Here is a 47556-nt window from a genome sequence, read left to right as displayed (position 1 = left end):
TAAGTCGATACTAATTACGCTACATTTCATGTTGGTCACTCCATATTTAGATTGATTTGCTGAATACTTATCTATCTTGGCACATTGCGATGCCGTTTTGGAGTGACCATCTCAGCATCCACTCGTTGAATTAAAAATATCAATAAATTAAGAAGAAAGTATGCTCAATGTGGCTACGTCCCACCTCCCGTTGAGTTTTTCTGTCTGAATAGCTGCCTTTAGCAAGTAGAGGCATGGATGTCGAGTATGAACGGTGCGTTTAGAAGGCAGTTATTCATACAGATTAAAAAACGATTCGGGAACAGTCTTTTTGCCTGTTGTGGGTAAAAAGTTTCTGCTGTTCAGAAAAAGTAGGGTCGCCGACAGGACGAAAACACTGCTAAGAAGAATCAAAAATATTCGACGAGCGTAGACGAGTTACTTAAAAGCTATAAATTAAATCTAGATATCCATTCATTGAAAAAAACAAAAAAGTATTTTTTTAATGTTTAAACATTAAATATCATTTAGCTCTAATTTCATCTGGTCTTTTAACGCGATGTGAATATTTTGAATAACTTGCCCATGTGAGAACAAGTTTTTTTGATGAGGTCTAATGATAGACTGATCATTTAAAAACTCAGCCGTTCTGATTACTGTTAACATTTTTGTTGATGCTTCAACTGCACTATCTACTGCTGCATTTAATTCATCAAGTAAGCTATCTACTTCTGTAGAGGCTATAAGGCGAATATTATTTTGCTCGGCTTTAACTCTATTATGCTCTTCTTTTAAATCGGCAACTAATACTTGTGTATCGTGATTGTATTTTTGAATCGCTTTATGTTTTGTTCTTTCATCATCAGAAACAAGTTCGTTTAATAGTGACTGAATTTTATCAGCACATAATGCATTGGCTTTCTCGTGAAATATGCTTAATAAAGCAAAAATATTTGAAAATACTATTCTTTTATCTTCATATTGGAATTTCTTTTTTTCAAGAGCGCTTGCATGCTCCTGCTTAGTTTTTTCTATTTCGTCAACGAATCTTGTCAATACTTGTTTCTTATCGCTTTCAAGCTTTTTAATATTTTGAACTAACTCATTATTTCTTTCTTTGACTCTTAGATAAGCGGCGACATAGATTATTGCAGCACCAGCAAGAAAGAAAAAAATATTAAAAAGTATACCCATCTTGAATCAAACTCCATTATCGTTAGCATTCATCAAACGACAAAAAATAGTATGAAAAATTAATCCAATTATTTTTTTACAGATTTGATTGAAAATTTAGGTTACCTAGAATTTCTTTTTTGATCAATTAAATAAATTAAAAAGGATCTTTAAAGCGCTCTTAAATCGAATCATGCGATTAAAAATGATTGTAATCGCATAACTCCTCTAGTATGAACTAAAGAACACTCATCGATTTAAACCACAATAATTCAAAGTCGATTTATACGCCAAATTAAATCGGTTTTTCTTGAGTAGAAGATAAATGGGATAAGTCTTGTTTTTACTTTACTGAAATTAAAGCATTACATTTATTCTGCATTTTTCAGATGTAAAAAATCAAGAAATAATTATCAACATTCATTATATTCAATTTTTTAAAAATTAATAAATATAAACAGCACCAGCACTTTCAGCAAAACCTTCGTCTCCAGTAATTTCACTTCCATCTGTAATAATACCAGTCGCGCTATTACTTTCATCAGCAGCTCCTACCGCTAATGTAGTGCCGTCACTGCTTATTGCAACACTAATACCGAATTTATCATCAGTACCGGCATTAGAAGCTTTTATGTAAGCAGTTTGAGCCCAAGAACTACCATCATTAGTAAATAGATACACTGCACCAGAATCAAGACTTGAGTTATTGTCTGTAGTTACATCTCCACCAGTAATAATTCCAGTAACATCGTTATCTTCTAAGTAAGATCCAACAATCAAACTATTGCCATCACCACTTAATGCAATGTGATAACCAAACCCATCAGAATCATCTGCATTGGATGCTTTAAAATAAGTCGTTTGATTCCAATCGGAGCCATCGTAACTATATAAATAGACAGCACCAGAATCAGTAGCGACACCACTATTTGTAATTGCGGTACTTCCATCAATTATTCCAGTAAAACTATTATCTTCTAAGTAGGCGCCAACAGCTAATAATGTCCCATCATCATTAAGAGAAAGACTGCGACCAAATTGAGCACCGGCTTCAGCGTTCGATGCTTTTATATAATTTGTTTGTGTCCAAGAGCTTTCGTCGTCAGTAAACATATACACGGCACCAGAATTACTTGCAAGATCATCTTCAAACCAAGCACCAACAGCTAATACTTTTCCATCATAGTTTAATGAAAGACTACGACCGAAATGATCTCCGCTACCTGTATTTGATGCTTTTACATAAGCATCTTGCGTCCAAGCACTGCCATCGTTACTAAATAAATACACGGCTCCTGATGCATTAGCGCCACCTATATCCGATCCAGCAGTCGTAGTAACTCCTGTTGCATTACTATCTTCTTGATAAGCTCCTACAGCTAAGACTGTAGCATCACCACTTAACGCTACACTAAAACCAAACTCATCGCTAGCTCCGACAATAGCAGGTTTGATATAAGCAGATTGAGTCCAAGTATCATTAACGTTAGTAAATAAATAAACTGCACCAGAATTATGAGCAACACCATCCTCAACATCTTGTACTCCATTTATTACACCAGGATGCGCATTATCTTCTATATAAGCACCAACTGCCAATACCGTTCCATCGTAGTTTAAAGCTACACTGATACCAAAATTATCTTCAAAGCCAGTATTAGAGGCTTTTATATAAGCTGTTTTTATCCACTTACCGCTAGTGTTGTTACTGTTAATATTATTACTATATAAATACACGGCTCCAGAATCAATTACAGTACTGCTTTCAGAACTCTCTTCGTCATTAGTTTTAATACCAGTATCATCATTATCTTCCTTAGGAGCCCCTACTGCTAAAGTATGCCCATCTCCACTTAACGCAATGCTATTATTAAGTAAATCATCACTTCCACTAAAAGAATCAAACGCTTCAGTATTTGACGCTTTAACATAACCAATCATTTTGCGTATTTCATCTGTACCGATATTTAATTCAGAGGAAGCTACGAATTCATCACCAGAGGATGCCAAAATAAAATAGTCTGTTGAAAACGCACTCACTAAACTACCTACAGTGGTAGTTGTTGTTAATTGATTCGTTACAGATGTTAACTCATTACAATTATTACCTTGAGAAGTGTCTTTTTCACAAAGAGTATAAGTAATACCGCTGCTATCATCAGCATGCTCAGCGGCCAACCCCCATATTAATGTCATCTCTTTAATATCTGTAGATGATGCCGTAATACTACTTAAATTAAAGGGTGCCAAAGCAATGTTATTGATAGCAAGTGTGATCGTATTAGATGAACTATTACCTACTGTATCTGTGGCAGTAACGATAAAGCTATAACTACTTTGGTCTTCAAAATCAGGATTGTCAGTCAAAGTAACAATACCTGTAGATGTATTAATTGTAAATTTGCTACTATCAACACCAGATAAGCTGTATGTTGCTGTATTATCATTCGATGTAACCGTAAAGAAAGCTTGCCCAGCCCCACTATTTTCATCTATATCTACAGTCGTAGCAGATGTAATAATTGGCGCAGTTTTATCATTTACAGTAAGTGTGATTGTTATAGAAGCGCTATTATTTGATAGATCGGTAGCGGTAACAGCAAAATTATAAGCGCTCTTAGTTTCAAAACTTGGATTAGCAGTTAGCGTTATTTCACCCGTTGAAGAATTAATCGAGAGTAAACCACTGTCAATTCCTGATAAAGCATAGTTTGCAGCACTATCATTAGATGTTGCTGTATATATAATTTGACCTGCCCCTATATTTTCATCTATGTTTACTGTCGTAGTAGAAGTAATCGTTGGTGCCGTTTTATCATTTATTTCTAGAGTAACAATGATGGACGCATTGTTACCTGAATTATTTGTTGCAAGTACTTCAAAGCTATAATTGCTTTGACTATTATAAATAGGATTAGAGAGTAGAGTAACCTCTCCCGTATTCTCATCAATCGTAAACGATCCAGTATCATCATCTAATAAACTATATATTACCGCACTTTCATTCGAAGTTACCGTATAAACAATTTGTCCTGCGCCACTGTTTTCATCTATCGGAGTGGCAATAGTGTTTGATGTAATAGTAAAAACCACGACATTGTTAGATGAAGTCCCATTATTTGATCTTGATGAACTGTTTCCGTCATCAGAATTAATTAATACAGCAACAACAGCGACAGTAGCAACAGTAACTGGACCACAAGCACTTAAAGTAAAAGCTAATAAAACCACAAAAAATACACGTCTGCTTTTGTGATAACCTTTAGATAAGCTTAGAAAACCAAAGTTACAAACCTTGGATAACAGTAAATACATGTAAGTATTCCTTAAACAAATCAAGGGCAAAGAAGTCTAGGCGCCCAAATAACTCTCAATAATTGAATAATATATTAGCAAATCAAACTTATCAATGTAGCAAGAGAGCCTAAGCTATTGAAAAAAAACAGAAAGAGCACCCACAAAGAGGTATTAATGGAAAAGCTAATCTTTAATGTGTTGATATTAAAAAAGAAATTTATCAAATAAGCAGCACATATATAATATGATTTATAAATCAAAAATTAGATTGATTTAATTTACACAAGCATCGACATGATACAAAACGCTTTTCTTGGCGTTTAAAAGAATACATTCTATTGTCGATAATAAAAGTAAAAGCATTTATCAGCACCTCGATATCTTCACCCTTTTGTAGTATTTATTAGCAAACAATTTACTGACTGATGAAGCTTAGAAGTTAAAGTGATAGAATCCTCGAAATAACAGTCATTTAACTATATTTGAAAGTAAAGATCAGGATAAAAATGAACGACTCTTTAAGTAATTCTATAAATCATGGATTAACCAATAGCCAAGATCATCGACGCTTTATTTATATTGGTAGCTTAATTGGTAGTTTATTTTTAATGCTATTTACATTAATTGACACCTTAGTTTTCGAGTTATATATAAATAGCATTGCAGAAGGAGTCGCTTCAATAATATTACTTACGATACACAGTATAGAAGCTAAAAAGCCAATTCAACCTTGGTTAGCCTTTGTTGGTGTATCCACCGTGGTAATAGTTTTTATGATTGGCATCTTTACAAATAACGCTGAAGATGGCATTAGCATTTGGCTAGCGATCATGCCCTTTATTTGTTTTATGTTTCTCGGTGAAAAGCTGGGACTCATAACATCTATAATGTTTAATGCTCTTTTTATAGCAGCCTTAGTTTACTTTTGTACTATGCACCCTCACAAAGGGTTTAATTTTCTTGGTGTTATTACCTCAGCAGGTGCTTTAGGTTGCAGTACCGTTCTAGCTTGGGTTTATGCAGACAATCGAACAAAGCTAATCGCATTATTATCTAAACAAGCAAGAACAGATACATTAACGTCATTACTTAATCGCCGTGGACTGATGTCATACTTTGATCTTTTTATTCATTTGTACAAAAAAAACGGGCAAGACCTTTCCGTGCTCATTATAGATTTAGATAACTTTAAACGTATCAATGATAACTTTGGCCATGATATTGGCGATGAGTTTATTATATCTTGTGCAAATTTGATTAAAGCTGAGCTAGGTGAAACTGATATTGCAGCTCGCTTAGGTGGTGAGGAATATATTGTTTTAATGCCGGATACCGATTTAAAAAAAGCAGAAAATTATGCTAAAAAAGTTAAAAATGCAATTGAAAACTTAACTGTGAATTCAGCTGATAACTCACAGGTCAAAGTGACAGCAAGTATTGGTATCACTTGTGCAACAAAAGAGTGTTCATCATTTCAAGTTTTATATAAAGCCGCCGATGAAGCACTTTATCAAGCAAAACACAATGGACGTAATTGTATTATTGTAAATGCATAACCGACCATTCCAATGGATTCTAACATGCCTAAGTAAATAATTTAATTAAGTTCTATAAAGTACTTTAATCACATGCCAGCCAAATTTTGTTTTGACTAGATGCGGAGTGATCAACTCTCCATTAAAACAAACTTTATCAAAGGCCGGTACCATTTGCCCTTTTTTGAACTCACCTAAATCCCCTCCCTTTTTACCCGATGTGCAAGTTGAATATTTTTTTGCTAAGGTTTGGAATTTGGCCCCTTTTTTTAACTGCTGAATAATATCTTCAGCTTTCTCTTGGTGCTTTACTAAAATATGTAATGCAGCTGCAGTTTTTGCCATTATGACTCTCGTTCCTAATTGAATTTGACGATATTGTAGCGAGATTTTAAAAGATGTACATCTAAGTTGGGTTGTTAAATAGTTAGGTAATAAAAAAGAGAGACCGCTAAAAAATAAAGGTAATGCTAATTACCTTTACTGTTTTTATTTTTTGAATGATGTTTATTGCGGTGGCTTTGCGTTAATAATATTTTTAATAAAATAATAAGCTAAATAACTCAAAATACCACATGTAACGGCAATCACAGCAATAGATGCAGCAACAACAGGGTCACTCAATAACATAGAAAAAAAGTCCATTTCCACCTCCAACCAGTGTTAATAAATTAATATTTATTAACACTAATTAAAGATCTGTAGGATTCCTTTGATACATATCAAGCTGAAGCTTTATAGCAATGCAATGGCAACATTATCTTTTTAAATTGTTATCTCTACATATGTAAATAACGTTTTATTTTTTTAGTTGGTGTTTTAATGAAAGGTTCTGTTTGTTCAATGACTGCATGTAATTTAACAAAAGAAGATAACTGTGCATTAGATTCAGTTTTAATACTCTCCAACATAGCTAGAATATCTTTGTGCAATTCAAAATCTGTACTTGTATTTAAATTGTGGCGTTCATCAAACAGCGCATAATCGATATGGATTTTAGCCACCACTTTTTTCTCTAATTCATACACCATAGAGTCTAAAACTAACTCATGTTGATTAATGATAGCTTCAATTGCTTCTGGATAAATATTTTCTCCACTTGGCCCAATAATAACGTTTTTACTTCTGCCTGTAATGGTTAACACTTCCATCTCGTCAACATGTCCGAGATCTCCGGTATTTAACCAACCATCGGCATCTAATACTTCTTGAGTACGCTGAGGCTCTTTATAATAACCCGCCATCACATTAGGGCCGCGTACATGCAACTCCCCTTCTAAATCGCTTTCATTCTTTTTAATAAAACGATATTCGAGATCTGGAACAAAAATCCCCGTAGTACCGACTTTTGTACGTCCAGGAACAGCACCTGCAATCACTGGAGCAGTTTCTGTTAATCCATAGCCGATTGCATAAGGAAAGTTAGCTTCCATTAAAAATTGTTCAACAAAAGGTGATAATTTAGCCCCGCCAATACCGAAGAATTTGATTTCTCCACCAAAGCTTTCCATTAGTTTTTTGCCTGCAATTTTATGCAATTTTCTACGCACAAAACTAACATTTTCATAAAGGTATTTTACCGCTGAGTTTTTATGGAATTGAGCAAGAACTTTGCTCTTGTAAATTTTTTCTATCACTAAAGGTACGCTTAACATACAAGTAGGTTTCACTTTTTGCATTGCCGCTAAGATGATTTTTGGCGACGGAACTTTATCGATATAATGAATAGAAGCTCCATTCGCAAAGGGTACTAAGAACCCGACAGAGCATTCAAAAGTATGAGCCAATGGCAATATTGATAAAAATCGGTCGGTTTCGACTATATTATTCGCTAACGTATTCGCTTGGAAAAGCTGGGCATTTAAATTGTAATGACTCAGCATAACGCCTTTAGATTGACCTGTGGTTCCAGAAGTATAAATAATAACGGCGATATCATGAGGATTAATAGTTAAACCTGTATCAACATCACTTATTTCTAATAGCTTTTTTTCTTTGATAAACTGTAATGCTTTCGTTTTCATTTGCGCAATCGTATGTGCGCCTTTAATGAAAAATTCAGAATGAGGAGGTGTTTTATCTTCAATTAAATCAAATGTTTCAAGTGAAAATACATAAGAAAGACTTGAGCTAAAATCATCTTCATTTAATTTTGAAGATAACTTTTCAGAGACAAAAACTGCTTTTGCTTCAGAATGTTTGATGATGTGGTGAATTTCATTACTATGGAAGTCAGGCAAAATAGGCACAGCAATCGCGCCCATTGCTGTAATGGCAATATAAACTATGCCCCAATGTGGCATATTTTGACTACAAATTGCTATTTTATCTCCCTGCTTTAAACCTAATTCTTTAAACATGCTTTGCAGTTGAATAACTTTCTCTTGGGCTTGCTGATAAGTAATACCAGTTTCACCAACATTGGTTACTAAAATATTTGAAGAGAATTTTTTAAATGAATAATCCGCTAATGACATGAGATTATTATGAGGAAGATTGAGAGACATAAAAGACCTTTAATTATGAGTACTTAACTCTTTCTCAAAGTGGTAAATAAAGGTGCCACTTTGGATATTTAATAATAATGCAGTTATTGATGCTGATTGGGCATTTGTTTGCTGTTAATTTGATTATTGTAACATTAGCGCTATTGAAAACTAATTTAAAATCATAAAAACAACGAATAAGCGCTTTAAATAATGATTGAACGTTTAAAAAAGATACGCAGTTCAACTTTTATATTTATAATCCGAACACAATAAACAAAAAGGAGCTTATAGCAACAACATAAGCTGTGTTAACATCCCTTTTTTATTTAACGAGACAAGATTATGGCGCGCCAAGTTACCTACTTTTATAAAGGCACACAAAAAACAATTCCATTTTCATATAGACAACACTTCGATATTTACGAAGCTGTGGCAGAAGCAGAAGGCGTGGATTTAACTTCCTTTTGGGCAATGGAAAAACAGCTTGAAATGGCTTCTCGTGGACAAGGTATTATGAAAAATTACCGCGGAAATGAATTTGAGCGCATGGGGTTTTCACAAATAAAATTTGTCCGAGATGAATCTAAAGAGCCTAAAGAAAGCTAGGACGTTTCAGTGAAGCATATAAATCCAGATGAAAGTTTAACAAACATTCGTTCCCGTAATGCAACTAAAGCTGAACGAATTGCTTTAGAAGAAGCATTAACAAGATTACCTATTCCTAGAAAACGTTATCTTAAAGCCGCTTTAAACACAGCTGTATTTTGGGTCTTTTTGCTCGCTGCCTTGTGTATCCTATGGTTTATTAGCAGTATTATTGTTTCCGGATTGACCGGGCTGGATATTGGATTAAGCAGCGAACATGCAAACTATCTATTTCCTTTAATGATTGTCATTGCCGCTATTTTTGCTATTAACTCAACCAAGCAGTGGTTAAACGCAACCACGGATGAATATTCGTTAATAAAAATGGATTTAACTGCTCAAAAAACTAATATCGCAACATATCAAATCGTCGCAGCGACTTGTTTTAAAGAGCCCGAATTAGGCGGATTATTGTATTTTTTACTACTACAAAAAGTTGGCGATAAAGCCTCAAGCGAGCCAGATATTAAAGCTATTTATGATTATGAAAGTCAAAATGAGCACATTGATCCAACTAAGTTACTTACCATCAAAAAACAAATGACAATTTCCATTGCCCCTTTTTCCGATTATCTTTTTGAACATAGATTTGAAGGCGAATTAGTTAAAGATGTGCCTCAATATGATTTGACCTTGTCACCAGATCAATGGCCAGAGCCAAATACGTGGGTTAATGTGGATTGGAAGGAATTAAAAGCTATTTATAACGTATAATAAGATTTAATCACTCAAACTAGGCTGCTAAACAATAATTCATTCGGTTGATGTTGAATAATACTTTTAACACATGCGCACGTGGTATTTTTTTCAAACAATCAGGATCTGACTTTTTAATATGTAACGTTTTCATCGCTTTAGCTAAAGCATGAAAAACCTCAACCTCTTGATCATTTTGAGCTTGTTCCAGGCGACCTTGATAATGATAAAACGCACTTACAACCAGAGCTTCCAAAGTAATTTCAAAATCACTTGCTGTGATCTTTTTTAAACGAGCATGGGACATTGGGACACAATTACCATTAATATTACGGCACAATTTGATTAACGCTTCGGTCAGCTGTTCGTATGATAAATTTTGTTCATTTTTATCTGAGAGTAGAGAATTGATGATCATTGGTAGTAAATTGTAGATATTTTTTAAGCTGTCCATCTTGTTTTTCCATTTTTAACCCTTTGAATGCACTGATTGAATAGTAACCAGTTTAGGGTATTTATCTGATGATTTATTGCTTAGCCAATATGACATGTTATTGCCTCCTATAACATGCTTTGGTTAACAAACTATGACATTCGCATTTGAATTTTATAATTTATTGCTTAAATCATCAGATATTGGACATTAACTAATTAATTAGTGTTAACAATGCGTTTTTCTAATACTTTTAATAACACACCATAAGCAGGTAAAAATAACAGTAAACTCACTAATAATTTAAACCCATAATCAACCATTGCTATTTCAGGCCAATTTGCAGACATAAATTCATCCGATGAGGCGTAAAATGCTACCCCAAAGAAAATAAAAGTATCTAACAAATTACCTAGTAATGTAGAAGCTGTAGGAGCGACCCACCACTGCTTATTAGAGCGTAACTTATCAAACACTTTAATATCTAAAAGTTGACCAAATAGGTAAGCTGCAAAACTTGCAAAAGCGATACGGAAAACAAAACTATTGTATTCAACAAGTGCATCAAAACCTTGGAATAGACCTTGCTGAAATATAACGCCAACAACATATGAAACCAGTAAGGCGGGTAACATTGCTTTAAAAATAATACGGCGAGCATCTTTCTGGCCAAAAATTCTAACAGTTAAATCCGTTGCCAAATAAACAAAAGGGAAACTAAACGCGCCCCAAGTAGTATGCCAACCAAAAAGTGTAAAGGGTAATTGTACTAAGTAATTACTAGCACAAATAATAATGATGTGAAATCCAACCAATAGTGTAAGAGCACGGCGAATTTGCGTGTTTGAAAGTGATAACATATTGTACCTTTTTAAATTGATAACGGGGTGAGGGAACCCGCTTATTATTAATCCCAAATTGGGGTCGGCCATTATAGGGATTTGTGTATACAATACAATCAAAATTTACCGCTAAAAAAGCTGAGATTAATTAAAAGGTAAAATTGATTGAAAGTTAAAATGAATTGAGAAGTGATGCGATAATAAAAAATAAAGCCGCATTACTGCTAAAGTATGCGGCTTTAAATTTAGTCATATAACCTGCGTGATTAAAGTTTAAATACATCCACCGATTTATCTAAACTCAATGCTAAGTTAGTTAAATTTTTCGACATATCTTTATTGTTGTTAGAGCTTTCAAAAGTTACTTTTGCAAGATCATTAATTTCAACAATACTGGTATTAATTTCAGAAGATACGTGAGTTTGTTCTTCAGAAGATGTTGCAATTTGTGCATTCATTTCTTCAATTATTTCAACGGCATCTCGAATTGATTGTAAGGCATTATTTGCATTTTCAGACTTATTAGCGGTTTCTTGTGCATCACGCATATTATTATCCATCAACTCAACTGAACGCTGTGCTTCATTTTGTAGATTTTTAATAACATCTTGAATTTCATTGGTGCTTTCTTTGGTTCGGTTCGCTAAATTACGAACTTCATCTGCAACCACAGCAAAACCGCGCCCATGTTCACCAGCACGCGCGGCTTCGATTGCTGCATTTAATGCCAATAGATTAGTTTGTTCGGAAACTCCATTGATAACCTCCAAAATACTGCCAATACCCTGCGTCGCTTCTTCTAGTTTATTGGTTACTTCCATTACTTTTTCAATCCCATTCACCAGTGTTTTAATGTTGTTATTCATCTCTTTAACAACATCAATACCTTGGTCAGAGAATTCGTTTGCTTCCTTCGCGGCGGCAGACGCTTGTTGGGCATTGCGAGCCACTTCCTCCACTGTCATTGCCATTTCATTCATTGCCGTTGAGGTTTGTTCTAACTTAAACATCTGCTGTTCTGAACTACCATTTGTTTTTGATGCCGCAACAGCAACGTTATCGGATGATGATTTAAGCTGACTTGTTGCATCATTGATATTAGCAATAATAGACTTTAGGTTGTTGATCATCATAATTGTTGCACCGTAGACGCCCGTTTCATTACCAGTCACTGGTACTTGTAATCTAAGATCGCCATTAGCAACACGTTTAACTAACCTTTCTATTTCTTTAGGCTCTCCACCAATTGGGTTATACATTAATCTAACGACAAACAGATAAATAATAACCAAGGAAACGATAATTAAAAGAACAGAAAGGATTGCACCTTCTTGTAAATTTTCATTAGACGCTGCATTTACATGGCTTGTTTTATCCCATGCCCAAACCGTCCAGCCTAATGAATCAATTTTAGTGCTATTAACCACATACTCTTCTCCTGCATTCTCATAGGTATGCTGGCTACTTTCTTCATTAGCGAATGCTTCATAAGTAGGTTGTAGTTCAAATAAGTTTTGCCCTATTTCATCAGCATTAGGAGAGGCAAGAATAAAACCATCTGAACGGCTAACAACCAATTGATTATTTTCAGAAAGACTATTTACAAACTGCGTGATCCCAAGTACTTTCATATTGACTAATAAAGTTGCTGCAATTTTTTTATCACGTATCACAGGTACGGCTAATGCCATTACAAAATCACCAGTGTTAGTTGTATAAGGTTTGGTGATGATCTTTTTTTCACCCGCAAATATTCTTGTATACCATTCTCGGTCAAACGCTCTTTTATTTTCTTTGATCACTTGGCCAGTAGAAATAAAGCTGTCACCATTCTTAAGTACGACGACTGCTGCAATAACGTCAAAGTATTCCTTTGCATTTTTGACTTTATTAACAAGGTCATCAGCATTCAGATTATCGCCAATTTCTAAGTCATGCCCTAAGAGAGTTAAACCATCAAAGTAACGTTCAACGTGTTGATCTAATGCATTGGATATTAAAAAAGATTCTTTCTGTAGACTTTTTGTAGAATTAGCAATAGAAGCGGATTTGAAATTGAAATAACCTCTAGTAGACACGATCAATATAGCAAGCACAAACAGTGCTCCAATATAACTTAACAGCTTCTTTTTAGCGCTCATAGCACGTCCTTTACTCTAAGTGGTTTTGTATCGGTGAAGTAAGGTTAAAATATAGTTCACTGTAAACTGCAAATAAAGGAAAAAGTAAAATCTATGTTAAATTTATGTAAAAACATGATCTTGTTCATCTTTTATAAGAGCGTTCACCTTTTTTTGTAGTTTTGAATGCAATAAATAAAAGTTGATAGAAGTAGTTTTTAACAACCTTAGTTTTCACATTATTAATAACTCTACTTTACATACCTTTACACGCACCTATAATACACTGTATATAAACACACCTAGAGAGCCCTATGTTTGCGAATAAACCAATTAAAATAGCAAAAGATATTGAGGGCGTTCGTCGCAGTGCGTTATGGCATTTATCCCGCCGAGATCATAGTGAAGCCGAATTATTAACCAAACTTCAACGCAAAACTGACAATCAAGAATGGATCAATACAATTATTAATGAATGTTTAGATTTCAATTATTTGAATGATGAACGTTTTTGCGAGTCTTTCATTCGTAGTGCACAAAATAAAGGACATGGAAGAACGCGTATTCAACAAGATTTGAAGCTTAAAGGTATCAGTGAATCATTAATTAAAAACACTTTTGAGAATAATGAATTTGATTATGTTGAATCAGCTCAGAGGTTGCTAAATAACAAATATTCTGAAGCTATCGCTACTCAACATTTGAAACAAAAAGCGATGGGATTTTTACAAGCAAAAGGTCATGGCTTTGATACTATAGCGATAGCAATCGAAGCGCATAACGAACATTATCCAACGCCAAGTTTTAATGATTTAGAAGAAGCTTGTTTGTTGCTTGGTAAAAAGTTTAGAGTTCGTATTGAGGACCAAAAACAAAAAAATAAAGCAATACGACATTTAATTTCGCATGGCTATGATTACTCAAAATCAAACCAAGCAATAAAATTATTTAATGAAAAATTAAATTAAAAAATCTATAAAAACGGAATAAATAATGGCAAAAGCAAAAACAAAAATTTCCTATGTTTGTAGTGATTGCGGCGCAGATTACACAAAATGGCAAGGTCAATGTGGTGAATGTAAGGCATGGAATACAATCACAGAATTCCGTGAAGCTTCGAGTACAAGTAAATCAGTGAATGCAGCCATTAACCGAAACAATAATGGTGCAGGTGGTTATGCAGGTATTACCTCTAATGGTGTCCAACGTATCTCAACCGTACAAGTTGAAAATGCACAACGCGTTTCTACAGGGTTGAGCGAATTAGATCGTGTTTTAGGCGATGGAATAACATTGGGTTCAGTGGTGTTGATAAGTGGCGATCCAGGTTCAGGTAAAACCACCCTACTTACTAAAGTTGCTTCAGTGATGTCACAAACAATGTCTACACTTTATGTCACAGCAGAAGAAAGTTTAAGCCAATGGGCGAAACGCGGAATTGAAAGATTGAACTTAAACTTTAATGAAACAAACTTTCTACTTTCCGATACCGATAGCATTGAAGATATTGTTAATCAATGTATTGAAAATAAAGTTAAGTTTTTAATTGCAGACTCAATACAGGCCTTTGAATCGAACTCTGTTGATGGTTCAGCGGGAGGTGTGACACAAGTAAAAACCTGTGCCAAAATTTTAAACCGATTATGTAAACAACACGGCATTACCTTAATCTTAGTTGGACAAGTTAATAAAAACTCGCAAATGGCAGGCCCTCAAACACTTAAACATATTATCGACACCGCAATTCATATTGAAGTCAATGATGCATCAGTACGTATTTTAAGAGCAGATAAAAACCGTTTTGGTGATACAGAACAGGTCGGTATTTTTCAAATGACCGAGAAAGGCATGCGTTCAGTTGATAATCCTAGTCGTTTATTTTTATCGGGTAGTGATGAGCATTTTGAAGGCTCTGCGATTTCAGTTATTAAAGATGGCGCACGCAACTTGTTAATTGAAATACAAGCACTAGCAACGGAAGTAGAGGGTGAAAAATCAATCCGTAACTGTATTGGTGTTTCTTACAGTCGCTTATCTTTAATTACTGCGGTATTAAAAAAGCACGGTGGTATTCCCACCTATTACGATATTAATATCAGTTTAGTCGGTGGTTTAAAAATGGCTGATTCTGAAACCTCTACCGATATGGCAGTAACCGCTGCCCTACTGAGCTCAATTAATTCGAAACCGTTACCTGTTGATGCTGTTTTTATTGGTGAATTAGCATTAACCGGTGAATTACGACAGATCCCACAAATCGTTCCACGAGTACGAGAAGCATTAAGTCATGGTAAAAAACTAATTTTCATTCCAGCAGTCGCTTATCATGCTTCTATGCAGCAATTTGTAAAAGGCGATCAAAAAATTATTCCGCTGAAAAACGTAAAAGAATTAATTGAAGCATTACAATAATGTCAGTTGCTCAATTATTACAAGAACACTGTCACTTTTTGCAAAAAGATAAAGGGCCAGTTTTAGATTTAGCCTGTGGTAAAGGCCAAAATGGTTTGTATCTAATTGAGCAAAACATTGAAACCATTTTTGCAGATATTAACCCTAACCATTTAGATACTTTAATAGCAGAACATAATATCGACAAGATTCATTGCTGGCTTGCTGATTTTGAATCAACTTCATCAATTGATGCATTAAAATTAGCAACCATGCAATTACAAGCTGCGATTGTTTTTAGATACTTACATCGACCACTATTTGATATGATCAAAAAAGCAGTTAAACCTGGCGGTTATGTGATTTATGAAACTTTTACTGAAGCTAACAGAGAGTTTGGACGCCCTCACCGAGACCAATTTTTATTAAAAGAAAATGAGTTAAAAAGCGTATTTAAAGATTGGAATTGTATCTTTTATTTTGAAGGCATTAAGCAGAACCCGAAACGAGCAATTGCTCAAATTGTATGTCAAAAGCCTTTTACTTAGGCGGTTTAAATTCAATTTAGAAGAGAATATTCAAACACAGAAACCAATAACAATTGAACTCACTAATCGTTATTGGTTTTTTTAATGCTTTTATAAATATTTATTTTCTTTTAAATAGTCAATAACTTGCTGAGCACAAGCTTCAATAGATTGGTTATCTGTTTTTACGTGAATTTCAGGATTCACTGGTAATTCATAGGCACTATCAATACCTGTAAAGTTTTTAATTTCACCTGCACGTGCTTTTTTATATAAACCTTTTGGATCGCGTGATTCACAAACGTCAAGAGGCGTATCAATAAACACTTCAATAAACTGGCCTTCAGGCAATTGTGAACGCACCATTTCACGATCAGCAATAAAAGGTGAGATAAACGCCGTTGAAACTAACAAACCCGCATCAGCGAATAATTTAGCGACTTCGCCAACACGTCGAATATTTTCAATACGATCATTATCTGAAAAGCCTAAGTCACCATTTAAACCATGACGTACGTTATCGCCATCTAACACATAGGTTTTAGCTTGGTGCTGAAACAACATAAGATCAACAGCATTGGCAACAGTAGATTTACCTGAGCCACTTAAACCAGTAAACCATAAAACAGCTGCTTTATGTCCATTAAGCTGACAATGATCTTGATGTGAAACACTGGCTTGATGCCAAACTACATCAGACGACTTTTCACCATCGACTTCTTTTTCAATATAAGGGTTATTCATCATCACTCTCTTTAATTCATTCATTAATCGTTTTTTAGTACATTAATTGTTTTTAGTCTTTTTTTAACAGTAAGTTTTTAATACCAGGTTTTTATAGCCCAAAAACGGCAACAATAGCGGTAATACAAGTCACACTATAAACAACACTCACAGGTACACCAATTTTAATAAAATCGTTTAATTTATATTGCCCTGCATTAAACACCATTAAGTTGGTTTGATAACCATAAGGGCTAATAAAGCTTGCACTTGCGCCAAAGGCAACCGCCATAATAAAGGCAATTGGATTAGCGTCTACACTTAATGCAAGCCCATAAGCAATAGGAAAAACTAACGCAGCCGCTGCATTATTAGTGACTAATTCAGTCAAGAATAAGGTCACTATATAGACAGCAATTAACGCCATCAATGGGCTTAACCCTAACGCACTATGACTCATTAATTCACTGAAGCTTGTTATGATGCCACTGTTTTGTAATGCATAGGATAAAACAATAGCCGAAGAAATAATAACCCAAATCTCAGTTGGAAAACGCCTTAAAATTTCACTACTCGTTAAACATCCGCTTAATAGCAATACGCCTAATAACAAAACAACCGCTTTAAACAAAGACACAACGCCAAATGCAGCTAGAGCAATAGCAGCAACAAAACCTACAATGGCCAATAATTCTTTTTTACCAGACAAACGAGAGTCAAGCTCAATATCTGATAATAATATAAAGTTTTTACGGATATTTCTGCGTGATTTAAAATCTTCACCGACCGCTAACACTAAAAAATCACCGGGCCTAATTTTAACTTCACCAATTTTCCCTGATACCTTTTCACCATCGCGTTTAATGGCAACAACCGCAGCATCAAATAAAGAACGAAAACCAATAGATTTTAAGGTTTTGCCTGTTAATACACTTTCAGGACGAACCACCACTTCACGTAAGTTATCTAAAGGTAAACCTCTTTTTTCTGCAAAAATAGACAATCCATCAAACAAGTGTAATTGGCTTACTTTGGAAACATCTCCACTGAAAATAAGTTTATCATTTGCTTGAATCACTTGATTAGGTGCAATCGCAGTAAAGACACAATTGCCGCGTATAATTTCAACAAGGAATAAAGACTGTAAATGACGTAAGCCATTTTGCTCTACGCTTTTACCTATTAATGTTGATTCTGGATTAACTTTCGCCTCAATAAAATATGACTGGGCTTCACCCTCTTTCATATTTCTATCGGGTAATAAGGAACGACAACAATATAAAGTGATCCCACAGGTTACAACGAGACATAAACCCACTAAGGTAAAATCGAAAAAACCTAGCGAAGGCAGATTAGCATCTAGCACTAAACTGTTAACAATTAGATTCGTTGAGGTTCCTACAAGCGTTAATGTACCGCCCAAGATAGCTGCATAAGATAAAGGGATCAGAAGCTTACTTGCCGAGTGATTAGGATTGTTACGAATTGGCGCAAGCATAGTAGAAACGACTGCAGTGTTATTTAAGAAAGCAGATGAAATCACTGTAAAACTAAACAGTCTTGCCCAAGTTGCGCTGTAACAAGGTTTAATAACCTTCATCGCGACCAAACGCAATAGGCGTGTTTTTTCCAATGCGATGGAACAAAGCATGAGTAGAATCAAAGTTAATAAACCCTGATTGGAAGCACTTTTGATCACTTGATCCGTCGAGACCATTTGCGTTGAGAATAATATTAATAACGCGACTCCAAACACTAAACTTGGACGCTGCTGAAATTTAATTAAACCGAAAATAGTACCAATGAAAACAGCCAGTACAAAGTAGGATTGAAGTGTCATAGATGCTCAAATTAGTGTTAATCAAAAAGTAATTAATAAGCCTTTGTACTAATGAGAATGAACACTCGCCAGTAACAAAGGCTTCATAATAAAGTCACCAATGATTAATGGTTGAACTTTATCCTTTTAGGATATTTTTTGCTTCCCAGTGTGGGAAATGCTTACGAACTAAAGCGTTAAATTCAATTTCAAAATCGCTGTAAGCAGGTTTATTTGAAGCATCAGCTTCAACCGCACGTTTAATCATGCCCGCACCAACGGTTGCGTTAGTTAAACGGTCAATAATGATAAAGGCACCTGTTGCTCTATTTTCTGCATAAGCATCAAATTGAACTTCTTTGGCTACTTCAAAATTACAGCTACCAATTTCATTTAGCGCTAATTGTGTTGCTGGTTTTTGTTCGATGGTATTCACATCAGTTTGATAGTTAATGGCATTAACAGAGCCAACCGTTGAGTTACTGCCTACTTTGATGATGTATTCACGATCAACATTTAATGGTGTTTCATCCATCCAAACTACATCAGCTTCAAAATTCTTAGTTGATTGCGGTTTTTCATGAGGACGAACAATCATATCGCCACGACTAATATCGATTTCATCTTCTAGTGTTAAGGTGATCGCCATACCTTGATAAGCAATGTCGATATTGCCGTCAAAAGTAACGATTTCTTTTACTTTACTTTGCTTACCAGATGGTAATGCTTCAATGGTATCGCCAACGCGAATTTCACCTGATGCAATAGTACCTGCGAAACCACGGAAATCTAGGTTAGGTCGATTGACATATTGTACGCCTAAACGGAATTGGTCAATGGCATTGCTACTAATTTCAACTGTATTTAATAAACGCAAAAGTGGAGAGCCTGGGTACCAAGGCATATTTTCACTTTGGTTAACTACGTTATCGCCTTTTAAGGCAGAAATTGGCACAAAACGAACGTCAGCGATGTTTAACTGTTTAGCAAACTCACGGTAATCCGCTTTAATTTTACGGTACACTTCTTGGTCGTAACCGACGGCATCCATTTTATTAATAGCAATCACAACGTGCTTGATACCTAATAAAGAACAAATGTAAGAGTGACGACGTGTTTGTACTTGTACACCATGACGAGCATCAATCAAGATAATCGCTAAATCACAGGTTGAAGCGCCTGTTGCCATGTTACGAGTGTATTGTTCATGTCCCGGTGTATCTGCAATAATGAATTTACGTTGTTCTGTTGCAAAGTAACGGTAAGCCACATCAATAGTGATACCTTGTTCACGCTCAGATTGTAAACCATCAACTAATAACGCAAGGTCAAAAGATTCGTCTGTTGTATTGAATTTTTTAGAGTCTTTTTCAATGGCAGCCATATGATCTTCAAAGATCATTTTACTATCAAATAATAGACGGCCAATTAATGTCGATTTACCATCATCTACGCTACCACAGGTGATAAAACGCATCATGTCTTTGTTCTCATGAACACGTAAATATTCTTCGATATCCGATGCGATTAGATTTGTATCGTTAGTCATTCTTTTTTCCTTAATACTTTATGGGAGAGAGTTACTTTAAACAGTCGTTTAGAAGTAGCCTTCCATCTTTTTCTTTTCCATCGAACCAGCAGAATCATTATCGATCACACGACCTTGACGCTCTGATGTTGTTGTTAACAACATTTCTTGAATAATTTCTGGTAATGTTTTTGCTTCAGATTCAATTGCACCTGTTAGTGGGTAACAACCTAATGTACGGAAGCGAACATTTTTAAGTTGTGGCACCTCACCTTCTTCAAGTGGCATGCGGTCATCATCAACCATGATTAATGAACCATCACGCTCTACAACAGGACGTGGAGCAGAGAAATATAATGGCACCATTTCAATATCTTCTTGATAGATGTACTGCCAAATATCAAGCTCAGTCCAGTTAGATAATGGGAATACACGAATACTTTCACCACGATCTACTTTAGAGTTGTAGATGTTCCATAATTCAGGACGTTGATTTTTAGGATCCCAGCGATGTTTTTTATCACGGAATGAATAAACACGTTCTTTTGCTCGAGATTTTTCTTCATCACGACGTGCGCCACCAAAAGCGGCATCAAATCCATAATGATCTAGCGCTTGTTTTAAACCTTGTGTTTTCATTACATCAGTGTGCTTTGCTGAACCGTGTGTAAACGGCCCCATGCCCATTGCAATCCCTTCTGGATTTTTATGCACTAATAAATCAAAGTCATATTTTTTAGAAAGATTGTCACGGAATTCAATCATTTCTTTAAATTTCCAATCTGTATCAACATGCAACAATGGGAAAGGAATTTTACCTGGGTAAAATGCTTTACGTGCAAGGTGTAATAACACAGATGAATCTTTACCAATTGAGTACAACATTACTGGATTATCAAATTCAGCCGCTACTTCGCGCATGATTTGAATTGATTCAGCCTCAAGTGCCTTAAGGTGAGTTAGTCTTTTATTGTTCATGTGTTTCCTTACAAAGTCACAGGATGTATATAATTGGAAAGTATTATGCAGTGTTATTAAATAAATAGGCAGTAACGAATTCAAATAGAATATAGAAAATAGTTATAAGGCCTATAAAAAACACAAAACACTGATAATTAAAGAGATAAAAAATAACAAAACAATTTGGATAATATAAAAACGCAAAGTTAGTGTTTTATTTTTTCTTCAAAAAAAAATTTTTATTATAACAAATTTAATTTATTCTGTTCTTGCTTATTAAAATATTGCTATAAACTGATCCAATATTAGCTTATTAACATTTAATTACCCAATATTTGCAGCGGTAATGATAATAAATGGTCACCAGAGCTTGCAAAATAAAAGATAACACCAACTAATCCGGACACAGTTAATAAATACCATACTGTTGAAAATAGTTGCCCATAACCATCCAGTGGTAATAAGTGACTGTTAAAACGAGTTCTCCATTCAAAAATTATTTCAAGGCTGCCAACGATGAGTAAGAAGCCTAACAATGCAAGTCCAAGAGAATAGCTAACCACGACACCAAAAAGAGCCCCTAAAATACAAGCGATTAAGCCCGCTTTACTATTCATTGAAAAACTAATACTTTTTAATATATGTCCACCATCTAAAGGCAAAATAGGTAACATATTAAATAAATTTAATAAGGCATTAAAAGCGGCTAGTCCAGCAAAAAACTCACTATCCGTAGCCCAATAAATTAGCATGCAAAGTAATGATAAGATCAGGCCAAATGTAGGCCCCATGATAGAAATAACCACATCTTGCCAACGTGTGTTAATTTTTTCATCGGTAACAGCTAACCCGCCGACAAAAGGAATTAAATAGATCCCTTTTGTTTTCATTCCAAAATATTTCATTGCACGGATATGACCATATTCATGAAATACCAAGCAAGCAATTAAGGAAGCTGCAAATTGAAAAGAGAAAAACCAACTGTAAGCAGCAACACTTGCTCCCGCTAAAACGACTTTAATTAATTTTACACTCTTAAATAGTTTAAGCGCTAATAACCCTAATCCCATTACATTTAATTTTTTAGGTTCAGTGACTACTTTAACGGGGGTTTGTTGCTCAATATCTTTGGCATCTCGGGATGCTTCTTTTACAAGTTTTTCATCCACATGAAATGAATAATTGAGTTTAAATGGTTGCCAAATTACATCTACTTCAAGTTTACATTGGATCTTTGTTTGCACTGGTTCATCCATTGATACTTCGGACTCAATGTTTCCGATACTAGAATCAATTTGTTTTAAAAATTCAAAATGATGAATTCGTTTGCCTTGTGCGGCTTCACTTGCCGTAATTTGGGAGACAATTTGCTCTCCCCAATATAATTGCTGCCAGCCAGCCATCGATCCTTCAAGTCGTAATATTTTACCAAAATGCTCTAATTGTAATAATTCCATCGGGTTTCCTTTTAAGTCGCCGTGATTATGCCAGAGATAACACAAAAATAAATAATAGCCTTTCAGTCATTTGTTAAATGCACACGAGTTCTCTCTATCAATTATCTGCTTAATCCGTATACTTAGCGTTTTAATTTATACAACTTCACCATAAGAGAGATCAGCATGACTCAAAACACTGCAGCATTAGACAAATTCGAAGATGACGTAAAAGAAAGTCAACTTTTATGGGCACTGCAAGATAAAGCAAGCGGTGATTGGGTTGTAATGGACTCAATGAGTTACGAAGAAACTGAAGTGATGCCTTTGTGGTCAACGGAAGCGCTAGCAAAAACACATTGTGTTGAAGAATGGGAAGATTATGTGCCAGCTTCTATTTCATTAGCGGATTGGTTTGAGTTTTGGCTTGAAGATTTAGTAGAAGATGATGTTATTGTTGGTATCAACTGGGTAGGAGATGAAGATGATCTTGAACTTGGTTTATCAGAATTTACTGAAGCAATGGGTCAAATAGAAGCCCTATAGAACGCCATTAATAAAAATAATGTGCGCATGCTTAGCTATAAATTTATAACTAGATACGCACATTGGTTTCATTTACTCACCTATTCCTATTTTATTTACCGTGCTTACTTATTATGTCAACAAACACCACTACATCTCCTAAACGTACTATTATCGCGTTAACTAATCCTAAAAGTTCATCAAACGTCGGTGGCACAATGCGCGCTGCTGGTTGCTACGATGCACAAAAAGTTGTTTACTCTGGCGATCGTTTTAATCGCGCGGTTCGTTTAGCTGCAGATACGCAAAAGGTACATGAAATTGTACCATTAGAGCATTATGAAGATTTATTGACAGCTTTAGAGCCTGGCATGAAACTGGTTTGCATTGATTTAATTGAAGGTGCGATCCCGCTACCTAATTTTGAACATCCGGATAATGCGATGTACTTATTTGGCCCAGAAGACGGCACCATTAAGCAACAAGTCATTAATAAAGCCGATGCAGTTGTTTATGTACCTACCATAGGTTGTATGAATCTAGCAGCCTCCGTTAATGTTGTACTTTATGACAAATTGGCTAAATCACAAGTACATGAATTAAATAATGAATTAATTAAACAGAGCAGAGATAAAAACAACAAAATTAAAGTGAAAGCGCTTAAATACAAAAAAAACATGATCAAAGAAGCGAAGAAACGTGAACAATCAGAAAATAAGATAGAGAAATAAAAACGACCGACTTTGTATCAATAAACTAAAAGTCGGCCGTTTAAATAAAAGCTAATCATAACAATTAGCCTATAAATGTTCCTCTGCAAATTCAGCTAAACGACTTCTCATCACTCCATTTAGATAAACATTAGCACTGCCTTCAAAATGTTTAAATTTCTCAACAATGTAAGTTAAACCAGAAGTGACCGGTGTTAAATAATTACTATCTATTTGCGCAAGATTCCCAGAACAAACTATTTTGGTCCCCTCTCCACAACGGGTGATAATCGTTTTTAATTGTGAAGCCGTTAAGTTTTGGCATTCATCTAACAATACAAAGCTATTCTGAATGCTCCTTCCTCGCATAAAGTTAACTGATTTAAATTGAATATTCGCTTTATCCATTATGTAATTAACAGAGCTCGCACTACAATTATCATTCTTATGTAACACTTCTAATGTGTCTGTTACCGAAGCTAACCAAGGCATCATTTTTTCTTCTTCGGTACCAGGTAAAAAGCCAATATTCTCAGCAACATCCGGTGTATTACGAGTCACAATAATTTTGTCGTATTGTTTTTGTTCTATCACTAACTCTAGTGCTGCGGCTATCGCTAAGAGCGTTTTACCACAACCTGCAGGTCCAGTTAAAATGACCATATCAACCAAAGGATCTAATAAAGCATTGATCGCCATTCCTTGATAAATATTTTTAGGAGTCACCCCCCAAGCTTGCTGCCCCATCAGCCTATCGTAACCAATATCTAATAACTCAACGCCCCCTTTAAAATGGTCTGTCACTTTGCCTACAAATTCATGCTTTTCATCGACAATATATTGATTAGGAAAGGGATCTGTAATTTTATCTGAAGCTAATTGATGAAAAGTATCTTCACCTCGATTAAACGTTTCACACTCTTTAATATTATCCCAAAATAAGCCTTCAACCTCTTGATAACCTTTGCTTAATAAATGTACATCGTCTATTAATTGATCGGTTCTATAATCCTCTACATATTTTAATCCCGCACCTTTGGCCTTAAGGCGCATATTAATGTCTTTAGTGACTAAAACAACTTTGGCAGGCGCTTTACTTTGTTGTAAATAGAGTGCTGCATTAATGATTCGATTATCAGGTTCATCCTCACTAAACGCTTCTTTAATAAAGGAAGCATGATGATCTGCAAAAATTGAAATGACTCCTCCGAGCTTGATTCCTTTATGTTCAATTTTGACACCTTGGGTGATTTGTTCTGATGTGGCATCTTGGAAGAGTGTTTCTAAGCTACGAATGGCAACGCGAGCATCGCGACTAACGTCTTTTTGTCTATCTTTAATATTGTCTAACTCTTCTAACACTGTCATTGGAATGACGACGTTGTGCTCTTGGAAGGAATAAAGTGCTAAAGGTTCATGTAATAATACGTTGGTGTCGAGTAAATAATATTTACGGTCGGCTTCTGTCATAGGCTATTCCTTAGTTATTTGGGTAAAATAAAAGGTAAGTGGCATTTTTATATAAACAACAAGCTATTACATATATATGACAAAAATACTTTAAATGCAAAAAACAAACTTATATTTATCTAAATTCAAAGTAATAACAAAAATCAGTTTGGTAAAAAAATAAGCGGCGTATAATCAATTTATTAATATAAATCGGTCTTTTTTTGACTTAGTTTAAATAACCATTCTATTTAATATTACTTAGCTTAATATTTAAGTTATGATTTACGTTATTAAGCATATTAATTAAAAGGTGTGATAAATGAATACTGTTCTAGAATTAGTGAAAACCACTCGTCGTAAAAACAAATTAAAACGTGAAATATTTGATAATGACAAAAAAGTTCGTGATAACCGTAAACGCGTTGATTTATTAACAAATTTAAAAGAATACATTACGCCAGATATGAAGCATGAAGATATTGTTAACATTATTCAAAACATGCTATCTGACTATGAAGATCGTGTTGATGATTACATTATTAAAGGTGCTGAATTGTCTAAAGAACGCCGAGAATTAAATAAAAAAATTAACTCATTTAAATTACCAGATAGCGTTAAATAATAGTTAAATCCTTTCATCTTGTATTTAAATAACAGTATTTACTTCTAATTTAAAAGATAGCTTTGTGCTATCTTTTTTGTTTTGTATAGCAAGGTCGGTCTTTCAGTGCAGCTTATTACTTCTTCTCTACAGCAACTCAGTCAAGATCATATTGATTTATGGACGATTGATCCGACTCAATTGTCAGAAGCGTCAATTCAGCATTTACAAGCCATATTAAGCACTAATGAATTAAATAAACTAAGCCAATTTAAAAATAAAAGAGCACAACATACTGCTTTTGTTGCACGCGCTTTATGCCGCTTAGTTTTAGCCCACTATACTCAATTAGCCGCCTCTGAATTAATCTTTGTACGTAACCAACATGGCAAGCCAGAATTAGCAAATAACCAGCATAAAGTTCGTTTCAATTTAAGTCACAACAATGACTTAATAATCCTATCTGTATGTGTAAAAGATGATATTGGATGTGATATTGAAAACCCATCACGTAAGGTGAATGTCGAACCTTTAACTCGACGTTATTTCTCACAACAAGAGCATACAGAGCTTTGCGGATTAACAAACGAGATACAAACCTCACGTTTTTTTGAAATGTGGACATTAAAAGAAGCATTTGTAAAAGCAACAGGTGTGGGAATTAGTTTAGGTTTGGATAGTTTTTATTTTAATAAGGTATCTGCTGAAAACGCTATAAAAATCATATTTAATAACAATTACACTTTAGATAAAAATCACTCGTGGCAGTTTCACCAACAACAATTGGCGAATCAATTACTGGCAATCTGCCGTTCAAGTGAATTAAAACAAAAGATTAATTTCTTAAAGGCAGAACAATTAATTAACAGCTAAACCGAAACTAAATGGTTAGCTAACCATAAATGGCTTTATTTTAATGCTATAAACTCAACAGCAGCGGAATATGAACCATCTTCACGCTCTTCTACACGAAGCAATTTTGCTTCAGCATCTAGTGGAGGAAAACGTTCATCGTTAGTATCTAGCTGGATATCCACTTTATCTTCAGAATGTAATTCACTAGTTGTAAATGAAATCCCCATGCCAGTACTACTTAGATCAAGGCAAGTTCCATTATAGATCTGTCCATTCTTTGAAATGACAATAGGTAAATTTAACTCCATTCTATGGAATGAACGTTTATCATTTTGTGAAAAATACATAGTAATTCCTTTTAAAAAAGACGTTGTTATAAAAAGTGGTTTATACAATTATCGAAATAAATGCCGGATAAGCACAAACTTTAGTCACAAATAACGGTTATGTAAATTTTATGGCATAAAATAAAAATAACATACTTAAAGCATAACGAATATTGTATTAAAAACGAACAATTAAGACAGGCTAATTATCACAAAGTTTCATTTTTATTCTTTCACAAATTTAAATAAAAGTACTATTCACCTCTAACAAAGAAAGCTTGTTTTTTAAACCAAGCTTGAATATCACTAATATATTCTTCAAATTGTACGTTTTCTGCTGAAAGCCGAGAGAGTTTGTTAGTGATTTCAGTTATTCCATAATGACTATTAGTTAATAAATTCTGTAAGGCATCGATAAAATCAACGTCTAATGCATCAGAATAAATGATACATTCATTAATCACACCTTTCTGGACAGTTAAATTAATATCTACAATACCCCATGTGAAACGCGTTTCTATTTTATGATCAAATTCAGGCGTTTTACCAAATCGCCAATCACTATCGCTCATTTTTTGATAATAAGTATCTAACGCCTCAATCTCTTTCAATGATTCAATATCTAACTGCTCAGGCTCAACGGTTGTTTGATAGTGTTCGAAGAAAGCATCGGTGATTGCTTCACATATAGTCTGGTGGTTAATTTTAGGATTGAACTCAGATAAGTTAGCGACACGAGAACGAACAGATTTAATGCCTTTTGCTTCAAGCTTTAATGGATGTGGATTCAAGTAATTCGCTAATTGTGTTAAATCGGCATTCACTAACAAAGTACCATGATGAAAACTAAGCGTAGAAGTATGCTTAAAAGCAGAGCCAGATATTTTTTTATCGCCTACCGTCAAGTCATTACGACCAGATAAATCGGCATCAATGCCTAACGTTTTTAAAGCTTTGATAATAATGTCAAAATTTGTTGTTTGCTTATAATTATCTTTACTACTTAAAAAAGTAAAGTTGGTATTACCAAGATCATGAAAAACAGCACCGCCACCACTTTGTCGGCGAGCTAAATAAACATTATCTTCTTTCATTTTATCTAAACGACACTCAGCCCAAGGATTTTGATGTTGACCAATCACGACTGTTGGATCATTTTGCCATAAATAAAGCACGTGTGTAGAAGGATCTAATTGACGGAAAATCCAGTCTTCAATCGCTAAATTAAACCAAGGATTATTAGTAGAGGAGTGTAATACTCTTATTTTAGTCATAAAATACCTATCAAGTTAAGCTTGTAATGCCTTTAAAATCACTTCTGGTAATGGCTGTAATTGTTTGTTTTTATCTAAACACACCATTTCTATTTCGCCAATAACAGCAGCACGTGTTGCATTCGGTCGCCAAACTTCTTGTCGCCACAAGGTTTTGTATTTTCCATCGATGACAAAACTAGTGCGAATATCACAAACTTCTGCAAACTCCACACCTTCTTGAAAGGTCATATTCGCTTTATAAACAGCAAAACCAATTCCTTGTTCATTCCATAAAGTATTAAGTCTTTGGCTATCAATAACATGCTCACGAGCTCGCTCAAAGTATTTTAAAAAATTAGGGTGGTACACAACACCAGAGTGGTCAGTATCTTCATAATAAATTTGTACAGCATGATGATAAACTTTATTACTCATATTCATTAATGCCCTATTTTATCTAATAATTGTTCACTTGCTGTTTCTAATAAATCTAATACCAATTCAAACCCATTCGGCCCACCGTAATAAGGATCTGGAATTTCAGTTTCATGAACATCTGAAAAACTAAGAAACAATTGAATTTTATGCTGAAATTGCGAAGGACATTGTGCCAATAGATCGCGTTTATTTTGTTGATCTGCCGCCAAGATATAATCAAAATAAGCAAAATCCTCTTGCTTAACTGGTCGAGAAATTATCCCTTCAAAACTATAACCACGACGCTTCCCTGCAGCTTGAGAGCGTTTATCTGGCGCTTTCCCTTGATGGTGATTGATTGTCCCTGCTGAATCGACTTCTACTTCAATACTGAGTTGCTTTGCTTTTGCTTTTAATACCGCCTCTGCGGTTGGTGAACGACAAATATTACCTAAACAAACGATAAGTATTTTTTTCATAATAAACCTTCATTTTTAATCATCAAACTAGCTGATACATGCCTTTATATTCAAAATCTTCGGCTCTCATTGCTTTTGTTTGATACGTATTTTGACATGCGTTTAATAACTTTACTGTGCGTTCAGAAAAACCTGTATTCAGTAAAGCTAAAACCTGCTGGTAGACTTTTTGTTTGAAAGCGAGACGATTAATGGCAATACCACTTAAATTATCACTACTCACATCAAAGTCAAAACCACAACTAATAGATAAAGCCCATTCAATAGCTTGAGGTAGAATTTCAACTTTTTCGAATTCAGCTTGTTTAGCGGCATCTCGTCCATCGGATTCATACCAATAACCGTAATCAACTTTTAACCGTCTTGTTTCACCTGCGACTAACCAATGTGCTATTTCATGTAACGCACTTGCAAAATAGCCATGAGCAAAAATTATTTGATGAAAATCGCAATCCTCTGAAGCAGGAAGATATAAAGGCTCATCACTACCAGATACCAACTTTGTATTATGTGTTCGATAAAATGTCTGGTTAAAAATATCAATAATATCTTCACTGGAAAATGTATTGATAGCTTGTTTATCCATGCAGTAAAAATCTCATTAAAAATGGTTGTAATATGTTAAAACAATAAGTTCGACAAGGTTTGATACAAATTATACACTGCACACTCTGTTCAATCTAACTAATAAAGATATGTCATGTCATTACTCAGTAAAATACGATGCGCCTTTACATTAGGCCAAGGATTATTAATTGAAAATAAAGCATTGGTAACCACCGATGATCCTATTTCCTTTTTTAAAAACTGGTTAAAAGAAGCAGAAAATTCAGGGATTATTTTGCCTGAATCCATGTCTGTTTCTACTTCAACGAAAGAAGGCCGCCCTTCTTCTCGCATGGTTTTATTAAAAGAAGTCGATCAGGAAGGATTTGTCTTCTTTACAAACTATGGCAGTAGAAAAGCCGATGAACTTGAAGCTAACCCTTTCGCAGCCTTATTATTTCATTGGAATATGTTACAGCGACAAGTGCGTATTGAAGGAAGAATAGAAAGAATAAGCCACGAAGAATCAGAAGCTTATTTTCATTCAAGAGGACGTGGTAGCCAAATTGGCGCATGGGCTTCAAAGCAAAGTGAACTATTGGATGAACGCCAAACATTAGTTGATAGTGTTAAGTTCTACGAAAAGAAATTTGCAGGAAAAGAAGTTCCATTGCCTGAATTTTGGGGTGGTTATCGCGTGATCCCTGAAAGTATTGAATTTTGGCAAGGAAAAGCCGATCGCTTACATGATCGCTTTGTTTATACACAACAAGATTCAACTTGGTCTATTACGCGTTTAAATCCATAATTTATTTAATTATTATTGATTAACAAGCGTTGCTGTCTTGTAATTAGAATTTATTTAGATAGGCTGCAACATCTTCATTTTATTCATTAAAATAAAGTATTAGCGATCCCCCACTAACTGAGCTGCCATAATTAATCGCAAGCCCAAAGCCAATATTATCTAATAATGAAATCGCGTTATTAGTGTCGATAACCCAGCCAAAACTAGTTTCATAATAATAACTTTTTTCTGCCATCACATCTAAATCTCCAATGACCTCAACGCGTTTAAAATCAATTGAGAAAAAATCATCAATCCCCCACACATTAGGCGCTTTAATATTAAATTCGATGCCATTAGTAATATGCCAAGCTTCAGGATTGATACTATCTCTACGTTTAACTGAACCACCTATACCATGCCCATAAACATAATTAATATTATGATGTGCTCTCCAAGTTCCCCATTGCTGCTGTTTTTTGTAACCGATACCTACTTGGGGTTCAATCATTGCAACTAAGGCAGTGGTATTAAAAAGCTGACCATCGTAATCACTTTTTATTGAATTAGAAACACCATCCCCATAATCATAATTATTTTTATAGAAAGTTAAATGAGTACCAAATGCAGACTCCACATACCATTTATCGGTAATGTGAAAATATTGAGAATAGTTTCCGTAAAGACCAAAGGTGTGATTATGTAATTGGTCGCTAGTACCTGCAACAATTTCATTATTGCGTTTACTTGAAATGTAATAAGCCCTAACGGTAATAGCATGATCCCAAGCATCGCTTTTAGGCTCTAATTCCCAAGTATAAGGAATGGTGATTGCATCCAATCCATTTTTATAAAGTTGAGTTTCTTCTGTGCCAAAACCTGGATCGTTTATCTGTAAATCATAGTTAGCAAAACCAAACTTTAATGAATTGGTATTCGACATCAATGTCGCTATTGAAAGGTTTTCTTCAATGGAGTTAAGATCTAAATGCTCTTTTGCTTTAGCAGTATAAATTACAAAAAAATTGATCAATATAACAATGCTAAATAGATGAGGCTTAATTTTAAACAAGTTTATAACCAACCATGTTGCTCAAACATATCGGCCAATTTATCCAATTCTTGGTCAACATGCTCTTTCCAATTAATACCATTTTCAGCGCCTCCAAGTTGTTTCATAAACCAATTATAAAAAACGGCGTTATCAAATAAACCATGAAAATACGAAGTATAAACATTGCCTTGCTGCCAACCAATATCCTTGCAAATAAAACTATCAACAGAATCACTTAGCACATGACTTTCACCGTGATGTATTTCATAAGCTTCTAGTTGCGATCCTTGCCACTGTAATTTTTTTTGCAATGTTGCTTTGTTATGAGCAAGGGTTGTAGTTAGATCGATTAAGTTTAAACCTTTCTTATCACCATCCTCTAACAATAATGGATCTTTAATGTTATTTCCAAGTATTTGTAGCCCTCCACAAATACCTAAGACTAATTTATTGCTTTGACTAAATTTAACCAGTTCTTTATCTAACCCCGTTGTTTCTAGGAAATGTAAACTTTTTCCACTATTTTTACTACCGGGTAATATCACAGCATCAAACACAGAGAGATCTTGATTATTTTGTATTGGCACTAAGTTAATATCACCTTGATAAGTTAATGCATCAAATTCATCTAGGTTAGAGGCATAAGGATAATAAATAAGTGCAACATTAATAGCGCCTCGTTGCCATGTTGATCCTAAGCGAAAGCTATCTTCTTCGGGAAGTTGGTGTCTGTGATAAGGTAAGTTAGCGACCGTTGGAATACCTGTTTTTTCTTCTAACCATTCCATCGCATTACCTAATAACTTAGGATCACCTCTAAATTTATTAAGTACAAAGCCTTTTATTAACTTCTGCTCTTCTTTTGCTAAACAAGCCCATGTACCTAATAAATGCGCAAAAGAGCCGCCTCGATCAATATCCGAAACAAGGTAAACATCAGCTTGGCAAGCTAATGCAACACTCATATTTACAATATCGCCGTCACGTAAATTTATTTCAGCAGGACTGCCCGCTCCTTCGATAATGATTTGGTCGTATTGTGTTTGTAGTGTTTCTAGTGCAGTCACTACATTAGGCCAAATCAATTTCTTTCTTTCTCTCCAAGGCATGTTAGAAAGATAACTATCTACTTTGCCATTAATAATAACCTGGCTAAATGTTTCTGCACTGGGTTTTAAGAGAACAGGATTCATTAAAGCAGATGGTTTTATTTTAGCTGCTAGCGCTTGTAAATATTGAGCGCGTCCCATTTCTAAACCATCTTCGGTGATCGCGGCATTATTACTCATATTTTGTGCTTTAAATGGGGCGACATTAACGCCTCGATTAGCAAGTAAACGACACATGGCAGTGACAATCAGAGATTTACCTGCATCACTAGTACAACCTAATACCATGATTGGTTTTTTTTTAATGGTTAGAGTATTCACTTAAAAATGTTACCTTGCCGTTATATTTAAAAAATACTTAAAGACAAAAAAAAGCACCGTCAATAAACAGTGCTTAAGTTTTAGCTAATAAATGCGCTGAGAGTTAACTCCTCAGGGAAGACGAAATTAACCACGTCTAGTTGAAACAGCATTTGATAATTCAGCTAATAGCGCTTCAGTCGCATCCCAACCGATACATGCGTCAGTAATACTTTGACCATAAGTTTTCGCAACACCATCACATAAATCTTGACGGCCTTCAACAAGATGACTTTCAACCATAACACCTGAAATTGCTTTATCACCAGACGCAATTTGCGTTGCAACATCAGTACAAACTTTCATTTGATTCTCAAATTTCTTTTCTGAGTTTGCATGGCTAAAGTCAATCATTAACGTTTCAGCTAACCCTGATTTTTTCAAATCAGCTTTGATTGCAGCAACATGTTCAGCACTGTAATTTGGCGCTTTACCACCGCGTAAAATAATATGGCAATCAGGGTTTCCGGCAGTTTCAACAATAGCACTATGCCCAAATTTGTTTACAGATAGAAAATGATGCGAAGCATTGGCTGCTCCAATTGCATCAACAGCAACTTTAATCGTACCGTCAGTACCATTTTTGAAACCAACTGGGCAAGATAAACCAGAAGCTAATTCACGGTGAACTTGTGATTCAGTCGTACGTGCACCAATTGCTCCCCACGACATCAGATCAGCAACGTATTGTGGTGTGATCATATCTAAGAATTCAGTCGCAGCAGGTAATCCCATTGCATTGATATCTAATAATAATTTACGAGCTGTACGTAAACCTTTATTGATATTAAATGTACCATTTAATTCAGGATCGTTAATAAGACCTTTCCAACCTACTGTTGTACGTGGTTTTTCAAAATAAACACGCATAACAACTTCTAGTGTATCTTTATATTTTTCACGTAGCGGTGCTAATTTTGCAGCATAGTCTAATGCAGCTTCGGTATCGTGAATTGAACAAGGACCGATAATCACTAATACGCGGTCATCTTTGTCACTTAATATTTTGCTGATTGCATTACGAGAACCGGCAACAGTTTGACTGATTTCAGAAGTTGCAGGAAACTTTTCTAAAAGCGCGATTGGGGGTAGTAATTCTTTAATTGCTTTAATATTGACGTCGTCAGTTTTAATCATAATATTTTCCAGAGCACATTCTTGTGCTTATAAATTGTTATTTAATATTGGTTTATCTTACATATTCATTGTTTATCGTACATTTCATAGAAACCAAAGGTCCTAGCAGCTTTTAAGTCACAAAAACTAAAGCATCAGTCCATTAAAGGACTATAGGGTTCAACCGTCACCGTTTCCCCTGCTGCTACATTGCCTCGGTCCTGCTCGAGAACAATAAAACAATTTGAACGGCTCATTGAGCTAAATACGCCAGAGCCTTGATTGCCTGTTGTGCTGACAACCCATTTTCCCTGTTCATCCAGCGAATAAAATCCTCGTTGAAAATCAGTTCTACCAGGTGCTTTATGCAAAGCTTCTTTACAAGTTGCATTAAAGCGTAAAGCGGGTTTTAGCTTTTCCCCACTCATTTTTGCCATTGCTGGCACTGCCAATTGGTATAAGGTCACGATAGCGGAAACAGGATTTCCTGGCAACCCAAAAAAGACACTGTTTGGTAAACGTCCAAAAGCAAATGGCTTTCCTGGTTTAATCGCTAATTTCCAAAAACCAATTTCACCGATTTCATTTAAAACTTCTTTAATAAAATCTGCTTCGCCAACTGAGACACCGCCACTTGAAATAACCACATCTGCTTGCTGGTCTGCTTTTAACATAGCTGCTTTGATTAAGGCATAATCATCTTTAATGATACCTAAATCAATTACTTCTACATTTAAGCGAGATAACAAAGCCATAATGCTATAACGATTACTATCGTAAATTTCGCCTTGTTGTAACGTTTCACCTAAGCTTCTTAATTCATCACCTGAAGAAAGAACAGCCACTTTTAATTGACGATAAACATCTACCGTTGCGACACCTAATGAAGCTAGCAGAGGAATATCTCTCGGCGTGAGTTTATGACCTTGTTGTAATACTTGCTCCCCGACTTTTAAGTCTTCACCAACAAAGCGAACATTATTGTTCACAGTAGGCGCATGTTTAAAAGTAATTAACTCGCCATCAGCTAAACATTGTTCTTGCATCACGACACAATCTAAACAATCAGGAACCACTGCTCCGGTCATAATGCGGATACAAGATCCTGCTTCTACATTCCCATTAAAAGGAGAGCCAGCAAAAGATTTCCCAACCAGTTTTAATTGAATGGTATTACTTTCTGAAGCGGCTGCAAGGTCATTTGCATGTAACGCATAACCATCCATTGCAGAATTATTAAATGGAGGAACATTTTTAGATGAAATAACATTATCCGCTAAAGTAAAACCCAGAGCCTCTGATAAAGGTAAAGTGATCTTCTCACAAACCTTTGACAATGAATTTTGCATTGTTTCTAATGCATCAGATAACGGCATTAAACCTTTCGCGTTACAACAGCTCATATTACCAACTCTTATTTTTATACCTATTTTCAGTGTGCTTTATTGTGTCTTTTTCTGGCTTAGTCTGCAAATGATGAAATGGCAAAACAGCAGTAAGATCAATGATTAGCTATAAAATTATTATAAAGAATAATCACTCAGGGACTTTTATACCTTTTAAATTAACAAAACAGCTTTCAATGGCCGTTGACATAAAGTCTTCAATAAAAGCTAAAGACTTTTGTTCTTCACGAACGGCGGCATAAAGCGTACTCCAAACCCCTTCTTTTCCTAAACGACGAGCAACCACATAATCCTTCTGTAAATATTCAAATAAAGCCCAATTAGGTAAACCTGCGACACCTCTTCCACTGGCAACCAACTGCAGCATCATTAATGTCATATCCGCATGGCGGATCTTTGCAGGAGAAATACCTTCAGGAATTAAAAATTTATTGAAAATATCCAAACGCTCTTTTTCAACAGGGTAAGAAATTAATGTTTCTTGCGCTAAATCTTCCGCTTCAATATAAGTTTTATTTGCCAATCTATGATGACGGCTTAATGCCAACATGGATTGATAGCTGAACAAAGGAATGTAAGTAATGCCTTCGATTTCCTGTGGGTCAGAAGTCACCACTAAATCCAAATTACCTCGTTTTAATGCAGGTAAAGGTAAAAAACTAAAACCACTTGAAAAATCTAACTCCACTTCAGGCCAACTATCTCTGAATTTATCGATAGCAGGCATTAACCATTGGAAGCAAGAATGGCATTCAATAGCCATATGTAAACGCCCTGCATCACCGGAGGCAAAACGAGATAAGTCACGTTCTGCGGTGCGAATTTGCGGCAGTACTTGATCTGCCAATTCTAATAAGCGTAAACCAGACACTGTAAATCGAATAGGACGAGACTTACGAATAAACAATGAACAATCTAAACGCATTTCTAATTCTTTAAGCTGATGTGATAAAGCAGATTGTGTTAAATGAAGTTGTTTTGCAGCTTCAACTAAACTCCCCGTTTTATTCAATGTAGATAATGTTTTTAAGTGTTTAAATTCGATCATTTTTATTCCTAACAATGCACAAGCTATTTATAGTAATTGATAATATTAATAATACGAATAGATTTTAGTGAATGATTGAATATAAGTAATAGCAATTATCATAAAATAATCTTAATTTACTGACAGATAATTACCTTTTCAACTTCACTAAATCAGTTAGATAAGGTACTTTAACTAACTATTAAAAGGATTAATAAAAATAGGACTTAAGGGGTTCAAATGTATTCGATTATTCGTTCAAATAAATTAGATAATGTCTGCTACGACATTCGTGGTCCAGTGCTAAAACAAGCACTGAAATTAGAAGAAGAAGGCCAACGCATTCTTAAATTGAACATTGGTAATCCCGCCCAATTTGGTTTTGAAGCCCCAGAAGAAGTATTGATTGATGTTATAAAAAACTTTCCTAATAGCCAAGGTTACTGTGACAGCAAAGGCTTGTTTTCTGCGCGTAAAGCGGTGATGCAACACTATCAAGCAAAAGGTTTATTATCATTAGATACCGATGATATTTATATTGGTAACGGTGTCAGTGAATTGATTGTAATGGCAATGCAAGGTTTACTGAATAACGGCGACGAATTATTAGTACCAGCTCCGGATTATCCATTATGGACGGCAGCGGCTAATCTCTCTGGCGGTAAAGCAGTACATTATGTTTGTGATGAAGAATCTGACTGGTTTCCAGATATTGATGATATCAAATCTAAAATAACCTCTCGCACTAAAGGCATTGTTTTAATTAATCCAAACAATCCAACGGGTGCGGTTTACAGCAAAGAACTGTTAGAGCAAATTGTCGAATTAGCACGCCAACATAACCTCATTGTATTTTCCGACGAAATCTATTCAAAAATTGTTTATGACGATGCGGTACATATTCCATTGGCAACATTGGCTGATGATATACTCATTGTGACTTTCGATGGTTTATCTAAAGCTTATCGAGTGTGTGGATTCCGTGTCGGTTGGATGATGATCAGCGGCGCGAAAAAACAGGCTCGAGATTATATATCAGGGATTGAAATCCTTGCGAGCATGCGATTATGTGCGAATGTACCGATGCAACATGCCATTCAAACCTCATTAGGTGGCTACCAAAGTATCAATGAATTAATCGTACCGGGTGGGCGTTTATATGACCAAACGCAAACAGCTTGGAAACTATTAAACGATATTCCAGGTATTTCATGTGCGAAACCAAATGGTGCTTTATACCTGTTTCCTAAATTAGATCAAAAACGTTTTAACATTAAAGATGATCAACGTTTTGCGATGGATTTATTAATGGAAGAAAAAATATTGATCGTACAAGGCACGGGATTTAACTGGCACAAACCGGATCATTTCCGCATTGTTTGTTTACCGCGTGTAGATGAAATGGCAACTGCGATTAAGAAGATTGGTAATTTCTTAGATGGTTACAGTCAATAAGCTTTTTTTTAAAAATAAGAGCTGTTTTCAAACAGCTCTTATTTCTATTCTTACAAGTCCTTTATAATGGGCCGTAAATTTTATCAGTTAAACGAACATGTACCGTTATTTCTTCTCTATCATGATACAAATGCTTCGCTTGTAGTTCATAATTAAACCCTGCTTCATCAATCATATCTGTTAGTATTTTCAAATCATCCGTTGCTTCTTGATAGCGTTGTTTCATTGGTAACTTAAGGTTAAAAATAGCCTCTTTACACCAACCATCAATCAACCATTGCCCCATCAATTTAGCGACACGCTTTGGTTTTTCAATCATGTCACAGACTAACCAATGGATATTTTTACGCTCAGGCTCAAATTTAAATCCATCTTCCATGTAATGCGTTACTTGCCCCGTGTCCATTAAACTTTCAGCCATTGCACCGTTATCAACACAACTTACAAACATACCGCGTCGTACTAATTGATAAGTCCAGCCACCTGGACAAGCACCTAAATCCACGGCACGTAAACCTGAATGAGCACGTAACGCTTGCTCTTCTTTGGTTAAGAAGGTTTGAAAAGCTTCATCTAGCTTCAATGTCGAACGACTTGGCGCGTCATTGGGAAAACGTAAACGCGTGATCCCCATATGCTCTTCACTACGATTATTAGGAATTGAATAACCAACATAAGCGGTTTCATAATCCATAAAACAAACATGTAAACGGCGTTTTTTCGGATTCTCTTTATTGGTTAAATTATTATTCTGTTTGAGTTTTTGTCTAAAAGGAACTGTAAACTTACGGCAGAAAGTAAGCAAAGGTTTAGTTTCATCACCTTCAGGACATTCAACGTAAACATCACCAGCCATCGGTAAGTTTCGTGTGATTTCCAAGATAGGAGCGATACGATCTTCAGCGGGTAAATCTTCAAGCAAGGCCACGGCAACAATCATTTGTCGGGCAAAAATTAGTTGCGTAAAGTTTAGTTGCTCAGCTAGCGATTCTACTTGTGATGGGTCATAACAATGATATAAAACAAAGCCGCTATTTTTAAGTGTTTTGATATAGCCAAACACTTCCAACTCACTTGCTTTTGCTTGAATTTCGTTAGCACAATCATTTTCGAAACCCGGACGACAATATAATAGAATACCTAACATACCAACCTCAATTCACTCATTGGTTAAAATAATGCGAATCTTTATTTTTGTTTGAATAACATACTTATGCCTAAACACAACCATGCACAAATAAGCAGCAATCCACCTAATGGTGTGATTAACACTAATAATTTTGAACCTAAAAAAACTAAATAATACAAACTACCGCTAAAACAGAAAGTCCCTAAAGTGAAAAACCAAAGACTTAATGATATTAAACGATGGGGGAATAACGAGCTAATTAATGCAACAATCAATACTGTAATGGCATGAAATAGTTGATATTGCGAGGCGGTTTGCACTTGAGTGATTTGAGCAGGAGTTGCCCAAGTAGATAAACCATGACTTGCATAAGCACCAAGCATTACTGCTGTTGCGCCTAAAAAGGCGGCAACAACAATAAAATAACGAGATTGATTAGATAAGGACAAGAGGAATCGCTTATTCTGTATCAATCGCATCTAAACTTTTAGCTAACTCATCCATTTGTTTCATTTGCGTTAAGAATGGAACTAGCTTATCTAATGGTAATGCACATGGTCCATCACACTTAGCATTTGCTGGATCTGGATGCGATTCTAAGAATAAACCAGCAATACCTTGAGACATACCTGCTAAGCCTAGTTGTACGACTTGGCTACGACGTCCATCCGCACTATCGCTACGCGCACCCGGTTTTTGTAATGAATGAGTGACATCAAAAATGACAGGATAAGTGGTTTCTTTCATGGTGCTGAAGCCTAACATATCAACCACTAAGTTGTTGTAACCAAAACAACTACCACGTTCACAAAGAATAATTTTATCATTACCTGCTTCTTTAAATTTAGTAATGATATGTTGCATCTCATGAGGCGCTAAAAACTGTGCTTTCTTAACATTAATCACCGCATTCGTTTCAGCCATAGCTTGTACTAAATCTGTTTGGCGACTTAAGAAAGCGGGTAATTGAATCACGTCAACGACTTCAGCAACAGGCTTTGCTTGATAAGGTTCATGTATATCAGTAATGATTGGCACATTAAAAGTTGATTTTATTTCTTCAAAAATACGTAGACCTTCTTCTAAACCTGGACCTCGATAACTGTTGATAGAAGATCGATTTGCCTTATCAAAAGAAGCTTTAAATACATAAGGAATATTTAATTTAGTGGTTGCCTCAACATAGGTTTCAACCATTTTCAATGCTAGATCGCGAGATTCTAATACATTCATTCCACCAAATAAAACAAAAGGAAGATCATTAGCAACGTCTATGTTACCTACTTTTATAATTTTCTGACTCATTGATACTCTCTTATTAGTTAACATATTCGGTTAACAAAAGTTATAAATTGTTAATTAATGAATGGTTTGAGTATTTAACTCTTCACTCATTCGCGTAATTTGTTGTTGTAGCAAACTCACAATAGGATCTTTAGGGCACTGCTCAATGAAATAAGTAAAATCATTACAGGCTAACTGAAAACAATCCAGTTGCTGGAATAGAAAACCACGATCTCTTACTTCATAAGCATCATCAGGATCAAGACGTAATAAAATATCACTACATAATAAAGCAAGTTCCACTTTATCAGCTTGCATATAAGATGCTTTTAAAACGCTAATATAACGTTTAATAATGGTTTCATTATTATCAACCTTTAACATCTCAGGTGTTAAGCGTGCATGATTACCTAATTGACCACGAACTTTTAATTCCAAATGTGCAGTATCAACTAATTCTCCATTAAAAGGATCGATATAGATAACTTTCCCTTCAAGATCGACTTGCACAATAAAGCCGCTTGGAAAACAAATTCCATTTGCTTCAAAACCTGTTTCTTTAAGCATTTCAATTAATAAAATGCCTAAGCTAATAGGCACACCTTTACGACGTTTTAATACCTTGGATAACAATATGTTTTTAACTTTAAAAAATGTTTTCCAATCGCCACAAAAACCCTGTTTATCATAAACATGAGTTAATAAAAGTTTTAACTTATCTAGGTCGTGCAAGGTCTCTTTTTTAAACTGAGATTTAAGCACAATCATTTGCAAACGTAATGCATCTTGAAATTCGATCACAGATTGCCCTGTTATCTCATATTCAGTCATTACAGCTAGTTGTAATAACGAATATTGACTGTAATCGATATCTTCATGAATAATGTTTAAATCAACATTATTTTGCTCCGCAATCAAGGGTTCAACTAATGCTTCCGTTATCGGTTGCTCAATAAGATTTTGTTCATCTAATTCCACAATTACCCCACTAAGAAAATGGCTTGTTTTGTAATAGCCAATTTAGCAATGAAAATTAACCAACCAAATGCCCCGATAAAAGTTAACCATTGTATATGTGATTTTGTTTGTTCCTTCAGTGCCACTTGCACCATGATAAAATAAGCAACAAAAGCAATTAGCTTTTCTAATAACCAGTAACCGCTCGCAACCAACGGATTAAAATGCAATAACCCCATTAATACGATACCTAACACAACAATAGTGACATTAGAATGTATGTGTATTTTCTTATAAACCGCTTTTTGTGAATTTGGATGGCCTGACTTCAACCAGTAAAAACGTAATATAAACATAACAACGGCTAATAAAATAAACGTTAGGTGTGCATGCTTTAAAATTGAATACATAATTTCCCTACTTATAATAATTATTTAAAACGCTTTATACCCTAATGTAACACGATCATTACCAGCGTAATCTTGATAACTTTTAATATTAATAAAAGCACAATCAGTGAATATCTTTTGTACTGCTTCTGCTTGCTCGAAACCATGTTCGAACAACAAACAGCCATTGGCCTTTAAATATGCGTCAGCATTTTCACAAATATGACGAATATCAGATAACCCTTGCTCATTAGCCACTAAGGCAGAGAGAGGCTCAAAACGGACATCACCTTGAGATAAATGATGGTCTTTTTTATCGATATAGGGAGGATTGCTCACAATAATATCGAATTGCCCTTCTATATTTTCAAACCAATTGCTTTGCTTTATTTGTACATTATCGAAAGCCAAATGCTCGCGGTTCTCATTGGCAAGTTTAACGGCTTCTTTATTTGCATCAACACCAACGCATGTAGCATTAGGTAGTTCACTGGCAAGTGCTAGAATAATTGCACCAGTCCCCGTTCCTAAGTCTAAGATATGTAGATTGGTTTGTGCCTTTTCAAGGGCTTTTTCAAGTGCAATCTCAACCAGCACTTCAGTATCGGGCCTTGGTATTAAGGTACTGTTATTGACCTTTAATGATAACGACCAAAATTCACGCTCCCCCGTTAAATGAGCAACGGGTTGACCAGCCACACGTTTTTCTATCAAACTTTCAAATTCAGTCTGCTGCTTAGCGGTTAGCTCACGTTCAGGCCAAGTCATCAAATAAATAGTTTCTTTACCTAATGTAAAAGCTAATAAGACCTGCGCATCTAATAAAGCAGAATCGCTATTGACTAGCAAAGACTCTGCCCACACTAACGCATCATCAATACGCAATTACAGTGTACCTTGTGCAAGAGCGGCTAATTTGTCCGCTTGGTCTTCCTGTAAAATTGGATCAAGCAATGCGTCTAGTTCACCTTCTAACACTTCATTTAAACGATAAATAGTCAGATTAATACGGTGATCACTTACACGACCTTGTGGGTAGTTGTAAGTACGGATACGTTCACTTCGATCGCCACTTGCCACTAAGCTACGACGAATATCTTGCTCTTCTGAGTTGTTTTTTTCATCTTCCGCTTGTTGTAAGCGCGCTTGTAGTACCGACATCGCTTGTGCACGGTTTTTATGCTGTGAGCGTTGATCTTGACATTCTACTACTGTCCCAGTTGGAACGTGAGTGATACGAATGGCTGAATCGGTTTTATTAACGTGCTGACCACCGGCGCCCGAGGCACGGAAAGTATCGACTTTTAGATCCGCAGGATTAATCGAAATCGCTTCTGATTCAGGAATTTCAGGCATCACGACAACAGTACATGCAGAAGTATGAATACGACCTTGAGATTCAGTTTCTGGAACACGTTGAACACGGTGACCACCTGACTCAAACTTCATTAAACCGTATGCGCCCTCGCCTTCAACTTGCATAATAACTTCTTTGTAACCACCTTGATCACTTTCGTTGCTATTCATGACAGTTACTCGCCATTTTTTGCTATCACAATACTTACTGTACATACGGAATAAATTTCCTGCAAAAATAGCCGCTTCATCACCACCTGCACCGGCGCGAATCTCAATGAAACAGTTACGATCATCATTTGGATCTTTTGGTAAAAGTAAGATTTGCAAATCATCAGCTAGCTTTTCAACGGTTGCTTTAGCTTCAACGACTTCATCTTCCGCCATCAAACGCATATCTTCGTCATCATCTTCTAACATTAACTCAGCGGCAGCCTGATCTTCTTGTGCCGACTGGAAAGCTTTAAAGCACAAAACAACTTCTTCTAACTGAGAGTATTCTTTGGTTAATTCGCGGTACTTGGTTTGATCATTAATGGTATCTGAATCACCTAATAACGCTTGAACTTCTTCATAGCGTTCAACTAATATTTCTAATTTTGCAACAATTGATGCTTTCATGTTTTTCTCTTTTTATGAATAGGTTAATAGCTAAGCTACTGTTCGTATTCGTTATAACTCATCTTGCTGGGTTAACCCCAACGTCATTCTGATTAACGCTAAATCTTGTTCATTACCCGATTGGCTTACACTACTCAGAGCTTGGCTTGGATGATGAATTAATTTATTAGTTAATTTAAATGCAAATTCTTTTAATACTTTCTCACTATCGCTACCATTCGCTAATGCAGTAATAGCACGTTGTAATAATTCATCTCTTAATTGCTCGCTGTTTTGACGATATAAACGGATACTTTCAACCGCTTTTAATGATTCTTGCCATGCGCTGAAATCATCAACGCAGGTCACTATAATTTTCTCAGCTTCAATTGCTGCTTCAACTCTAGCTTGTTTGTTCTCTTCAATAATTCCCTGTAAGTCATCGACACTATAAAGATAAGCATCGTTTAATTCAGAGACTTGTGCTTCGATATCACGAGGCACTGCAATATCAATAAATAACATAGGTTGATGACGACGACTTTTTAAGGCAGTTTCGACCATGCCTTTACCAATAATAGGTAATGGGCTCGCCGTTGAAGAAATAATAATATCTGATTCAGCAAGATGGTTTGGTATTTCACCTAAAGTAATAGCTGTTGCATCAAATTGTTCAACCAGATCCATTGCTCTTGCTAAGGTGCGATTGGCAATAGTGATATTAGGCACTTCATGTTCAAGTAAATATTTACCCACTAATTCGATGGTTTCACCAGCACCAATTAATAAAACTCGACTCTGTTTTAAATCACTGAAAATCTGTCTCGCTAAACAAACAGCCGCAAAAGCCACTGAAATAGCATTGGCACCTATTTGTGTTTCTGTACGAACTCGTTTAGCCACACTGAAGGCATGTTGAAACCATTTATTGACGATTTTATTAACCGCTTGGGCTTGGCTTGCTGTCGCAAAAGCCTGTTTAATTTGCCCTAAGATTTGAGGTTCACCTAGTACAAGTGAATCTAAACCACAGGAAACTCTAAACAAATGTGCCACGGCTTCCTGATCACGATAACAATAAAAGTTATTATCGAAACTGCCGGCTTCAAGTTGATGAAATTGCGTTAACCAATTTAATAACTGCGTATTCTGCTCACCATCAAAATCACAATAAATCTCTGTGCGATTACAGGTTGATATGATCACCGCACCTTCAACAAAAGGTTGCGCTAACAAATCAGCATAGGCGGGTAATAAAGATTCAGGCGCAAAGGCAACCTGCTCTCTTAACCTGACAGAGGCTGTTTGATGATTAATTCCTAACGCAAATAGTGGCATTTATATAATTCACAGTTACAAGAAAGTGGAGAAAAACAAAAGAGCTGAATTCTACGTAAATTTGCGGCAAATTTAAAGCTAACTCTGTTTCTGTTGGCTATTTAGTTTTATTTTTAAACAATTAAGCGAAAACGGTTGTCTAATAGAGCACAAACATAACATTTATTCGCTTATATTTTTACATATATGCTTTGCTTGGGTATTATCAGAGCCCAAATATTTATCACTTACATATTGACGAGACTATGAAAATTAAAAACATACTTGCCTGCTTGATGATCGCTTTCTCTGTTTCAGGATGCTCTTATTTATACGATAAATTTGTATATCAAATAGATGTAACACAAGGTAATTATATTGAAGATGATAAATTACAAAAATTAGAAATCGGGATGACACAGGAGCAAGTTATTTTTGTATTAGGCTCGCCTATGTTGATAGACCAATTTGATTCTTCAAAATGGTACTACATTCGCTACATAAAACCAGGCGGTCAACCAGCCCAACAGTCAGAGATTATATTAACCTTTAACAATAGAAAATTAACGAATATTGTCAGTGAAAACACTGATCAAAAAAATCCGTTAATTAAAAACCCTAAAAGCAAAAATGAACCTAACGAAGCCGCAGAAAGTGGACAAGCTAAAATTCCACCAACATCTGAGTAGCCACTAAGTTTAACAAACAGGGATTCTCAACATCCCTGTTTACACCGCATTTAAGTGCGCCAAATCACCTTTAATAACAAAATTTTAGCGTCAATTGATCTAGCCCAAACTCCCTTTCAGTAAACTTTGCTTTTTGCTAAGCCAAGCCTATGATGAAAACTCCTCTCAGCAATAAAAGTGAATAAAGATGACTAAAAATTACTCTGATACTTTTTTCGAAGAAATGAAACTATTAGCTAAATTCCCTCAAAAGTCACAACTAGAAGGATTAAAAGTTCACAAAGATGCCGACCAGTCTGTTATTCAAGCTGCACAATCTCTTTTTGATAAAGGCCTTATTTCACAGCACGATGGAGGTTATTTAACTGATAGTGGTTTAGAAATCACTTCTCACCTTCATCATGTACTCGTTGCTTTAGCTTAAATCATTTCTTAACAATGCGATAAATAATAAACTTCATTAATTACCTTGTTGAGTAAATAAGCTCAACAAGGTACATTCAGCCTTTTGATTCTCAGATTCATACCATAAAGGGCGATTTATCTATGAAAGTTATTTCATTTAATATTAATGGGCTTCGCGCTCGTCTTCATCAATTACAAGCAATTATCGATAAACACCAGCCTGATGTTATTGGTCTACAAGAGATCAAAGTACACAATGATGCTTTCCCTGTTGAGGCCGTTGAAGCCATGGGATACCATGTTTATTATCATGGGCAAAAAGCCCATTACGGGGTCGCCATGCTCTGTAAACAAAAACCAACGGCTGTTCAATATGGCTTCCCTACTGATAACGAAGACCATCAAAAACGTATGATCATGGTGACAGTGGACGATGAAAACGGACAGCCTGTACATATTTTAAATGGTTATTTTCCTCAAGGTGAAAACCAAACTCATGAAACGAAGTACCCTTATAAGCGTCAATTTTATCAAGACTTAAATACTTATCTTAATGAGCATCATACTGCTGAAGAGCAAGTGATAGTGATGGGTGATATTAATATTTCCCCATTAGATTTAGATATTGGTATTGGTGAAGTGAATGCTAAACGTTGGTTACAAACTAAGAAATGTAGCTTTTTACCAGAAGAGCGTGAATGGTTAGCAACTTTAATGGATTTTGGTTTCACGGATACTTTCCGTCTGTTACACCCTGAAGAAAATGAAAAATTCAGTTGGTTTGATTACCGCTCTCGTGGTTTCGATGATAATCGTGGTTTACGCATTGATGTTGTTTTAGCCACAGCACCATTGGCAGAAAAAACAGTAGAAGCAGATATTGATTATGAATTAAGAGGAATTGAGAAACCATCAGATCACGCCCCTATTTGGACTGAGTTCGCTTAACCATAAATAACCTTACTATAAAGTAAAGCAGCAAGCAGAAAGTAATGCTTGCTGTTTTACTTAAGATGCATTTCTTGTTGTCGCATTGGCATGGCATCTATGGTTGAGAAGAGTATTTGTAGATCAACACTCTTTTTTTGAGATTTAATCCCACCGTCTTTTCCTATTAAAGTCACGGTATTTTTTTTAAGGCGATATTCTTGCTGAATATTTTCCATGAACGACTTGGATAATGAACCTGAATCGGTATCGATTGGGCCGATAAAAAACATGATATCTGTGAACACCCAAACCACACTGAAATATATAATTACTCCATTATCAAACATAAACCAAAAGCATTGCATGAATGGGCAATGACACTTAAAACTCGTTACCCAAATAAACAAATAGCGGTTGTCTGTGAAT

General features: G+C 35.4%; 48 protein-coding genes. 15 read left to right on the top strand and 33 right to left on the bottom strand.

Annotated elements, in window-relative coordinates; genetic code table 11:
- Positions 1–495: 495 nt before the first annotated feature.
- Complete coding sequence (locus tag E2R67_RS13060) at positions 496–1173, bottom strand: hypothetical protein (RefSeq protein WP_134291400.1); 678 nt, start codon at positions 1171–1173, stop codon at positions 496–498.
- A gap of 423 nt (positions 1174–1596) precedes the next feature.
- Positions 1597–4467 (bottom strand): cadherin domain-containing protein, encoded by a 2871-nt coding sequence (locus E2R67_RS13055; RefSeq protein WP_134291399.1) that lies wholly within the window; start codon positions 4465–4467, stop codon positions 1597–1599.
- A 488-nt stretch (positions 4468–4955) separates the two neighbouring features.
- On the opposite strand from E2R67_RS13055, the gene E2R67_RS13050 reads away from it, so the two are divergent.
- A complete protein-coding gene (locus E2R67_RS13050) occupies positions 4956–6005 on the top strand; it encodes a GGDEF domain-containing protein (RefSeq protein WP_134291398.1) in 1050 nt (349 codons plus the stop codon).
- Positions 6006–6050: 45 nt separating this feature from the next.
- Here the strand turns inward: E2R67_RS13050 and ppiC are convergent, their stop codons facing one another.
- The 3 genes from ppiC to E2R67_RS13035 all read right to left on the bottom strand — a co-directional run bounded on the left by ppiC (position 6051) and on the right by E2R67_RS13035 (position 8491).
- Positions 6051–6329: a peptidylprolyl isomerase PpiC gene (gene ppiC / locus E2R67_RS13045; protein WP_134291397.1), complete on the bottom strand. Its 279-nt coding sequence runs from the start codon at positions 6327–6329 to the stop codon at positions 6051–6053.
- A gap of 162 nt (positions 6330–6491) precedes the next feature.
- Entirely contained in the window at positions 6492–6629 is a 138-nt protein-coding gene (locus tag E2R67_RS13040) for a DUF3149 domain-containing protein (protein ID WP_134291396.1), read from the bottom strand.
- A 134-nt stretch (positions 6630–6763) separates the two neighbouring features.
- Positions 6764–8491 carry an AMP-binding protein gene (locus E2R67_RS13035; RefSeq protein WP_134291395.1) on the bottom strand — a complete coding sequence of 576 codons (1728 nt, stop codon included), beginning with the start codon at positions 8489–8491 and terminating at the stop codon, positions 6764–6766.
- Positions 8492–8815: 324 nt separating this feature from the next.
- Here E2R67_RS13035 and E2R67_RS13030 point away from each other — a divergent pair, with 324 nt between their 5' ends.
- Together E2R67_RS13030 and E2R67_RS13025 are read left to right on the top strand one after the other, a co-directional pair.
- Complete coding sequence (locus E2R67_RS13030) at positions 8816–9079, top strand: DUF2960 domain-containing protein (RefSeq protein ID WP_134291394.1); 264 nt, start codon at positions 8816–8818, stop codon at positions 9077–9079.
- A 9-nt stretch (positions 9080–9088) separates the two neighbouring features.
- Complete coding sequence (locus E2R67_RS13025) at positions 9089–9832, top strand: hypothetical protein (protein ID WP_134291393.1); 744 nt, start codon at positions 9089–9091, stop codon at positions 9830–9832.
- 19 nt (positions 9833–9851) lie between these two features.
- On the opposite strand, the gene E2R67_RS13020 is transcribed toward E2R67_RS13025, so the two are convergent.
- From E2R67_RS13020 to E2R67_RS13010, 3 genes are all read right to left on the bottom strand, one after another.
- The gene (locus tag E2R67_RS13020) at positions 9852–10268 is read right to left on the bottom strand and encodes a hypothetical protein (RefSeq protein WP_134291392.1); all 417 of its coding nucleotides are present in this window, start codon (positions 10266–10268) and stop codon (positions 9852–9854) included.
- 197 nt (positions 10269–10465) lie between these two features.
- Positions 10466–11107, bottom strand: coding sequence for a 7-cyano-7-deazaguanine/7-aminomethyl-7-deazaguanine transporter (locus E2R67_RS13015; protein WP_134291391.1), 642 nt, complete (start codon positions 11105–11107; stop codon positions 10466–10468).
- 248 nt (positions 11108–11355) lie between these two features.
- A complete protein-coding gene (locus E2R67_RS13010) occupies positions 11356–13230 on the bottom strand; it encodes a methyl-accepting chemotaxis protein (RefSeq protein ID WP_134291390.1) in 1875 nt (624 codons plus the stop codon).
- A 293-nt stretch (positions 13231–13523) separates the two neighbouring features.
- On the opposite strand from E2R67_RS13010, the gene E2R67_RS13005 reads away from it, so the two are divergent.
- The 3 genes from E2R67_RS13005 to E2R67_RS12995 are packed head-to-tail and all read left to right on the top strand — an operon-like array spanning position 13524 to position 16148.
- On the top strand, positions 13524–14177 hold the full coding sequence (locus E2R67_RS13005; RefSeq protein WP_134291389.1) for a regulatory protein RecX: 654 nt from the start codon (positions 13524–13526) through the stop codon (positions 14175–14177).
- Positions 14178–14202: 25 nt separating this feature from the next.
- Positions 14203–15621 carry a DNA repair protein RadA gene (gene radA, locus E2R67_RS13000; RefSeq protein ID WP_134291388.1) on the top strand — a complete coding sequence of 473 codons (1419 nt, stop codon included), beginning with the start codon at positions 14203–14205 and terminating at the stop codon, positions 15619–15621.
- Positions 15621–16148 carry a class I SAM-dependent methyltransferase gene (locus E2R67_RS12995; protein ID WP_134291387.1) on the top strand — a complete coding sequence of 176 codons (528 nt, stop codon included), beginning with the start codon at positions 15621–15623 and terminating at the stop codon, positions 16146–16148. The genes radA and E2R67_RS12995 overlap by 1 nt, the downstream gene beginning before the upstream one ends.
- A 90-nt stretch (positions 16149–16238) precedes the next feature.
- Here E2R67_RS12995 and cysC read toward each other — a convergent pair whose 3' ends face one another.
- The 5 genes from cysC to E2R67_RS12970 all read right to left on the bottom strand — a co-directional run bounded on the left by cysC (position 16239) and on the right by E2R67_RS12970 (position 22614).
- Positions 16239–16871, bottom strand: coding sequence for an adenylyl-sulfate kinase (cysC, locus tag E2R67_RS12990; RefSeq protein WP_208379532.1), 633 nt, complete (start codon positions 16869–16871; stop codon positions 16239–16241).
- 91 nt (positions 16872–16962) lie between these two features.
- Positions 16963–18690 carry an SLC13 family permease gene (locus E2R67_RS12985; RefSeq protein ID WP_134291386.1) on the bottom strand — a complete coding sequence of 576 codons (1728 nt, stop codon included), beginning with the start codon at positions 18688–18690 and terminating at the stop codon, positions 16963–16965.
- Positions 18691–18808: 118 nt separating this feature from the next.
- Positions 18809–20218 carry a sulfate adenylyltransferase subunit CysN gene (gene cysN / locus E2R67_RS12980; protein WP_134291385.1) on the bottom strand — a complete coding sequence of 470 codons (1410 nt, stop codon included), beginning with the start codon at positions 20216–20218 and terminating at the stop codon, positions 18809–18811.
- A gap of 48 nt (positions 20219–20266) precedes the next feature.
- Positions 20267–21175 (bottom strand): sulfate adenylyltransferase subunit CysD, encoded by a 909-nt coding sequence (cysD, locus tag E2R67_RS12975; RefSeq protein ID WP_134291384.1) that lies wholly within the window; start codon positions 21173–21175, stop codon positions 20267–20269.
- A 302-nt stretch (positions 21176–21477) separates the two neighbouring features.
- Positions 21478–22614, bottom strand: coding sequence for a site-2 protease family protein (locus E2R67_RS12970; protein WP_134291383.1), 1137 nt, complete (start codon positions 22612–22614; stop codon positions 21478–21480).
- Positions 22615–22779: 165 nt separating this feature from the next.
- Between E2R67_RS12970 and E2R67_RS12965 the strand changes: the two genes are divergently transcribed.
- Both E2R67_RS12965 and E2R67_RS12960 read left to right on the top strand, forming a co-directional pair.
- A complete protein-coding gene (locus E2R67_RS12965) occupies positions 22780–23139 on the top strand; it encodes a DUF2750 domain-containing protein (RefSeq protein WP_134291382.1) in 360 nt (119 codons plus the stop codon).
- Between the two features lie 113 nt (positions 23140–23252).
- Positions 23253–23849 (top strand): RNA methyltransferase, encoded by a 597-nt coding sequence (locus E2R67_RS12960; RefSeq protein ID WP_134291381.1) that lies wholly within the window; start codon positions 23253–23255, stop codon positions 23847–23849.
- A gap of 69 nt (positions 23850–23918) precedes the next feature.
- On the opposite strand, the gene E2R67_RS12955 is transcribed toward E2R67_RS12960, so the two are convergent.
- Positions 23919–25298, bottom strand: coding sequence for a PhoH family protein (locus E2R67_RS12955; RefSeq protein ID WP_134291380.1), 1380 nt, complete (start codon positions 25296–25298; stop codon positions 23919–23921).
- Between the two features lie 301 nt (positions 25299–25599).
- On the opposite strand from E2R67_RS12955, the gene E2R67_RS12950 reads away from it, so the two are divergent.
- Both E2R67_RS12950 and E2R67_RS12945 read left to right on the top strand, forming a co-directional pair.
- Complete coding sequence (locus E2R67_RS12950) at positions 25600–25902, top strand: DUF496 family protein (RefSeq protein WP_134291379.1); 303 nt, start codon at positions 25600–25602, stop codon at positions 25900–25902.
- A 105-nt stretch (positions 25903–26007) separates the two neighbouring features.
- A complete protein-coding gene (locus E2R67_RS12945; protein ID WP_166739389.1) occupies positions 26008–26754 on the top strand; it encodes a 4'-phosphopantetheinyl transferase family protein in 747 nt (248 codons plus the stop codon).
- 35 nt (positions 26755–26789) lie between these two features.
- Here E2R67_RS12945 and E2R67_RS12940 read toward each other — a convergent pair whose 3' ends face one another.
- The 5 genes from E2R67_RS12940 to E2R67_RS12920 all read right to left on the bottom strand — a co-directional run bounded on the left by E2R67_RS12940 (position 26790) and on the right by E2R67_RS12920 (position 29800).
- Positions 26790–27083 carry a PilZ domain-containing protein gene (locus E2R67_RS12940; RefSeq protein WP_134291377.1) on the bottom strand — a complete coding sequence of 98 codons (294 nt, stop codon included), beginning with the start codon at positions 27081–27083 and terminating at the stop codon, positions 26790–26792.
- A 233-nt stretch (positions 27084–27316) separates the two neighbouring features.
- On the bottom strand, positions 27317–28336 hold the full coding sequence (lplA, locus tag E2R67_RS12935; RefSeq protein ID WP_134291376.1) for a lipoate--protein ligase: 1020 nt from the start codon (positions 28334–28336) through the stop codon (positions 27317–27319).
- Between the two features lie 15 nt (positions 28337–28351).
- The gene (locus E2R67_RS12930) at positions 28352–28753 is read right to left on the bottom strand and encodes an acyl-CoA thioesterase (protein ID WP_445177045.1); all 402 of its coding nucleotides are present in this window, start codon (positions 28751–28753) and stop codon (positions 28352–28354) included.
- A gap of 5 nt (positions 28754–28758) precedes the next feature.
- The gene (locus E2R67_RS12925) at positions 28759–29214 is read right to left on the bottom strand and encodes a low molecular weight protein-tyrosine-phosphatase (protein ID WP_134291374.1); all 456 of its coding nucleotides are present in this window, start codon (positions 29212–29214) and stop codon (positions 28759–28761) included.
- 22 nt (positions 29215–29236) lie between these two features.
- Entirely contained in the window at positions 29237–29800 is a 564-nt protein-coding gene (locus E2R67_RS12920; protein WP_134291373.1) for an elongation factor P hydroxylase, read from the bottom strand.
- A 114-nt stretch (positions 29801–29914) separates the two neighbouring features.
- On the opposite strand from E2R67_RS12920, the gene pdxH reads away from it, so the two are divergent.
- On the top strand, positions 29915–30568 hold the full coding sequence (pdxH, locus tag E2R67_RS12915) for a pyridoxamine 5'-phosphate oxidase (protein WP_134291372.1): 654 nt from the start codon (positions 29915–29917) through the stop codon (positions 30566–30568).
- A gap of 79 nt (positions 30569–30647) precedes the next feature.
- Here the strand turns inward: pdxH and E2R67_RS12910 are convergent, their stop codons facing one another.
- The 5 genes from E2R67_RS12910 to E2R67_RS12890 all read right to left on the bottom strand — a co-directional run bounded on the left by E2R67_RS12910 (position 30648) and on the right by E2R67_RS12890 (position 36640).
- Positions 30648–31619 (bottom strand): Solitary outer membrane autotransporter beta-barrel domain, encoded by a 972-nt coding sequence (locus E2R67_RS12910; RefSeq protein ID WP_166739388.1) that lies wholly within the window; start codon positions 31617–31619, stop codon positions 30648–30650.
- A gap of 2 nt (positions 31620–31621) precedes the next feature.
- Positions 31622–33031: a cobyric acid synthase gene (locus E2R67_RS12905; protein ID WP_243837022.1), complete on the bottom strand. Its 1410-nt coding sequence runs from the start codon at positions 33029–33031 to the stop codon at positions 31622–31624.
- A 126-nt stretch (positions 33032–33157) separates the two neighbouring features.
- Positions 33158–34210 carry a 3-deoxy-7-phosphoheptulonate synthase AroG gene (gene aroG / locus E2R67_RS12900; protein WP_134291370.1) on the bottom strand — a complete coding sequence of 351 codons (1053 nt, stop codon included), beginning with the start codon at positions 34208–34210 and terminating at the stop codon, positions 33158–33160.
- Between the two features lie 131 nt (positions 34211–34341).
- Positions 34342–35589: a molybdopterin molybdotransferase MoeA gene (gene moeA, locus E2R67_RS12895; RefSeq protein WP_134291369.1), complete on the bottom strand. Its 1248-nt coding sequence runs from the start codon at positions 35587–35589 to the stop codon at positions 34342–34344.
- Positions 35590–35722: 133 nt separating this feature from the next.
- The gene (locus E2R67_RS12890; protein ID WP_134291368.1) at positions 35723–36640 is read right to left on the bottom strand and encodes a LysR family transcriptional regulator; all 918 of its coding nucleotides are present in this window, start codon (positions 36638–36640) and stop codon (positions 35723–35725) included.
- Between the two features lie 219 nt (positions 36641–36859).
- Between E2R67_RS12890 and E2R67_RS12885 the strand changes: the two genes are divergently transcribed.
- Complete coding sequence (locus E2R67_RS12885; RefSeq protein WP_134291367.1) at positions 36860–38074, top strand: pyridoxal phosphate-dependent aminotransferase; 1215 nt, start codon at positions 36860–36862, stop codon at positions 38072–38074.
- A gap of 61 nt (positions 38075–38135) precedes the next feature.
- On the opposite strand, the gene rlmM is transcribed toward E2R67_RS12885, so the two are convergent.
- The 8 genes from rlmM to hemA are packed head-to-tail and all read right to left on the bottom strand — an operon-like array spanning position 38136 to position 45127.
- On the bottom strand, positions 38136–39221 hold the full coding sequence (gene rlmM, locus E2R67_RS12880; RefSeq protein ID WP_134291366.1) for a 23S rRNA (cytidine(2498)-2'-O)-methyltransferase RlmM: 1086 nt from the start codon (positions 39219–39221) through the stop codon (positions 38136–38138).
- A gap of 41 nt (positions 39222–39262) precedes the next feature.
- Positions 39263–39652: a DUF423 domain-containing protein gene (locus E2R67_RS12875; RefSeq protein ID WP_243837021.1), complete on the bottom strand. Its 390-nt coding sequence runs from the start codon at positions 39650–39652 to the stop codon at positions 39263–39265.
- A gap of 10 nt (positions 39653–39662) precedes the next feature.
- On the bottom strand, positions 39663–40508 hold the full coding sequence (gene kdsA, locus E2R67_RS12870; RefSeq protein WP_134291364.1) for a 3-deoxy-8-phosphooctulonate synthase: 846 nt from the start codon (positions 40506–40508) through the stop codon (positions 39663–39665).
- Between the two features lie 54 nt (positions 40509–40562).
- Positions 40563–41465 (bottom strand): SirB1 family protein, encoded by a 903-nt coding sequence (locus E2R67_RS12865; RefSeq protein WP_243837020.1) that lies wholly within the window; start codon positions 41463–41465, stop codon positions 40563–40565.
- Positions 41466–41467: 2 nt separating this feature from the next.
- Positions 41468–41854, bottom strand: a complete 387-nt coding sequence (locus E2R67_RS12860; protein ID WP_134291363.1) for a SirB2 family protein — start codon at positions 41852–41854, stop codon at positions 41468–41470.
- Positions 41855–41878: 24 nt separating this feature from the next.
- Positions 41879–42718 (bottom strand): peptide chain release factor N(5)-glutamine methyltransferase, encoded by an 840-nt coding sequence (gene prmC / locus E2R67_RS12855; RefSeq protein ID WP_134291362.1) that lies wholly within the window; start codon positions 42716–42718, stop codon positions 41879–41881.
- Positions 42719–43810, bottom strand: a complete 1092-nt coding sequence (prfA, locus tag E2R67_RS12850) for a peptide chain release factor 1 (RefSeq protein WP_134291361.1) — start codon at positions 43808–43810, stop codon at positions 42719–42721.
- 51 nt (positions 43811–43861) lie between these two features.
- Positions 43862–45127: a glutamyl-tRNA reductase gene (hemA, locus tag E2R67_RS12845; protein ID WP_134291360.1), complete on the bottom strand. Its 1266-nt coding sequence runs from the start codon at positions 45125–45127 to the stop codon at positions 43862–43864.
- Positions 45128–45372: 245 nt separating this feature from the next.
- Between hemA and E2R67_RS12840 the strand changes: the two genes are divergently transcribed.
- From E2R67_RS12840 to xthA, 3 genes are all read left to right on the top strand, one after another.
- Positions 45373–45795 carry an outer membrane protein assembly factor BamE gene (locus E2R67_RS12840; protein ID WP_134291359.1) on the top strand — a complete coding sequence of 141 codons (423 nt, stop codon included), beginning with the start codon at positions 45373–45375 and terminating at the stop codon, positions 45793–45795.
- A 187-nt stretch (positions 45796–45982) separates the two neighbouring features.
- Positions 45983–46219, top strand: a complete 237-nt coding sequence (locus tag E2R67_RS12835; protein ID WP_134291358.1) for a TIGR02647 family protein — start codon at positions 45983–45985, stop codon at positions 46217–46219.
- Positions 46220–46341: 122 nt separating this feature from the next.
- Positions 46342–47148, top strand: a complete 807-nt coding sequence (xthA, locus tag E2R67_RS12830; protein ID WP_134291357.1) for an exodeoxyribonuclease III — start codon at positions 46342–46344, stop codon at positions 47146–47148.
- Positions 47149–47204: 56 nt separating this feature from the next.
- Here the strand turns inward: xthA and E2R67_RS12825 are convergent.
- Positions 47205–47556 (bottom strand): DUF4174 domain-containing protein (locus E2R67_RS12825; RefSeq protein WP_166739387.1); only part of this gene is annotated, 352 nt, incomplete at its 5' end.

The sequence above is a fragment of the Psychromonas algicola genome, from assembly GCF_004378355.1.
Taxonomy (GTDB): domain Bacteria; phylum Pseudomonadota; class Gammaproteobacteria; order Enterobacterales; family Psychromonadaceae; genus Psychromonas.
This window is presented reverse-complemented; position numbering and strand designations above follow the sequence as displayed.

Bases quoted from the DNA above. Each gene is read 5' to 3' on its own strand.
- cysD (WP_134291384.1), bottom strand. From the start codon at position 21,175: ATGAACAATAAAAGACTAACTCACCTTAAGGCACTTGAGGCTGAATCA.
- ppiC (WP_134291397.1), bottom strand. From the start codon at position 6,329: ATGGCAAAAACTGCAGCTGCATTACATATTTTAGTAAAGCACCAAGAG.
- E2R67_RS13055 (WP_134291399.1), bottom strand. From the start codon at position 4,467: ATGTATTTACTGTTATCCAAGGTTTGTAACTTTGGTTTTCTAAGCTTA.
- E2R67_RS12835 (WP_134291358.1), top strand. From the start codon at position 45,983: ATGACTAAAAATTACTCTGATACTTTTTTCGAAGAAATGAAACTATTA.
- hemA (WP_134291360.1), bottom strand. From the start codon at position 45,127: ATGCCACTATTTGCGTTAGGAATTAATCATCAAACAGCCTCTGTCAGG.
- E2R67_RS12955 (WP_134291380.1), bottom strand. From the start codon at position 25,298: ATGACAGAAGCCGACCGTAAATATTATTTACTCGACACCAACGTATTA.
- E2R67_RS13030 (WP_134291394.1), top strand. From the start codon at position 8,816: ATGGCGCGCCAAGTTACCTACTTTTATAAAGGCACACAAAAAACAATT.
- lplA (WP_134291376.1), bottom strand. From the start codon at position 28,336: ATGACTAAAATAAGAGTATTACACTCCTCTACTAATAATCCTTGGTTT.
- E2R67_RS12970 (WP_134291383.1), bottom strand. From the start codon at position 22,614: ATGGAATTATTACAATTAGAGCATTTTGGTAAAATATTACGACTTGAA.
- E2R67_RS12930 (WP_445177045.1), bottom strand. From the start codon at position 28,753: ATGAGTAATAAAGTTTATCATCATGCTGTACAAATTTATTATGAAGAT.
- E2R67_RS13060 (WP_134291400.1), bottom strand. From the start codon at position 1,173: ATGGGTATACTTTTTAATATTTTTTTCTTTCTTGCTGGTGCTGCAATA.
- E2R67_RS12995 (WP_134291387.1), top strand. From the start codon at position 15,621: ATGTCAGTTGCTCAATTATTACAAGAACACTGTCACTTTTTGCAAAAA.
- E2R67_RS12890 (WP_134291368.1), bottom strand. From the start codon at position 36,640: ATGATCGAATTTAAACACTTAAAAACATTATCTACATTGAATAAAACG.
- E2R67_RS12925 (WP_134291374.1), bottom strand. From the start codon at position 29,214: ATGAAAAAAATACTTATCGTTTGTTTAGGTAATATTTGTCGTTCACCA.
- E2R67_RS12950 (WP_134291379.1), top strand. From the start codon at position 25,600: ATGAATACTGTTCTAGAATTAGTGAAAACCACTCGTCGTAAAAACAAA.
- cysN (WP_134291385.1), bottom strand. From the start codon at position 20,218: ATGACTAACGATACAAATCTAATCGCATCGGATATCGAAGAATATTTA.
- moeA (WP_134291369.1), bottom strand. From the start codon at position 35,589: ATGAGCTGTTGTAACGCGAAAGGTTTAATGCCGTTATCTGATGCATTA.
- E2R67_RS12860 (WP_134291363.1), bottom strand. From the start codon at position 41,854: ATGTATTCAATTTTAAAGCATGCACACCTAACGTTTATTTTATTAGCC.
- E2R67_RS12885 (WP_134291367.1), top strand. From the start codon at position 36,860: ATGTATTCGATTATTCGTTCAAATAAATTAGATAATGTCTGCTACGAC.
- E2R67_RS13040 (WP_134291396.1), bottom strand. From the start codon at position 6,629: ATGGACTTTTTTTCTATGTTATTGAGTGACCCTGTTGTTGCTGCATCT.
- E2R67_RS12840 (WP_134291359.1), top strand. From the start codon at position 45,373: ATGAAAATTAAAAACATACTTGCCTGCTTGATGATCGCTTTCTCTGTT.
- E2R67_RS13035 (WP_134291395.1), bottom strand. From the start codon at position 8,491: ATGTCTCTCAATCTTCCTCATAATAATCTCATGTCATTAGCGGATTAT.
- E2R67_RS12920 (WP_134291373.1), bottom strand. From the start codon at position 29,800: ATGGATAAACAAGCTATCAATACATTTTCCAGTGAAGATATTATTGAT.
- radA (WP_134291388.1), top strand. From the start codon at position 14,203: ATGGCAAAAGCAAAAACAAAAATTTCCTATGTTTGTAGTGATTGCGGC.
- E2R67_RS12965 (WP_134291382.1), top strand. From the start codon at position 22,780: ATGACTCAAAACACTGCAGCATTAGACAAATTCGAAGATGACGTAAAA.
- E2R67_RS12960 (WP_134291381.1), top strand. From the start codon at position 23,253: ATGTCAACAAACACCACTACATCTCCTAAACGTACTATTATCGCGTTA.
- kdsA (WP_134291364.1), bottom strand. From the start codon at position 40,508: ATGAGTCAGAAAATTATAAAAGTAGGTAACATAGACGTTGCTAATGAT.
- E2R67_RS13010 (WP_134291390.1), bottom strand. From the start codon at position 13,230: ATGAGCGCTAAAAAGAAGCTGTTAAGTTATATTGGAGCACTGTTTGTG.
- rlmM (WP_134291366.1), bottom strand. From the start codon at position 39,221: ATGTTAGGTATTCTATTATATTGTCGTCCGGGTTTCGAAAATGATTGT.
- xthA (WP_134291357.1), top strand. From the start codon at position 46,342: ATGAAAGTTATTTCATTTAATATTAATGGGCTTCGCGCTCGTCTTCAT.
- E2R67_RS13005 (WP_134291389.1), top strand. From the start codon at position 13,524: ATGTTTGCGAATAAACCAATTAAAATAGCAAAAGATATTGAGGGCGTT.
- E2R67_RS12940 (WP_134291377.1), bottom strand. From the start codon at position 27,083: ATGTATTTTTCACAAAATGATAAACGTTCATTCCATAGAATGGAGTTA.
- E2R67_RS12985 (WP_134291386.1), bottom strand. From the start codon at position 18,690: ATGACACTTCAATCCTACTTTGTACTGGCTGTTTTCATTGGTACTATT.
- E2R67_RS13050 (WP_134291398.1), top strand. From the start codon at position 4,956: ATGAACGACTCTTTAAGTAATTCTATAAATCATGGATTAACCAATAGC.
- E2R67_RS13015 (WP_134291391.1), bottom strand. From the start codon at position 11,107: ATGTTATCACTTTCAAACACGCAAATTCGCCGTGCTCTTACACTATTG.
- prfA (WP_134291361.1), bottom strand. From the start codon at position 43,810: ATGAAAGCATCAATTGTTGCAAAATTAGAAATATTAGTTGAACGCTAT.
- E2R67_RS13020 (WP_134291392.1), bottom strand. From the start codon at position 10,268: ATGGACAGCTTAAAAAATATCTACAATTTACTACCAATGATCATCAAT.
- cysC (WP_208379532.1), bottom strand. From the start codon at position 16,871: ATGAATAACCCTTATATTGAAAAAGAAGTCGATGGTGAAAAGTCGTCT.
- pdxH (WP_134291372.1), top strand. From the start codon at position 29,915: ATGTCATTACTCAGTAAAATACGATGCGCCTTTACATTAGGCCAAGGA.